At 71.6% G+C, this 57671-nt stretch carries 46 protein-coding genes, 1 tRNA gene and 1 pseudogene (2 of these 48 cut by a window edge); 34 read left to right on the top strand and 14 right to left on the bottom strand.

Annotated elements, in window-relative coordinates; all coding sequences use genetic code 11:
• Positions 1-1452, top strand: partial view of a GMC family oxidoreductase gene (locus IPQ09_24195; protein MBL0197271.1) — the 3' portion only. 108 nt of this gene lie to the left of the window's left edge; 1452 of the gene's 1560 nt are visible here — the last part of the coding sequence; the start codon falls outside the window, past its left edge; the stop codon is at positions 1450-1452.
• A gap of 213 nt (positions 1453-1665) precedes the next feature.
• Here the strand turns inward: IPQ09_24195 and IPQ09_24200 are convergent, their stop codons facing one another.
• A complete protein-coding gene (locus IPQ09_24200; GenBank protein MBL0197272.1) occupies positions 1666-2274 on the bottom strand; it encodes a hypothetical protein in 609 nt (202 codons plus the stop codon).
• Between the two features lie 189 nt (positions 2275-2463).
• Between IPQ09_24200 and IPQ09_24205 the strand changes: the two genes are divergently transcribed.
• The 9 genes and pseudogenes from IPQ09_24205 to IPQ09_24245 all read left to right on the top strand — a co-directional run bounded on the left by IPQ09_24205 (position 2464) and on the right by IPQ09_24245 (position 10964).
• Positions 2464-2535, top strand: a tRNA-Thr gene (locus IPQ09_24205).
• A 303-nt stretch (positions 2536-2838) separates the two neighbouring features.
• Positions 2839-3327: pseudogene (locus IPQ09_24210) on the top strand (methyltransferase domain-containing protein).
• A 583-nt stretch (positions 3328-3910) separates the two neighbouring features.
• Positions 3911-4513 (top strand): SRPBCC family protein, encoded by a 603-nt coding sequence (locus IPQ09_24215; protein MBL0197273.1) that lies wholly within the window; start codon positions 3911-3913, stop codon positions 4511-4513.
• A 117-nt stretch (positions 4514-4630) separates the two neighbouring features.
• Positions 4631-6241, top strand: a complete 1611-nt coding sequence (locus IPQ09_24220) for a serine/threonine protein kinase (GenBank protein MBL0197274.1) — start codon at positions 4631-4633, stop codon at positions 6239-6241.
• Positions 6242-6303: 62 nt separating this feature from the next.
• Complete coding sequence (locus tag IPQ09_24225) at positions 6304-7326, top strand: hypothetical protein (GenBank protein MBL0197275.1); 1023 nt, start codon at positions 6304-6306, stop codon at positions 7324-7326.
• A 170-nt stretch (positions 7327-7496) separates the two neighbouring features.
• The gene (locus IPQ09_24230; GenBank protein ID MBL0197276.1) at positions 7497-8354 is read left to right on the top strand and encodes a hypothetical protein; all 858 of its coding nucleotides are present in this window, start codon (positions 7497-7499) and stop codon (positions 8352-8354) included.
• A gap of 152 nt (positions 8355-8506) precedes the next feature.
• Entirely contained in the window at positions 8507-8971 is a 465-nt protein-coding gene (locus tag IPQ09_24235; protein MBL0197277.1) for a hypothetical protein, read from the top strand.
• A 230-nt stretch (positions 8972-9201) separates the two neighbouring features.
• Positions 9202-10167 (top strand): DUF692 domain-containing protein, encoded by a 966-nt coding sequence (locus tag IPQ09_24240; GenBank protein MBL0197278.1) that lies wholly within the window; start codon positions 9202-9204, stop codon positions 10165-10167.
• Positions 10164-10964, top strand: coding sequence for a hypothetical protein (locus tag IPQ09_24245; protein MBL0197279.1), 801 nt, complete (start codon positions 10164-10166; stop codon positions 10962-10964). Before IPQ09_24240 ends, IPQ09_24245 begins: the two co-directional genes overlap by 4 nt.
• Before the next feature lie 139 nt (positions 10965-11103).
• Here the strand turns inward: IPQ09_24245 and cls are convergent, their stop codons facing one another.
• Genes cls through IPQ09_24260 form a run of 3 tightly spaced genes read right to left on the bottom strand, consistent with a single transcriptional unit; the run spans position 11104 to position 14260 of the window.
• The gene (cls, locus tag IPQ09_24250; protein MBL0197280.1) at positions 11104-12525 is read right to left on the bottom strand and encodes a cardiolipin synthase; all 1422 of its coding nucleotides are present in this window, start codon (positions 12523-12525) and stop codon (positions 11104-11106) included.
• A complete protein-coding gene (locus tag IPQ09_24255) occupies positions 12522-13586 on the bottom strand; it encodes a diacylglycerol kinase (GenBank protein MBL0197281.1) in 1065 nt (354 codons plus the stop codon). The genes cls and IPQ09_24255 overlap by 4 nt, the downstream gene beginning before the upstream one ends.
• Entirely contained in the window at positions 13583-14260 is a 678-nt protein-coding gene (locus IPQ09_24260; protein ID MBL0197282.1) for a 1-acyl-sn-glycerol-3-phosphate acyltransferase, read from the bottom strand. Before IPQ09_24260 ends, IPQ09_24255 begins: the two co-directional genes overlap by 4 nt.
• Before the next feature lie 289 nt (positions 14261-14549).
• Here IPQ09_24260 and IPQ09_24265 point away from each other — a divergent pair, with 289 nt between their 5' ends.
• The 5 genes from IPQ09_24265 to IPQ09_24285 all read left to right on the top strand — a co-directional run bounded on the left by IPQ09_24265 (position 14550) and on the right by IPQ09_24285 (position 28479).
• Positions 14550-24701 (top strand): hypothetical protein, encoded by a 10152-nt coding sequence (locus IPQ09_24265; protein MBL0197283.1) that lies wholly within the window; start codon positions 14550-14552, stop codon positions 24699-24701.
• The gene (locus tag IPQ09_24270) at positions 24653-25879 is read left to right on the top strand and encodes a tetratricopeptide repeat protein (GenBank protein ID MBL0197284.1); all 1227 of its coding nucleotides are present in this window, start codon (positions 24653-24655) and stop codon (positions 25877-25879) included. The genes IPQ09_24265 and IPQ09_24270 overlap by 49 nt, the downstream gene beginning before the upstream one ends.
• Positions 25876-26541: a DUF374 domain-containing protein gene (locus tag IPQ09_24275; protein ID MBL0197285.1), complete on the top strand. Its 666-nt coding sequence runs from the start codon at positions 25876-25878 to the stop codon at positions 26539-26541. Before IPQ09_24270 ends, IPQ09_24275 begins: the two co-directional genes overlap by 4 nt.
• Positions 26542-26603: 62 nt before the next feature.
• Positions 26604-27422: a hypothetical protein gene (locus tag IPQ09_24280; GenBank protein MBL0197286.1), complete on the top strand. Its 819-nt coding sequence runs from the start codon at positions 26604-26606 to the stop codon at positions 27420-27422.
• Between the two features lie 136 nt (positions 27423-27558).
• Complete coding sequence (locus IPQ09_24285; GenBank protein ID MBL0197287.1) at positions 27559-28479, top strand: polysaccharide deacetylase family protein; 921 nt, start codon at positions 27559-27561, stop codon at positions 28477-28479.
• A gap of 18 nt (positions 28480-28497) precedes the next feature.
• On the opposite strand, the gene IPQ09_24290 is transcribed toward IPQ09_24285, so the two are convergent.
• The gene (locus IPQ09_24290) at positions 28498-29307 is read right to left on the bottom strand and encodes an ATP-binding cassette domain-containing protein (GenBank protein ID MBL0197288.1); all 810 of its coding nucleotides are present in this window, start codon (positions 29305-29307) and stop codon (positions 28498-28500) included.
• A 113-nt stretch (positions 29308-29420) separates the two neighbouring features.
• Between IPQ09_24290 and IPQ09_24295 the strand changes: the two genes are divergently transcribed.
• Complete coding sequence (locus IPQ09_24295) at positions 29421-29699, top strand: hypothetical protein (GenBank protein MBL0197289.1); 279 nt, start codon at positions 29421-29423, stop codon at positions 29697-29699.
• Positions 29696-30511 (top strand): lysophospholipid acyltransferase family protein, encoded by an 816-nt coding sequence (locus IPQ09_24300; protein ID MBL0197290.1) that lies wholly within the window; start codon positions 29696-29698, stop codon positions 30509-30511. The genes IPQ09_24295 and IPQ09_24300 overlap by 4 nt, the downstream gene beginning before the upstream one ends.
• 20 nt (positions 30512-30531) lie before the next feature.
• Here the strand turns inward: IPQ09_24300 and IPQ09_24305 are convergent, their stop codons facing one another.
• Genes IPQ09_24305 through IPQ09_24320 form a run of 4 tightly spaced genes read right to left on the bottom strand, consistent with a single transcriptional unit; the run spans position 30532 to position 35838 of the window.
• A complete protein-coding gene (locus IPQ09_24305; protein MBL0197291.1) occupies positions 30532-31296 on the bottom strand; it encodes a hypothetical protein in 765 nt (254 codons plus the stop codon).
• Positions 31293-33734: a hypothetical protein gene (locus IPQ09_24310; protein ID MBL0197292.1), complete on the bottom strand. Its 2442-nt coding sequence runs from the start codon at positions 33732-33734 to the stop codon at positions 31293-31295. The genes IPQ09_24305 and IPQ09_24310 overlap by 4 nt, the downstream gene beginning before the upstream one ends.
• Positions 33731-34228 (bottom strand): hypothetical protein, encoded by a 498-nt coding sequence (locus IPQ09_24315; GenBank protein ID MBL0197293.1) that lies wholly within the window; start codon positions 34226-34228, stop codon positions 33731-33733. The genes IPQ09_24310 and IPQ09_24315 overlap by 4 nt, the downstream gene beginning before the upstream one ends.
• Entirely contained in the window at positions 34213-35838 is a 1626-nt protein-coding gene (locus tag IPQ09_24320) for a hypothetical protein (protein ID MBL0197294.1), read from the bottom strand. Before IPQ09_24320 ends, IPQ09_24315 begins: the two co-directional genes overlap by 16 nt.
• Positions 35839-35962: 124 nt before the next feature.
• Here IPQ09_24320 and IPQ09_24325 point away from each other — a divergent pair, with 124 nt between their 5' ends.
• Genes IPQ09_24325 through IPQ09_24335 form a run of 3 tightly spaced genes read left to right on the top strand, consistent with a single transcriptional unit; the run spans position 35963 to position 37971 of the window.
• Positions 35963-36736 (top strand): thiazole synthase, encoded by a 774-nt coding sequence (locus IPQ09_24325; protein MBL0197295.1) that lies wholly within the window; start codon positions 35963-35965, stop codon positions 36734-36736.
• Positions 36737-36747: 11 nt separating this feature from the next.
• Positions 36748-37026 carry a hypothetical protein gene (locus IPQ09_24330; GenBank protein MBL0197296.1) on the top strand — a complete coding sequence of 93 codons (279 nt, stop codon included), beginning with the start codon at positions 36748-36750 and terminating at the stop codon, positions 37024-37026.
• A gap of 15 nt (positions 37027-37041) precedes the next feature.
• Complete coding sequence (locus IPQ09_24335) at positions 37042-37971, top strand: thiamine phosphate synthase (GenBank protein MBL0197297.1); 930 nt, start codon at positions 37042-37044, stop codon at positions 37969-37971.
• On the opposite strand, the gene IPQ09_24340 is transcribed toward IPQ09_24335, so the two are convergent.
• On the bottom strand, positions 37972-39216 hold the full coding sequence (locus tag IPQ09_24340) for an aminotransferase class I/II-fold pyridoxal phosphate-dependent enzyme (GenBank protein MBL0197298.1): 1245 nt from the start codon (positions 39214-39216) through the stop codon (positions 37972-37974). It lies immediately after the preceding gene.
• Between the two features lie 300 nt (positions 39217-39516).
• Between IPQ09_24340 and IPQ09_24345 the strand changes: the two genes are divergently transcribed.
• The 3 genes from IPQ09_24345 to IPQ09_24355 are packed head-to-tail and all read left to right on the top strand — an operon-like array spanning position 39517 to position 42084.
• Positions 39517-40029 (top strand): hypothetical protein, encoded by a 513-nt coding sequence (locus IPQ09_24345; GenBank protein MBL0197299.1) that lies wholly within the window; start codon positions 39517-39519, stop codon positions 40027-40029.
• Positions 40030-40078: 49 nt separating this feature from the next.
• Positions 40079-40966: a hypothetical protein gene (locus IPQ09_24350; protein MBL0197300.1), complete on the top strand. Its 888-nt coding sequence runs from the start codon at positions 40079-40081 to the stop codon at positions 40964-40966.
• On the top strand, positions 40936-42084 hold the full coding sequence (locus IPQ09_24355; protein MBL0197301.1) for an isopenicillin N synthase family oxygenase: 1149 nt from the start codon (positions 40936-40938) through the stop codon (positions 42082-42084). The genes IPQ09_24350 and IPQ09_24355 overlap by 31 nt, the downstream gene beginning before the upstream one ends.
• 415 nt (positions 42085-42499) lie before the next feature.
• Here IPQ09_24355 and IPQ09_24360 read toward each other — a convergent pair whose 3' ends face one another.
• Together IPQ09_24360 and IPQ09_24365 are read right to left on the bottom strand one after the other, a co-directional pair.
• Complete coding sequence (locus IPQ09_24360) at positions 42500-43216, bottom strand: FadR family transcriptional regulator (GenBank protein MBL0197302.1); 717 nt, start codon at positions 43214-43216, stop codon at positions 42500-42502.
• 48 nt (positions 43217-43264) lie between these two features.
• Positions 43265-44338 (bottom strand): PEGA domain-containing protein, encoded by a 1074-nt coding sequence (locus IPQ09_24365; GenBank protein MBL0197303.1) that lies wholly within the window; start codon positions 44336-44338, stop codon positions 43265-43267.
• 209 nt (positions 44339-44547) lie between these two features.
• Between IPQ09_24365 and IPQ09_24370 the strand changes: the two genes are divergently transcribed.
• The 3 genes from IPQ09_24370 to IPQ09_24380 are packed head-to-tail and all read left to right on the top strand — an operon-like array spanning position 44548 to position 49876.
• A complete protein-coding gene (locus IPQ09_24370) occupies positions 44548-46161 on the top strand; it encodes an acyl-CoA carboxylase subunit beta (protein ID MBL0197304.1) in 1614 nt (537 codons plus the stop codon).
• Positions 46162-46180: 19 nt separating this feature from the next.
• Entirely contained in the window at positions 46181-48190 is a 2010-nt protein-coding gene (locus tag IPQ09_24375; GenBank protein MBL0197305.1) for an acetyl-CoA carboxylase biotin carboxylase subunit, read from the top strand.
• Positions 48191-48208: 18 nt separating this feature from the next.
• Positions 48209-49876, top strand: coding sequence for a sigma 54-interacting transcriptional regulator (locus tag IPQ09_24380; GenBank protein MBL0197306.1), 1668 nt, complete (start codon positions 48209-48211; stop codon positions 49874-49876).
• A 1-nt stretch (position 49877) separates the two neighbouring features.
• Here IPQ09_24380 and IPQ09_24385 read toward each other — a convergent pair whose 3' ends face one another.
• Positions 49878-51065, bottom strand: coding sequence for an AI-2E family transporter (locus IPQ09_24385; GenBank protein ID MBL0197307.1), 1188 nt, complete (start codon positions 51063-51065; stop codon positions 49878-49880).
• 212 nt (positions 51066-51277) lie between these two features.
• Here IPQ09_24385 and IPQ09_24390 point away from each other — a divergent pair, with 212 nt between their 5' ends.
• From IPQ09_24390 to IPQ09_24410, 5 genes are all read left to right on the top strand, one after another.
• Positions 51278-52381 (top strand): 23S rRNA (adenine(2503)-C(2))-methyltransferase RlmN, encoded by a 1104-nt coding sequence (locus IPQ09_24390; GenBank protein MBL0197308.1) that lies wholly within the window; start codon positions 51278-51280, stop codon positions 52379-52381.
• Positions 52378-53019, top strand: a complete 642-nt coding sequence (locus IPQ09_24395) for a hypothetical protein (protein MBL0197309.1) — start codon at positions 52378-52380, stop codon at positions 53017-53019. The genes IPQ09_24390 and IPQ09_24395 overlap by 4 nt, the downstream gene beginning before the upstream one ends.
• Positions 53016-53471 carry a hypothetical protein gene (locus tag IPQ09_24400; GenBank protein ID MBL0197310.1) on the top strand — a complete coding sequence of 152 codons (456 nt, stop codon included), beginning with the start codon at positions 53016-53018 and terminating at the stop codon, positions 53469-53471. The genes IPQ09_24395 and IPQ09_24400 overlap by 4 nt, the downstream gene beginning before the upstream one ends.
• Positions 53468-54484, top strand: a complete 1017-nt coding sequence (locus IPQ09_24405) for a hypothetical protein (GenBank protein MBL0197311.1) — start codon at positions 53468-53470, stop codon at positions 54482-54484. The genes IPQ09_24400 and IPQ09_24405 overlap by 4 nt, the downstream gene beginning before the upstream one ends.
• Before the next feature lie 73 nt (positions 54485-54557).
• Positions 54558-55547: a prolipoprotein diacylglyceryl transferase gene (locus tag IPQ09_24410; protein MBL0197312.1), complete on the top strand. Its 990-nt coding sequence runs from the start codon at positions 54558-54560 to the stop codon at positions 55545-55547.
• 320 nt (positions 55548-55867) lie between these two features.
• On the opposite strand, the gene IPQ09_24415 is transcribed toward IPQ09_24410, so the two are convergent.
• Positions 55868-56317, bottom strand: coding sequence for an acyl-CoA thioesterase (locus IPQ09_24415; GenBank protein MBL0197313.1), 450 nt, complete (start codon positions 56315-56317; stop codon positions 55868-55870).
• Between the two features lie 178 nt (positions 56318-56495).
• Here IPQ09_24415 and IPQ09_24420 point away from each other — a divergent pair, with 178 nt between their 5' ends.
• From IPQ09_24420 to IPQ09_24430, 3 genes are all read left to right on the top strand, one after another.
• The gene (locus IPQ09_24420) at positions 56496-56840 is read left to right on the top strand and encodes a hypothetical protein (GenBank protein MBL0197314.1); all 345 of its coding nucleotides are present in this window, start codon (positions 56496-56498) and stop codon (positions 56838-56840) included.
• 127 nt (positions 56841-56967) lie between these two features.
• The gene (locus tag IPQ09_24425) at positions 56968-57312 is read left to right on the top strand and encodes a hypothetical protein (GenBank protein ID MBL0197315.1); all 345 of its coding nucleotides are present in this window, start codon (positions 56968-56970) and stop codon (positions 57310-57312) included.
• Between the two features lie 157 nt (positions 57313-57469).
• Positions 57470-57671, top strand: the 5' portion of a protein-coding gene (locus IPQ09_24430) for a hypothetical protein (protein MBL0197316.1). The gene runs 143 nt beyond the window's last position; 202 of the gene's 345 nt are visible here — the first part of the coding sequence; it begins with the start codon at positions 57470-57472; the stop codon falls past the right edge of the window.

A 57671-nucleotide genomic window follows, 5' to 3' on the forward strand; every position in this document is an offset into this window, starting at 1 on the left:
GTGGTCGTCGGCACCGGCGCGGCGGGCGCCGTGGCCGCGCACGCCCTCGCCGAGCGCGGGTTCTCGGTGGGCCTCGCGGAAGAGGGCCCGTGGATCCGCACGCGAGAGGTGCAGCGCGACGTGGACCACGTCTTCACGCGCGCCGTCCGCGACCGCGGGATGCAGGTCGCTCAGGGGCGCACGATCATCCCGGTGCTCCAGGGGCGCGCGGTGGGCGGCAGCACGCTCATCAACTCGGCCATCGCGTGGCGCATCCCCGGCGACGTGCTCGACGAGTGGTCCAAGGACTTCGGGGTCTCCATCACCGAGGAGGAGCTCGCTCCCCATTTCGACGCCCTCGAGCGCGATCTGTCGGTCCGCTCCGTGCCGGACGAGGTGCTCGGCGAGAACAACCGGCTCTTCCTCGAGGCGTGCAAGAAGCGGGGCTACGCCGCGGCCCCCATGCGGCGCTACGACGCGGGCTGCGAGGGCTCGGGCCGCTGCCTGCAGGGGTGCCCGAAAGGGAGAAAGCAGGGCATGAGCGTCACGTACGTGCCCTGGGCGCTGCGCCTCGGCGCGCGGATCCACACCTCCTGCAAGGTCGAGCGCGTCGAGCTCCGAGGCGGTCGGGCCGTTGGCGTGGTCGGGCGGGCGGCGGGCGGCGGCCGGGTGCACCTCCGCGCGCGGCTGGGCGTGCTCGTCGCGGCGAGCACGGTGCAGACCCCCAACATCCTCCACCGGTCCGGCGTGCGCGCCCGGGCGCTCGGGCGGCACTTCCAGGCGCACCCAGGCGTAGGCCTCGGCGGGCTCTTCGACCGGCCCATTCACATGAGCTTCGGTGCTACGCAAGGCGCGGAGAGCATTCACTTTCGAAGCACCGACCGCTTCAAGCTCGAGACCATCTCGATGCCGCCCGAGCTGGCGGCCGCGCGCATGCCTGGCGTGGGCCTCGATCTCATGCAGCGCCTCGATCGGCTCGACGACATCGCCGTGTGGGTGGCGCAGTTCCGCGCGCGCGCCCAGGGCCGCATCTCGCGGGACCTGTTCGGCAACGACAGCATCTCCTACACCCCCACCGAGGAGGACGTGCGCGTCGTTCGGAAGGCGCTCGCCACCATCGCTGACCTCCTCTTCGACGCGGGCGCGCGCGAGGTGTGGCCGGGCATCCACGGGGTGCCGTTCACCCTGCGCGGCCACGACGACGTCCGGTTTCTCCGCGAGGGGCCCCTCGACCCGCGCGCGTACTCGTTCATCGCGACCCACCTCTTCGGCGCCGCCCGCATGGGCCCGAACCCAACGACCTCTGTCGTCGACGCCGACTTTGGCGTGCACGGCACCTCGAGCTTCTGGGTCGTCGACTCAAGCGTATTCCCCACGAACCTGGGCGTAAACCCGCAGCACAGCATCATGGCCCTGAGCCGCCTGTGCGCGGTCCGAGTGGCCGAACGCGCGCGGCGCAGCGACGCGGCCTGAGACCCGGCCGTTCGGCGCCCGGTCGAACCTTGTGTCCCACCTCCCGCCGAGCGCTCGCTGCGGCAGATGGCCTCGTCGCTGCGCTCCTAGAGCACTGCCATGAGGCGGCTTCCGGTGCTCGCTCGTACGCTCCGGGCGCGGTCTCGGCGCGAGTCGGGCGCCCGCCTCGCGTCGGTCTCGAGGGAAGCTGACACACGCATTCGATCGGGCGCCCTACTGAAGGCGAACCGGCTTCACCTCGACGTCGAACTCTCCCTCCACCGCGGACACCTTGCCGGACAGGCTGCTGTTGACCGGGGCGTGCGCGCGCACTGAGAACCGCCCCACCACGCGGTCGGTGGCCGCGTACTCCACCACCACCACGCAGTCGCGGAGCGTTGGGGTGAACCCGAAGAAGGCGCCAGGCGACAGCACGGCGCCGGCCGACGCTGGCGTGTCGCCGGCGGCGGTGGGGGTGCAGTCGAACGTGCCGCGCACGAAGGGCTCCATCAGCGTGACGCCGGCGCTGCGGATCGAGTCGCCCATCCGCGGGCTCTCGTCGGCGCTGATCGAGATGAACGACGTCGTCGCGCCGTCGCGCGTCACCTCGAACCTCGAGCCGACCGGGGGGCCGAGCCCAACGGGCTTGCCATCGACCGACATCGCGAAGCGCAGGTTCCGGGGCGGCGGGACCTCGCCGACGCCCCCGGGGTCTTCGGCGACCGCGCCACCACAGGCCGCGCAGAGGAGGGCGCAGGCGAGGAGCGCCGCGAGCGAGGGGCGACGCGAGGACGAGATCAGCGAGGCGTTCGGGGCGAGTGACAGCGCTGGGGAAGAGCTCATGCCCTCGCCTTTAGCAAGCAGGGGGCCATCACGAATTTCCCGAAAAATCTGGGACATCGCGCGAAATCCTCGCCCCGTGTGCCGCGCGTGCCGCGTGCCATGGCGTGCCACAAGCCTGTGGCAGTGCCGGTCCGCGCCGAAACTACTTGACGAGCCGGTCCGCGCCGGGTACTCCCACGGCCTCTTTCAGCCGCTTTAGCTCAGTGGTAGAGCAACGGTTTCGTAAACCGTAGGTCTCGAGTTCAACTCTCGAAAGCGGCTCTTCGGCGATCTCGCAGAACGGCATGGGCAGCGCGCCGCGAGCTCGGCGCGCCGCGACGTCGACCGCCCGGAGCTCGCGGAGGCCTGCTCCGGCGTGACGTTCGCCCTCAGGAGGAGGAGAGGCCAGGCCCGACCTCGTGGTGGTGGCGCCGTCTCCAGCGCCGTGAGCGTGCTCCTATGTGCGGTCTCGAGCAGCCGAGACACCGCGTGCGGGAGCGCCCGCGCCCTGGGCCCGCGTGACACCTGAAGCGCCCGCGGCCCGCCGCCTCTTTCGCGCAGCCGGCCCTCGGGTACGCTCGGCCGATGTCGACGCCGATTTCTGCCGCCGGTGGCTGGGACCACCACGCCGAGACCTACGGGCGCCTCTTCGCGCCCTTCACGGGGGTGATCGCGAGGGGACTGCTCGCTTCGGCCGAAGGGCGCCTCCCGCAAGGCGCGCGGCTCCTCGATGTGGCCTGTGGCACGGGCGCGCTGGCCATCCCGGCCCTCGAGCGGGCCTTCCGCGAGCGGGGCGCCGCGGGCGCCGGTGCGGCCCGCGGGCCGGCGCAGGTGGTCGCGACCGATTTCTCCGAGGCGATGGTCGCCCGCACGCGCGCCGCGGGCGCCGCGCTCCTCGCGGGCTCGCCGGGTCCCGACCTCGATGGCCTGTTCGAGTGCCGCGTCGAGGACGGCGAGGCCCTCTCGTTCGCGGACGCCTCGTTCGACGCCGTGTTCTCGTGTTTCGGCATTTTCCTCTTCGCCGACCGCCGCGCCGGGTGGCGTGAGGCCGCCCGCGTGCTGCGGCCCGGAGGGACGTTCGCGACGGCCGTGTGGCAGGGCCCTCAGCACAACGAGCTGCTCCGCGCACAAATGGAGCCCATGATGGCCTCGTTGCCCGATCGCCTGCGCCAACCCCCACCGCCCGGCGGCTGGCTCACGATCTCCGACGCCGAGGCTCTCCGCGCCGAGGTCGTCGACGCCGCGCCGCTCACGGACGTCCGAGTTCGCCCGTTCCAGCTGACCATGGTCTACCCGGACTGGACGCTCCTCTGGAGCGCCATGCGCGACAACCCCGTCGTCGGCGCCATGCTGCGCGCGTGCACCGAGGCGGAGCTCGACGTGGTCCGCGAGAGCGTCTTCGGGAGCTTCCAAGAGCGGGCCGGTGGGGAGGGGGAGCCGCTGGTCCTCGCCTCCGCGTGCAACCTGCTCGTGGCGACGCGCGCGTGACCCCGGCAAGAGCGCCGCGTGCTGGCGTGGAGAAAAGTGCGCCCCCGACAAAAAAACAGACCTGTTTGCCTTGAACCCGTCGCGGCGCCGTCTAAGGTGACTCGCGACCGTCGGCGCCTGCGTCGGCGCGCACGCCACCCGGACCGCTCCACCCCGCCGGAGACAAGACATGACCGCTCGCGCCGCTCGCTTCGCCCGCAACCTCGCCGCCGCCGCCGGCCTCTTCGGCGCGCTCGCCCTCGTGCCGAGCGCCGCCACCGCCGACGCGCCGCCCGCGAACGGGCAGATCAGCATCAACGTGTTCTCGGTGCCGGGCAGCAACACGCCGAAGATCGTGGTCCGCACCGTCATCCAGCAACCCCCGCGCAAGGTGTGGGCCGTCGTGTCCGACTGCGCGAACTACACGAGCCGCCTGCCGCGGGTGGCCAAGTCGCGCCTCATCAGCAAGGTAGGCAACGTGCACACGTGCGAGGTCACGATCGCGATGCCGTTCCCCCTCTCGAACCTGACCGCCATCACCCAGGCCACGCACACCGAGGCCAACGGCGGAATGAAGCGCCAGTGGAAGCTCGTGAGCGGCGACTACACGATCAACAACGGGAGCTGGGAGGTCAAGCCGCTTGACGAGTCCGGCACCGCCAGCGTGGTGACCTACTCGGTGCAGGCCGAGCCCACGACGGCCGTCCCCACGTTCGTCCGAGAGCAGGCGCAGAAGAAGGCGCTGCCCGAGCTGATGGAGCGCGTGCGCGCCGAGTCGGCGAAGATGCCCTGACGGCGAGCGTGGGAGTCGCGGCGCGCCCCGCATCCTTGTGGTCAGCGCGTGCATTGGCTACGCTCTGCGTCGCCTTGGCGAGCGCGTGCGCCCTTCGCCCGTAGATTGAGCTTCCCGATGAACAAACCTGCCGAGCTTCCCGCCCCGGGCGACCTCTTCGAAGGGAAGTACCGCATCCAGCGCCTCCTCGGAAAGGGAGGTATGGGCGCGGTGTTCGCGGCGCACCACTCGGGCCTCAACATCCGCGTGGCGGTGAAGTTTCTCCTCGCCGAGGCCGCCGAGAACCAAGAGGCGAACGCCCGCTTCCAGCAGGAAGCGCAGGCCGCGGCGCAGATTCAGAACGAGCACGTGGCGCGCGTGGTCGACGTCTCGACAGGCTCGGGCCTGCCCTACATGGTGATGGAGTACCTCGAGGGGCAAGACCTCTCGCAGCTGCTCGAGGCGCGCAGCTCGCTCCCACCGGAAGAGGCGTGCTCGTACGTCCTGCAGGCCTGCGACGCCATCCACGCGGCCCACAAGTCGGGCATCATTCACCGCGATCTCAAGCCGTCGAACCTCTTCTTGGCCCGCCGCCCCGACGGCTCGACCATCCTCAAGGTGCTCGATTTCGGCATCTCCAAGGCCCAGAACGGCCTCGGCCCGATGAGCGGCGCCCTCACGTCCACGAAGGCGATGCTCGGCTCGCCCCTTTACATGTCGCCCGAGCAGCTCCGCAGCTCGAAGAGCGTGGACGCCCGCGCCGACATCTGGGCGCTGGGGGTCATCTTGTACGAGCTGCTCACGGGCTCGGTGCCGTACCACGGCGAGAACCTCGGCGAGCTCTTTGCGGCCATCCTCGAGCAAGACCCCGTGCCAGTCCGCCAGCGGGCGCCGCATGTCCCGGCGGAGCTCGAGCTCTTGGTGATGAGGTGTCTGCAGCGCCAGCCGAACGCGCGCTTCGGCAGCGTCGCGGAGCTGGCCTACCACCTCGCGCCGTTCGCGCCTGGCGACGCAGGGCTCCCGGTCGTTGGGGCCGCCCGGGCGCTGGCTCACAGCGGCGGTTTCCCTAACGCGAGCCCCGCGAGCTACACGCAGCCCGTAGGGGCGACCCACGCGATGGGCCCCACCGGCGGATCGGTGCCGCAGCGCACCTCGCGCCCCTCGGTGCCTTCGTTCGGAGGCACCGGCAGCTCGGGCAACGGGCAGGTCCAACAGGCTCAGGTCCCAAACGCCACGGCGGCGCTCGGCGGGGGGTTCGTCTCGGCGGGCTACCCGGCCGCCAGCCAGCCGGCCGCGATGACCGAATCGAGCGTCGAGGGGCCGCCTGTGCGGTCGAACACGGGCCTCTTGCTCGGGCTCGCCGCGGTCATGGTCCTCGCGGCGCTGGGGATCGTCGGCTACACCATCAGCCAACGCAGCTCGGCCGCGGCGACCGCCGCGAGCGCGCCCACGCCCTCGAGCGGGCCGACCCCCTCGAGCGCCGTCGTCGCGGTCGCCAGTGCCTCGGCGCCCCCGGTCTCTCCGCCCACCGCTTCGGTGGGCGCGGTGGCCTCGGTCATCCCCGTCGCTACCGCACCCGAGCCCCCGCCCGTGCCCACCGGGCGCGCGCCAGCGACCGCGAAGCCCGCCGGCACGGTCGGCAAGAAGCCCGCGCCCAGCACAGCGCCGCCGCCGCCGCCGCCGCCGCCGCCGCCGCCGCCGCCGCCACCTACGGCCAAGCCGGCCGGCACGCTCCAGACATCCCGCTGAGCCCCGGCGACGTGCCCTTTCGCTTGCCCGGCGGTCGGGCGAGTAGGCTATGTTCCACGCCGATGCGCAACACCAACTCCCGTGTCTCGCCCCGCGCGCGTGCCTGGCTTTTCTCCGCGGTCGTCGCCGGGGGCCTGGCCTTCTCCGGCGGCGCCTTCGCGAACGACATCGCGCTCGCCGAGAAGCTGTTCCAAGACGGCCTCAAGGCGATGGAAGCGAAAGACTACATGCGGGCTTGCAAGGCGTTCGCGGGGAGCAACGAGGCCGATCCGTCGCCCGGCACGCTCATGAACTTGGCGGCTTGCGAGGAGAAGCAAGGCAAAGTCGCGAGCGCGTGGGGCAGCTACCAGACCGCCGCCGGCATGGCGGACCAGCGTGGGCAGAAGGAGCGCGTCGCCACCGCCCGCGAGGCCGCGGCCAAGCTCGAGCCGCAACTCCACAAGCTCGTGGTCGCGTTCAAGGGGGCACCACCCGACGACGCCGTGGTCACCCGGAACGGCGTGGCGATCCCGAAGGGCGCGCTGGGCACCGACATCCCGGTGGACCCCGGTGAGCACGCCATCGAGGTGACCGCGAAGGGCAAGAAGAAGTGGGTCGGCCGCGTGGTCGCGAAGGCGGGCCCGGGTACCGATCGCGTCGACGTGCCGGCGCTCGAAGACGACCTCGCGCCTCCGGGCGTGGGGATCGCTCCGCCGCCGCCCGGCGGCGAGGTGGCGCCAGGGTCCGATCGGGGCCGCACGCAGCGCATCATCGGCGGGGTCGTCACGGGCACCGGCGTCGCCGTCGGGGCCACTGCGCTCGTGTTTCAGATCATCGCCCTCAGCGTCGACAAGAAGGCCACCGAGATTTGCGCGCTGCCCGAGGCCGAGGACGTGGGGCGTGCGTCCTGCACCAGCAAGAAGTCGGCCGCGAAGGGCAACCAGGCCGCCGCGATAGGGCTCGGTATCGGCGGCGTGCTCGCCATCGGCGTGGGGCTCACGCTCATTTTCACGGCGCCGAGCGGCCCCGCGAAGGCTGCGCGGCTGCGCGTGGTCCCCGACGTGGGGCCCCAGGGTGGAGGCCTCGTGTTCTCGGGCGCCTTCTAGGTTGCTTTTTTCCCTGCTCGACTTCAACGGCCTCGCGTCGCGGCTCCGGGGAGGCCGCCCGCTCGCCGCGCGATCCGCGCTGCGCGGCCACGCGTAGCTCGCGGGCTCGGGGATTTTCTCGAAACCGAGGCCCACGCCGCGCGTAGGGTATCTGTGCGGGGGACGAGACCATGAACAGCTGGACGATGGCGGCGACGAAGCAGGAGAGGCACGTGGGGAAGGCGGGCGTTGTGGCGCTCGCGTTCGTCGCGGCCTCCCTTGGTGGCTGCGACAAGGACAAGAAGGAGTCGAGGGAGGTCGTGCCGGCCGCCACGGCCACCGCCCTCGCGCCGTCGACCGCGGCGCCTACGTCGATGGTCGTGAAGATGAAGCTGCAGCCGGCCGGCACCACCCGCATCGACATGCCGGCTCCGAAGGAGCACATCAAAGCGCAGACCACGGTCGCCGCGGGCCACCTTGACGTCGACCTGGCGGACTTGTCGCAGACGCGCGGTGAGGTGAAGGTGGACCTCACCTCGTTGAAGACGTCGACCTTCGCCGACCCCAAGAAGGACGGCGACCAGACGACGCACGCGCTCACCTGGCTCGAGGTGGGCGACGGCGAAAAAGGAAAGCTGCCTGACGAGTTGAAGGCGGCCAACAAGTTCGCGGTCTTCGCGATCCGCTCGATCGACGGGCTCGCCGCGAAAGAGCTCGCGAAGGTGACTCCCGCCACGGACAAAGGCCAAGACGTCCGCACGGTCGCGCTGGTCGCGCACGGCGAGTTGCTGATTCACGGGCACAAGGTCAACAAGGACGTGCCCCTGGTCGTGAAGATTTCACACGCCGCGGGCGCGGCCCCCACCACCAAGCCCACCTCGGTCGCGATCGCCACCAAAGAGCCGCTCAAAGTGGTCCTGGCCGAGCACGAGGTCCGCCCTCGCGACGACGTCGGCAAGATCGCCAAGGCCGCCTTCAACCTCCTCGGCACGAAAGTGGCCGATTCGGCCTCGATTTCAATGGACTTTTCGGCCGTCCCGGCCGACTGATACACGCTCGCGCGGCCCACGAGGCGCGGCTGGGCCGGGAAGTGCGGAGTCCGCCCTTCCCGAGCTGTCTTTTTCGGGGTCTCGACCCCGTTCATTCACGTTTTCGGTTCGAGGGGGCGCGCGTGGCGCACCCATCATCTCAGGAGTTGACCATGGCCAATCTTTCGTTCGAGAAAATCGCGGGCGCGCTCGCTGTCATCGGTACCACCCTCACGGTCGCCGCTTGCGGTGGCGACGTGAAGCCGCCGGAGGCTCCCCCGGTCAACGCGACCGACACGCCGCCCGCCATGCCCGGCATGGACGGCGGCTCCTGCGGTGCGCACAAGGGTGACGGCGGCTGCGGCGCCAACAAGGGAGGCGCGGCCTCGTGCGGCGCGAACAAGGGCGGCGCGGCTTCCTGCAGCGCGAAGAAGGACGAAGTGAAAGCGCCCGCGACGACGGCCGCCACCGCGCCGGCCCCCGCGACCACGCCCGACCCGAAGGCGGCGGCGGGCGCGGCCCCGGCGGCGACGCCGACCCCCGCGGGCACGACCCCCGCCAAGCCGGCGGCCCCCGCCGCCAAGAAGGGCGGCGCGGCTTCCTGCGGCGCCGGCACCTGCGCCGCGAAGAAGAAGTGATCCTCCGCGCCCGCGCCGCGGCCTGAGCGCCGCGCGGGTCCGTGCAGAGTGCATGTGTTGGCCGTCGCGCCCCTCGTGGCGCGGCGGCCAATTTGTTGCGCGCCCCCTTGCATGGGGCGCGACGTGTGCTTGAGCTGTACCGTCATGTCCCCGGCCGCCATGTTCCCCGCCGCCATGTCCCGTGCAGACGCGTCACTGGGCGGAGCCTACGTTCACGCGAGGAGCTCGTGATGACCTATCGCAAGACCCGAACGACGAAGGCGGGCTCCCCCGTGGGGGTGGGCCTTGGCCTCCGCTGGGAGTTCATCGACGAGCTCCTCGCGACGCTGCCAGAGCTTCCCTTCCTCGAGATCTCCCCCGAGAACTACGTCGGGCGTGGCGGGCGCTACCCCGCGCTCCTCGCGCAGCTCACCCCGCGTTACCCGATGCTCAGCCACGGGCTCATGTTGTCGCTCGGCGGAAGCGATCCCTTCGACGCCGCGGCGCTCCGCGACCTCCGGGCCTTCCTCGACGAGATCCGGGCGCCTTGGCACTCGGACCACCTCTGCTTCTCGACCGTGGGCGGGGCGGTCCTTCACGACCTGCTCCCGGTGCCTTTCCTGGAGTCGGAGGTGCGGCGCATCGCCGACCGCATTTGCCGGGTGCAGGACGCTCTCGGGCGCCCCATGGCCGTCGAGAACGTCAGCTACTACATGCACCCGGGCGCCGCCGAGATGACCGAGGCCGAGTTCGTGGCCCGCGTCTGCGAAGCGGCCGACTGCCTCCTCATGCTCGACGTGAACAACGCGTACGTGAACGCGCAGAACTTCGGTCACGACGTCCGAGCTTGGCTCCGCGCCGTGCCGCTCGAGCGAGTCGTGCAGATGCACGTGGCCGGGCACGATTGGTTCTCGGACGGAGAGTTCGAGCTCACGAGCGGTCCCGGTCCTGGCCGACTCATCGTCGACACGCACGGGGCCGACGTCGTGCCCGACGTCCTCACCCTGCTCGAGGAGGTCGTCTCGCAGACGGGCCCGGTCCCCGTCGTGCTCGAGCGCGACCAGTCGATCCCCGCCCTCCCGGCGCTGCTCGACGAGCTCGCGCGGGTGCGCGCGGCGTACGACCGCGGGATCGACGCCCACGGGCGTCGGTCCGAGCGGAGCCTCCGGCGCCCCGAGTCCCGCGCCGAGGTTGATCCTTGCGAGGCCGCCCGATGACCGCCCGGGTCGACGCGCTCCATCGCGCCATGCGCGCCGCCTGCTTCGAGGTGGCGTCACCCGCCGACGCCGGCGCGCTCCTCGCGCGGAGCCAGGTCGAGGGCGCGGACCGCGCGGCGCTCCTCTCCGGGCCCCAGCGGTTCCCGCTCTACCGCAAGCTCGTGCGAGGCACGCTCGGCGGCCTCTGCGAGTCGATCCTCAGTCGCGGACACGCCCACCTCGAAGCGACGGCGCCGGGCGCGTGGGACGCCGCGTTCGACGCGTTCCTCGCTGGCCGCGGTCCGCGCACACCGCACCTGCGCGACGTCCCGAGCGAGCTCTGCGAAGTGCTGCTCCCGCGGCTGTCGGCCGATGTCCGTGTCCCCGCGTACGTCGTCGAGCTCTTCCAGTGGGAGCTCGCGACCTTCCGCCTGGGCGCCGCGCGCGACGTCCCTGACCCGGACGCGTGCGACGTGGACGCCTCGCTGCCGCTGGCGTTCCACGAGCCTTCGGCGCGCCTTCGCGTCTCCCACGCCATCCACGAGGCCGGCGAGCACGTGGGCGAGCCGCCGGCGCGGCGCGACACCAGGCTCTTTCTCTACCGTGACCGCGAGCACCTCGCCGTCACGGTCGTCCTGACGCCTTTCGCGGACGAGCTCCTCGTGCGCGCGCAAGAGGGCGCGCCGCTCGGGGTCGCCATCGGTGGGGCCGCAGAGGCTCTTGGCGTGTCCGTCTCCGAGCCGCTCCTGACGGAGGTCGCCCGCTGGCTCGCCGACTTCGGCGAGCGAGGGGTCGTGCTCGGCTCGCGCGTCGTCTGAGCGTACGCCGACCGCTCGAGTCTCTCCGTCGAAGGGGGTCGCGCCCGGACAACTCACGAGCTTCGTGGGGCGAGGCACAGTACGAGCTTTGCAGCCTGAGGACCGGATGCTCGCGGGGAAGCGCCATGAATTGTTGGGGCTAGAGGAGCGGCGAGGCGAGCCGGGCGGAGGCCTCGGCGAGGCGCTGGAGCGCGCCGAGCTCCCGCAGCTTCCTGCGGCCCACGAGCTGCGCGTTCTCGACGTCGCGCGCGAACTGCGCCGCCAGCGCGTCGGCGTGCCGCGCACCGTAGACCACGGCCATGACCTCGAAGTTCAGGCGGAAGCTGCGGTTGTCGAAGTTCGCCGTCCCGATGGTGGCGACCTCGCTGTCGATGACGAGGGTCTTCGCGTGGAGCATGCGCCCCTCGTATTCGTGGAGAATACATCCAGCGTCCAGCAGCTCCTCGTAGTAGCTCCGCGAGGCCGCCTGCACGATCTTCGAGTCGCCTTCGCGCGGCACGAGGATCTCCACCCGCACGCCGCGGAGCACGGCGCTCTTCAGGGCGGCGAGGGCGGGCTCGTCGGGGACGAGGTAGGGCGTCGTGAGCAACACGCGCTCGCGCGCGGTGGCGATGGCCGAGAAGTAGAAGGCGTGGATCGGGAAGACGTCGCGGTCGGGCCCCGAGCGGAGGATCTGCACGAGCTCCGCGCCGCCTACGAGCTCGGGGAAATACCTGCGGGTGGTCGGCGAGTCGCCCTCGGAGTAGACCCAGTTCTCGACGAACGTGCGCTGGAGGCTCGCGACCACCGGCCCTTCGAGCTCGACGTGGGTGTCGCGCCATGCGCTCGCGCCCGAGGCGCGGGCCGAGTGGCAGGCCGCCCAGTTGACCCCCCCAGTGAACCCGACGCAGCCGTCGACGACGACGATCTTTCGGTGCGTGCGGAAGTTCAGGAAGCGCGCGCGAGAGAGCCCGAGCCGCGGCGGCTGGAACCTGCGAACGAGGCCGCCGGAGCGCGTGAGGTCCTCGAAGAAGCTCCGCCCCGCGCCCAAGGAGCCCACCGCGTCGACGAGGAGCCGCACCTCCACGCCGCGCGTGGCCGCGGCGGTGAGGGCGTCTCGGAGCTTGGCGCCCACCTCGTCGGCCTCGAAGATGTAGTACTCGACGTGGACGTGGTCGCGCGCGCGGTCGATCGCGGCGAGGATCGCGTCGTAGGCGTCGTCTCCCTCGTAAAAGAGCTCGACGCGCGTCGCCGTCGAGACATGTGTATGTTGCAGCCTCTCGCCGATGCCCGCGAGGCGGGTCGCGTAGGCCGTGGGCATGCGTTCTTCGGAGCTCGCGAGCGCGTGCGTGACGGCGACCCGCCTGTCGCGGTAGCGGAGCTTGCGCCTCCGGAGCCGACGAGGCCCGAAGAGAAAATACAGCGGCAAGCCGAGAAACGGCAAGAGCACGAGGCCGAAGATCCACGCGAGGGAGCTCGCGGCCGGGCGGCGTTCGAGGACGATGAACACGACGAGCCCCACGACCCAGGCCGTCTCGCCCGCGGCGAAGAGCGACGTCCAGGGCACCTCGTCGAGCGTCATGGGGCGTGTTCTCCGAAGCCACGAGCGTCGGGACGCTCCCCCGCGGGCAGGTCGTCCCCATCGAGCCGCCTCCAGTCGACCGCGCGCACGTCGCGAGGGGACATGACGAGCTCGACCGTCCGGCGCTCACCGACGGACTCGCCGCCGATCTGGAGCGGGAGCGGCCGCGAGAAGGTCAAGCGCACGTGCGAGGAGAACCAATCGTGGGTGCCCTCGAGCGGGTGCGCGCCCTGCCACAGCCGCGGGATGTCGCGCAGGGCGCGGAGGGTGGACTGGTCGTAGACGCGCACGTTCATGCGCCCGAGCATGCGCTCGGCGTGCGGGTACGCGCGGAACCCGTAGCCAAACTCGGGGCAGGTGGCGCAGCCGGCGACGCTCGCGGGGCCCTCGTAAAGGATGGCGCCGCGGCCAACACCCTCGAGGCGCCTCGGCGTGCCGAGCGGATCCCGGGCGTCGACCGCGAACGCCTCGTCGGCGAGGTTCTCGACGAGGACATGGGGGCGGGCGTTGAGGAGGGTCTTCGGCGCGGTCCGCAGGACGACGGCGGCGAGGTAGCCCCAGACCGACTTCGCGAGGCGTCGCGACGGCGACTGCGCGACCTGCGCGCGATAGTCGTCGAGCACCTGCGCGTCCCATCCACACCCGGCGAAGAAGGTGAGCGTGCCGTCGCACTCGAAGAGCCGCGCCTTGCGCGTGGGGAGCGGGCCGTGGGCGCGCGCCAACCCGCGCACGCAGGCGTCGAGCTTGCGCGCGCCGAGCGATCGCGCCCAGGCGTTACCGGTGCCGAGCGGTAGCACGCCGAAAGCGGGGAAGGGGGCCTCGCGGGGCAAGACCCTGTCGAGCGCGGTGAGCAGGGTCACCGCGGTGCCGTCGCCGCCGGCCGCGAACAGCGCCCGCACCTCGCGAAGGCTCGCGAGCCATCCCTCGACCTCGGCGATGTCTCGGGTCAGGCGGATGTTCGCTCCGGGCAAGACCGCCCCAATCTGCACGGCGACGCGCCGGCCGCCGCGCTTCGCGTTCGCGTTCACGAGGATCGCGATCCCCCGTCCGGCGACCCTCATGGGAGCGCGCTCGCGATCGCGCTGCGGACCGCCTCGAGCGCGCGCTCCCGCGCCGCGCGGGGATCGACGCCGCCGGCGGGCGGGGGCACCGGGGGATGGATGGTCACGACCACCCGCTCTCCCGGAGACGAGAGCACGCCGCTCGACGGGAGGATGTTCCGGGTGCCCCGGACGGTGATGGGGAGGATCGGCACCCCGAGCTGCTCGGCGACAAGGAAGCCGCCCTTCTTGAACGGGCCGAGCTCGCCGTTCAGGCTGCGCGTACCCTCGGGCGCGATCCACAGGTGGGTGCCACCCTCGAGCAGCGGCTTGGCGTTGGCGAGGCTCTCGATCGCGCGCGCGCGGTCGGCGCGGTCGACCGAGATGAAGCCCGCGCCCCGCATGGCCCCCCCGAACAGGGGGATGCGGAAGAGCTCCTTCTTGGCGACCATGCGGAGGTTCGGGCCCAGCACGTAGAACAACAGCGGCACGTCGTAGTGCGACTGGTGGTTGGACATGATGACGAACGGACCGCCGCGCGCGTTCTCGCGCCCTCGCACCTCGAGCTGGATGCCGAGGCGCCGAACGATGCGGTTCGACCACCGCTCGATGCGGGCGTCGCAGGCGGCCTTCGTCACTCGGCCGAGGGCGGCGTCGACCACCGTGGGCGCGCTGATCGCGAGCGTCTCCAACACACTCAGCAACGTCAGGCGAAGTGACCGGCTCACGCGTGGATCGTTCACGAGTAGCACGTCCCTGGCCAGAGGGGGACCGGCTTTGGGGGCGCCGAGAAAATCGCGCCGGAGCCTTCGCGCTCCCCGCGCGCGAGGGGCCGATAGTTGGCGAAGAGCATTGAATCCCGGGGGTGCCACCTTTACCATCGGGGTTCACCGATCGAGTTGTGGGGCAAATTCGCGAGCAATGTAGAGTACTTGCATCGCTTTTGACTCCCCGCCGGGCTCCTGATCCGACTCCAAGGTAATGATGAGCGCGAAGACCATCCGCACTGCACTTGGCCAGCTTCAAGACGATCCAGAGAACGCGGAGGCGCTCGCTGAGCTCCGCTCATCGCTGGGTTGGGAGGAGGAAGGCGGGACGGTCACGTTCGCCGATGGCGAGCTGTCACGCGAGGAGCTCGCGAAGCTCCTCGAGTCGGCGCGTCGGGCCCACGAGATGCGGCGCGAGTACGACGCGGTGGCCGCGCTCCTCCGCCTCGAGGTCGCGCTCGCCGCCGGAAGCCCCAGCGAGCTCGAGCTGCTGGAAGAGCTCGCGCGAATCCTCGACGACGAGCTCCTCAACGACGACGCCGCGCTCAAGGTGTACGAGCGCGTGCTCGAGCTCGTGCCCGACCAGGACCACGCGGAAGAGGCGATCGAGCGGAGCACCGCTCGCCGCGCCAAGTGGCGGGAGCTCGTGTCGCGGTACGTCGACGAGGCAAAGTCCGCGCAAGACAGCGCGTTGAAGAGCTCGTTCCTGGTGAGCGCCGCCGAGACCGCGTTTCGTTATGGACGGCCCGAGCTCGCCTCGCGCGGCGAGAAGGGGATGGCCGCTCGCAAGGTGCTCCTCGACGAGGTCGTCGCCGGTCTCACCGAGGCGCTCGACATCGACCCGAAGAACCGCCGCGCGGCGCTGCTCCTGGAGCACGTCTATCGCGAGGAGGGCCGCTTCGAGGAGCTGGCGACGAGCCTCGAGCGCTTCGCCCTCGAGTCTACCGCCAAGGAAGAGAAGATCGCGGGATACCTGCGCCTTGGGCGCCTCCTCCGCAAGCGCCTGAACCGCCCGGAGCGAGCCGCTCCGGCGTACGAGAGCGTGTTCGATCTCTCGCCGGGTCACCCGGAGGCGCTCTCGTTCCTCGTGAGCTTCTTCACCGAGCGCCAGATGTGGGACCACCTGGTCGCGCTCTACGAAGAGCAGCTCTCGGGTGGCGCCGCGCGCGGCGCGCACGAGGCCGGCACGCTCATGCAGATCGGCATGATCCACTGGCGGATGCGGGGCAAGGCCTCGCAAGCGGAGCCGTATTTCGAGCGCCTCCGGAAGCTCGAGCCGGCGCAGCCCGTGATGCTCAACTTCTTCCGTGAGTGGTGCGAGGAGAGCGGCGACACGACGCGGCTCGCCGCGGTGCTCGGCGACGCGCAGCGCGCCCTCCCGGAGGCGGAGCGCGCGAAGGTCGCGACCGAGCTCGCCAAGCTCGCCGAGGACGGCGCGAACGCGGCCAAGGCGATCGAGCAGTGGCGCTCGCTGCTCCGGCAGGATCCGTCCAACACCGACGCGCGCACGGCGCTGCGGCGTCTCTACCGCCAGAGCGGAGGCTGGAACGCCCTCGTCGACCTCATCCGCGGCGAGATCGAGCGCACCGCGCCGGAGGACGCGGAGGCGCGCTTGCCGCTGCTCCGCGAGATCGCCGCCGTGTATCGCGACGAGCTGAAGAGCGACTCGGCCCTCGTGGCGGTTCTCACGCAGGTCGTGGCGCTCGCGCCGAACGACGCTGATGGCCTTCGCGAGCTCGCGCGGGTCTACGAGGCGCTCCAGCGCTGGCGCGATCTGTTGACCACGCAGGCACGGCTCGCGGAGCTCGAGGCCGACCCGCTCGCGCGGGCCTGGATCTACCGCGGCATCGCCAGGCGGTGGCTCGAGCAGTTCTCGAACGTGCAGAACGCGATCGAGGCGTACGAGAAGCTGCGCGAGTCCGCGCCCCTCGACGCCGAGGCGCTCGACAAGCTGAAGGAGCTCTACGGCAAGCGGCGCGCGTATCCCAAGCTCTACGAGCTCCACGAGGCCGAGGTGGGCGCGATGTTGCCGGGCGAGGAGCGCCGCGCCCTCATCCTCGACATGGCGAAGCTCGCGGCCGAACGCCTCGACCGCGGCGCCGACGCGATCGCGCTCTACAAGAAGGTCCTCGAGGAGGACCCCACGTCGACCGCCGCGCTCGACGCGCTGGAGAAGCAGTCGGAGCGCGACAAGGACTTCCACTCGCTCGCCGACGCGCTCGAGCGGCGCGTGGCGTTCGCCGACGACGACGCGACCCGCCTGGCGGTCCTCCAGAAGCTCGGTGCAGTCTACATGGATCGCCTCTCCGACGCGGAGGGAGCGGCCCGCACGTGGATCCGCGTGCTCGAGCTTTCGCCCACGAACGGCAAGGCACTCCGGGCGCTTCGCGACCGCTACCTCGAGACGCACGAGCTCGACGCGCTGACCGCGATGTACGAGCGCACGGAGGACTACGAGGCCCTCGCCGAGGTGCTGTCCGCGGCCGCGGATCGGGCCACGGATCCCGAGCTCAAGGTCGACCTCTCGTTCCGCGCTGCCGCAGTGTACGCGGGCAAGCTCGGCGCCCCGGAGCGTGCGTTCCGCGCGTACGAGCGCGTGCTCACGGTGCGTCCAGACGACTTCCGCGCCGCGGCTGCGCTCGTCCCGCTGTACGAGGGGGACGAGAAGTGGGGCCGGCTGCCTGCGCTCTACGAGGTGCTGCTCACGCACGCGAAGGACCCCGGCGAGCGCCGCGCCCTCACGCAGAAGCTCGTGACGACCACGGGAGATCGCCTGCACGATCGCGCCGCCTCCTTCGGGTGGGCTCGCCGCGCGTACGAGGCGGAGCCCGCAGGCGAGTCGGCGCTCGCGACCCTCGAAGGCGTGGCACGGGCCGCTGGAAAGTGGGAGGACTTCTGCCAGATCTTGCGGGCGCGCCTCGCCCAGTCGGGCCTCGACCCCGCCGAAGAGCGCGGGCTCAAGATGGCCCTCGCCCAGGTGGTGGCGCGGGAGCTCGCCAACGTCGACGAGGCCGTACTCATCTACCGCGCCCTCATCGAGGCCGACGAGACCGACGAGGAGGTCGGTAACCAGCTCGACGCGCTGCTCCGCGCGGAGGCGCGGCACGACGATCTGCGCTGGCTCCTCCGCCGTCGCATCGACCGCGCCGGCGCCGACGCGAAGCTGTCGCTCCTCAGCGAGTGGGCGTCCCTCGAGGAGGACGGCCTCCAGAGCCCCGAGCGCGCGGTAGCTCTTTACAGCGAGATTCTCCAGGTCGACCCGTCGAACACGGCGGCGCTTCGCGCGGTGGCCCGCCTGCTCCGCAGCGCGGGGGATCCCGAGGGCGCTGCACGCGCCATCGAGCAGGAGCGCGACCTCGCCGAGGGCGACGCGCGGTACGCCCGCGAGATCGAGCTCGCCGAGCTCTACCTCGGATCCCTGAAGCGCCCCGTGGACGCGCTCGCCGCCGTCGAGCGCGCGCTCGGCCTGAAGCCGAACGACGCCGAGGCCGTGGCCCTCGCTGAGCGGCTCGTCGGCATCTCCGAGACCCGCCCGCGCGCGGCGATCGTGCTGGATGGCTGCTACGCGGCGCTCGGGCAGCTCGAGAAGCAAGCCGAGGTGCTCGGGGTGCGCATCGCGACGGCTGCCGCCAAAGCGGACCGCCTCCCGCTCTACGAGCGGCTAGCCGAGGTGCACGAGCAGCAGTCGGCGCTCTCCGCGTCGCTCGACGTGCTCATCACGGCGGCGGGCGAGTTCCCGACCGAGCTCCGCGTGTGGGATCGCCTCGGCGACCTCGCCGCGCGCACACAGCGCACGCAGGCCCTGGTCGACGCGCTCACGGTGGCGGTGCCCAAAGAGGGGCCGTCGTCCCTCCCGGTCGAGCTCGAGCTCGACCTCGCGGAGCGCATCGCGTCGCTCTACGACGAGGGTCTGAGCGAGCCCGAGAGCGCGCGCCCGTACCTCGAGCGCATCCTCCGCGCGGACCCGAAGAACGAGCGCGCGTTCACGCGCCTCCGCCAGGTGCTCAGCAATGGCGAGAAGTGGACCGAGCTCGAGGCCGCCTACGAGCCTGTGATCGCCGCCTCCGAGGGAGAGTCGCGCGCTGGCTTGCTCGCCGATGTGGCGATCCTCGTCGAGGAGATCATGGGCGAGCCCGCGCGTGCGGTCGCCTACTACGAGCGAATTCTCGAGGAGTTTCCTCAGCATCCGCAGGCCGTTCCCGCGCTCGACAAGCTCTACGTGAACGGTGGCGCTTGGCAGAAGCTCGCCGCGCTCCTCACGCGCAAGCTCGGGTCTGCCTACGGCGACGACGCGACGGCCCTCCGGCTCCGGCTGGGGCGTGTCCACCAGGAGCAGCTGAGCGAGCCCGCGGTCGCCATCGCGTACCTCGAGCAGGTGCTGACCGACGACCCCGCCAACCGCGACGCGACGGCGCTCGTGGAGGCCACGCTCGCGAGCCCGGACCTCCGCGCGCGCGCCGCGACCATCCTCGAGGCCGTGTACTCGAACCGCGACGAGAGCGCCGAGCTCGTGCGCGTCCTCGAGGTCCGCCTCGAGTTCGCCGCCACGGACGACGAGCGTCGCGATCTGCTTCGTCGCATCGCCGACCTCCGCGACGAGCGCCTCACGGACGACGCGGGCGCCCTCGAGGCGTACGCGCGGCTCGTCCCCCTCACCCCGGACGACGCGGACAACCGCGCCCGCCTGCTCGAGATCAGCGCCCGTCAAGGGGCGATGACGCGGGCCGCCGAGGTGCTCCGCGCGGCGGCGGAGACCGCGAGCGCGCCGCAGCCCCGTGCCGACATCCTGCTCTCGGTCGCCAAGATCTACGAGGCCGACGCGGCCGCCGCTCGCGCGGAGGTCGTCTACCGCGAGGTCCTCGATCTCGACCGCGACGATCCGAGCGTGGCGCTCCCGGCCGCGCGCGCCCTCGAGCGCGTCTACGGCGCCACGGGCCGCAGCGGCGAGCTCGCCGAGATGCTCCGCGTCCAGGTCAAGCTCGAAGACGGAGGGGAGGCTCGCAAGGAGCTCCTCGGCCGGCTCGGCTTCCTCTGCGAGGAGCAGCTCGCCGATCTCGGGGCCGCGATCGGCGCGTGGAAGGAGCGTCTGGAGGACGATCCCGTCGACAGCGAGGCGCTCGTGGCGCTCGATCGACTCTACGAGCGCAACGGCGACGCTCGCGCCCTCGTGGGCGTGCTCCGCTCGCGGGAGCGCCTCGCCGACGACCCGGAGGCCCGCAAAGGCTTCATGGTGCGCACCGCGGCGACGCTCGACACGAAGCTCGAGGACACCGAGGAGGCCATCCTCGCCTACCGCGCCGTGATCGACGACTTCGGCGTGGAGCGCGAGATCCTCGGCGCCCTGGCGCGCCTCTACGAGCGCGCGAAGAAGGCCGACGAGCTCGCGGAGACGCTCGCGTCGCAGCTGACCCTCGCGGTCGAGCTATCGGACCGCCTCGAGCTGCTGACGCGCCTCGGCGACGTCCGTCGCACCCTCCTCGGCGAGGTGGACGGCGCGCTCGACGCGTACCGCGAGGCGCTCACGCTCGACCCGTCGCACGCGAAGAGCCGGGACGCCGTGGAGGGGCTCCTCGACAACGAGATCGCGAGCCGCGCGGCCGCCGACCTCCTCCGCCCGCTCTACGAGGAAGACAAGGCTCACGAGAAGCTGCTCCGCGTGCTCGACATCCAGATCTCGGCCGCCGACGGCGTCGACGAGAGGCTCACGCTGCTCGGGCTCGCCGCCGATGTCGCCGAGACGAGCCTCGACGACGCGCGCCGCGCCTTCGGCTACGCGGGTCGAGGGGCTCGCCACGCGGCGGCGGAGCCGAGCCTCGACGGCTGGCTCGCCCGCCTCGAGCGCTGCGCTGAAAAGACAAGTGATTTCGGAGGGCTGTGCGCGCTCCTTCGGGAGATCGCGGTCGACGTCGTCGACGGGGATCTCCAGCTTCAGGTGCTGCTGCGCGTGGCGGATCTCGCGCGCGACAAGCTCGCGGACTCCGCGCTCGCGCAGGAGTACTACGAGCGGGCCCTCGAGGTGCGCGCCGACGACGACCGCGCCCTCCTCGCGCTCGAGGCCATCTTCGAGGCGGCCTCCGCGGACCACGACCTCTACCGTGTCATCAAGCTGCGCGGCGAGAACGCAAAGACCGACGACGAGCGACGGGCGATCTACGCGAAGGAGGCCCGCCTCCTCGACGTGAAGCTCGAGCAGCGGTCCGACGCCATCGAGGTCTACGAGCGCATCCTCGACCTCGGCCTGGACCCCGACGCGATCGCGGCCCTGTCCCGGCTGTACGCCTCCGAGGCGCGCTGGGACGACCTCGTGGTCCTCTACGAGCGGCAGCTCGCTGCCGACGGCCTCGGCGCCGAGGCGAAGGCGGCCCTCCACCACTCCCTCGGCGGTGTGCGAGAGTCTCGCCTGGACGACGCGGAGCGGGCTTTCGACGAGTACGTCGTGGCGCTCGCGCTGGTGCCCCAGCACCCCCCGACCGTCGCCGCGCTGGAGGCCCTGATGGGCCGCCCGGCTCACGCCGCCCGGGCCGCTGAGCTGCTCGAGTCCGTGTACCTCGCGCGGCACGAGTGGCGGAAGGTCATGGGGACCATCGAAGCTCGGCTTGGCGCGAGCCAGGATCCCCACGAGCGCGGCGAGCTGCTCCGGCGCCTCTCGCGCCTCGAGGAGGAGCAGGGCGACGATCTCAAGGCAGCGCTCGAGGTCGCCGCGAGGCTGCTCGCCGAGGACGTCACCGACGAGGACACCTGGGCGGAGCTCGAGCGCCTCGCGCGCGGCGCGAACGCAGAGCAGCGCCTGGCCGAGATCTACGCGGCCGAGCTCGAGAAGCTCAGCTCCGACGGCCCAGAGTCGGCCAAGCTCTCGGCCCGCACGGGAGAGCTGTTCGAGCGCCTGGGCGACGTCGACCGCGCCCTCACGTTCTTCCGCCGGGCCTACGCGTGGAACCCGGAGGAGCAGGAGGCCTCTTTCGCCGCCATCGACCGGCTCCTCGCCAAGGCGGGGCGTCCGAACGAGCGTGTGGCGCTCTACCGCGAGGCGCTCGATCACCGCCACGAGACGGAGCCGCGTGTCGCCACGCTGCACACCATCGCGACGATTCAGGAGTCGGAGCTCAAGGACGACGACGCCGCGATCGAGACGTATCGGACCGCGGTCGACGTCGACGATACGAACACGGTCTCGGTCGACGCGCTCGCGCGCCTGCTCGCAAAGCGGTCGCGCTGGTCCGACCTGGCCGACCTGCTGCGGCGCCGCGCCGAGCAGAGCGCCATGGCCGAGGACGAGGCCGGCTTCCGCTTCGACCTCGCCGCGGTACTCCGCGAGAAGGTCGGCGACGTGGAGCGCGCGATCGACGAATACGAGACGATCGTGGGCCTCCTCGGCGATTCGCCCCGGGCGCCGTACCGCGAGACGGTGCTGGCCCTCGAGTCGCTCCTTACGGACGAGACCCACAAGGTCCGCGCGGTCGAGATCCTGCGTCCCTTGTACGAGCGGGCGGACGACTGGCAGCACATCGTGGCAGTCAACGAGCACCGGCTCGCCATCGCCTCCGACGTCAGCGAGCGCGTCTCCGTGCTGCGCGAGAACGCACGCTTGCTCGAGGAGCGCGGCAACGCTCCTGGGCGCGCATTCGACGCCCTCCGCGCGGCGTTTGTGCTCGACCCCGACGACGGCGGCACGCGCGAGGAGCTCGATCGTCTCGCCGTGGCGACCGCCCGCTGGGACGACCTCGCGGCGGCCTACGAAGAGGGGATTGCCGCGATCGACGGCATCGGGAAGCAGGGGCTCCTGGACGCGCTGGCGCGCCTCCACGACAAGCACCGCGACGATCCGCGGCGCGCGCTGGACGCGTACGAGCGTCTCTTCAAGCTCGACGAGTCCGATCTGCGCCCGCTCGACGAGATGGTCGATCTCGCCACGCTGCTCTCCGACTGGGGCATCCTCGTCCGAGTGCTGGCGCGGCGGGTGGAGCTCATCCACTCCGACGAAGACCGCGCGAGCTCGTGGCGGCGCATCGGCGAGGTGCGGCGCGACATGCTCGACGACGCCCATGGCGCGACCGACGCCTACGAACAGGCGCTGGAGCTCGAGCCGGCGAACGCCTTCACCATCGACAACCTGATCCCCCTTTACGAGATCAAGAACGACGCGGCGCGCCTCGTCGATCTCTACCGTCGGCGCATCGAGCTGTGCGGCGAGGACGACGGCGATCTCAAGTTCGGGCTGCTGCTCGGCGCCGCGGAGCGCTACGAGAAGGGCCTGGGCGAGCCGAGAGAGGCCATCTCGCTGCTCACGGAGGCGCTCGAGGTGAACCGCGACTCCGTGGATGTGCTCGAGCGGCTGGGCGCCCTCTACGAGGGCGAGGCGCTCTACCCCGAGCTCCACGAGAACCTCCGTGCGCGCGCAGCGCTCGAGGGCGACATCGAGCGTCGTCGAGCGCTGAAGAAGCGAATCGGGCGCCTGCTCGCGAAGGAGCTCGACGACCCGGCGCTCGCGATGACCGCCTACTCCGACGTCCTCGCCATGGGCTACGACCCCGACTCGGTCACGGCGATCCGCGCGATCGGCGAGTCGCGCGAGGAGTTCCGCCGCGAGGCGGCGGAGTTGGTCAGCCCCATCCTGCTCTCCGAGGGCAAGTTCGCGGATCTCGTCGAGGTCCTCGAGCTCCGCCTTCTGGCTGAGACGGAGCCCTTCGAACGGGCCAAGACGCTGCGCGAAATCGCGGTGCTCGCCGAGTCGCAGCTCGACTCCCCGGCGAAGGCGGAGGGCGCGCTCCTGCGGGCCCTCGCGGAAGAGCCCGCGCACGCCGAGACCCACGCCGAAGTCGAGCGCCTCGCTCGCATCGTCGGACGCGCGGGCTGGGAGAAGTACGCCGAGGCGCTGCTCGAGCGCGCGACGTCGGTCTTCGACGCCGCGGTCACGGCGGACCTCTACTCGCGCCTCGGCAAGGTCGAGCGCCATCAGCTCGGGGACGCCCGCAAGGCGGCGGACGCCTTCCAGCGCGCCGCGGAGCAGGGCGGCGACACCGTCGACGTGCTGGTCGCCCTGGAGTCGGTGTTCGGAGAGGTCGGGGACAGCGCGGCCCTCGCGGACGTTCTCGAGCGCCGCATCGCGCTCGAGAACGACGCGGCGATCGCCGCGGACCTCATCCATCGCCTCGCTTGCCTGCAGATCGATGCGCTCTCGGCGAAGGCCCTCGGCCTCGCGACCCTGCGGTCGGCGCTCGAGCGCGTCCCTGCCCACGGTCCAAGCCGCGAGCTCATGGAGAAGCTCCTCGGCGAATCCGACCTCTTCGAGGACGCGTTCGAGGCCCTGGAGACCGTCTATCGGTCCCTCTCGCTCAGCCGGGAGCTCGCTGCGCTCTTCGCCAAGCGCGTCGGCCGGGCAGAGGGGTCGAAGGCCCGCGTCGCGGCGCGCCTCGAGCACGCCCGCGTCCTCGAGGCGGAGGCGAACGATCTCGCTGGCGCGCAGCGCGCCCTCGAGGCCGCCATGGGGGACAGCCCCCTCGAGGTCGACGTCCAGGTCGAGCTCGAGCGGGTGGCCGGCATCACGGGGCAGTGGGCGGAGGCCGCGAACGCGGTGGCCGCCGCGCTCGACGCCAACCAGGCGTCGCGGACCCAGTCGTCGCTCAACCTCGACTCGTTCGAGGCGCCGGTGGAGCTCTGGGTCCGCATCGCGGGCTGGCGTCGCGATCGCGCCTCCGACGCCGCTGGCGCCGAGGCCGCGCTTCGGAAGGCGATCGCGCTCGACAAGGAGAGCCTAGAGGCCCTCCGCGCGCTGGAGGCGCTGCTCCGCGTCGTGGGCCGGGAGCGAGATCTCGTCGAGGTGCTCCGCGGCCTCGCGAAGGTCGAGACCGACCCCAGCGAGAAGAGCAAGCTCCTCCGAGAGGCCAAGGAGGTCGCTCAGAACACGCTCGGCGACGTCGCCCTGGCAGAGACCGCGCTGCGCGAGCAGCTCGCCGAGAACGAGGCCGACGACTGGGCCCTCGCAGAGCTCATCGCGCTCCGTGAGCACGCGGCCGACTTCGCCGAGGTCACCACGCTGCTGCTCAGGCGTGCGGAGAACGCGATGGACGGCGGCGAGGCCCTCGAGCTCCGTCGCCGCGCGGCGACCGTCGTCCAGGAGAAGCTCGGCGACAAGGATCGCGCGATCACCCTCCACCAGGAGATCCTGGACTCGGAGCCCTCGGACGAGCGCGCCGCGCGCGCGCTGAGGGATCTGTACGCCGAGACGGGTCGCGACAAGGACCTCGCGCGGCTCCTCCTGAACCTCATCGACAACGCGACGAACCCTGCGGAGCGCGTGGCCCTTCGCATCGATCCGCGCGCTTGCAGACCGACAAGTTCGACGCGCCGAACGACGCGATCGACACTCTGAACGCCGTGCTCGAGGAGGAGCCCGACGAGCGCGCCGCCGCCATCCTGCTCTCCGAAATCTTGGAGAAGACTGGGCAGGACGACAAGCTCGCCGACCTCCTCGACACGCAGATCGCGCGCGCCAAGGAGCGCGCGGACGGTGCCGCCGAGCTCGCGCTGAAGGTGCGGCTCGGGCAGGTGCTCGAGGGGCGCCTGAAGGACGCCGGCCGCGCGCTGGCGACGTTCGAGGCCGTCCTGGAGCAGGACCCGCTCCACCGCGACGCGCTCGAGGCTGTCGCACGCATCGCCGAGGGCCGCGCCGACTACGCGCGCACGGAGCTCGCGCTCGTCAAGCTCGTGGAGGTCGCGCCGCCCGAGGAGGCGAAGGCCTTCGCGCTCCGCCTCGCGGACGTTCGGCTCAAGCTCGACCAGCTCGACGGCGTCGAAGAGGCGCTCAAGCAGGCGATCGCACTCGTCCCGCCCGGACGTGACGTTCGCCCACGCCTCCTCGCGGCGTTCGAGCGCCGCAAGAAGTGGCCCGAGCTCGCCGCGCTCCTCGCGGAGGAGGCTGACCTTGCGCGCTCGAGCGGCGCTTCCACGGCCGACGCAGACGCCGTCAAGCTGCTCCGCCGCGCGGCGGAGATACATATCACTGAGCGCGCTACCCCGGCGGACGCCATTCCCGTCCTCGAGAAGGCGACCGAGCTGATGCCCGAAGACCGCGAGATGCTCCTGCTGCTCTGCGACGCGTACACCGCGTCGGGGCGCGAGCAGGACGCCACCGTGGTGCTCGAGCGCATCATCGCTTCGTTCGGCGCCAAGCGAACGAAGGAGCTCTCGGTCTACCACCACAAGCTGGGCAACGCGCTCGCGCAGCTCGGCAACAAGGACGTGGCCATCGCCCAGCTCGACCTCGCGTTCAAGATCGATCCCGGCTCGGTGTCGGTGCTCCGCGATCTCGGCGTGCTGGCGCTCGACACCGGCGATCTCGAGCGCGCGCAGAAGACCTTCCGCGCGCTGCTCCTCCAGCGGCTCGACGGCTCTTCGGGGATCTCGAAGGGTGAGGTGTTCTTCTACCTGGGTGACATCAGTCACAGGCAGGGCGACGCGGCCAAGGCCAAGCAGATGCTCGAGCGCGCGCTCGAGAACGAGCCCGACCTCGAGCGGGCCAAGTTGATGCTCCAGTCGCTCAAGGCGTGACGCGCATGCGCGAGGGGCTCGGCTTCATCGTCGGGCTCCTCGTGCGGATCTGGCTCTTTACACTCCGCGCGCGCGTGCTCGTCGACCCCGCCGTCGGGGCGCTGGCGGAGGGCGCCGACGCGGGCGCAGCGGCGCCTTGGGTACTGGCGTTCTTCCACGGCACGCAGTTCCCGTTGCTCGCGTGGCGGCGCCGACGACGCACGGCCGTCCTCGTCAGCCTCTCGAGGGACGGCGCGCTTCAGGCCGGCGTCCTGCGCGCGTTGGGCTTCTGGGTCGTGCGCGGGTCCACGCGCTTGGGGGGCGCGCGGGGCGCCGCGGCGCTGGTGCGCCGTGCCCGCGCCGGTGACGATCTCGCGTTCGCCGTCGACGGCCCGCGGGGTCCACGGGGACACGTGAAGCCCGGCGCCGCGTGGGCTGCGCGCCACGCCCGAGGCGTGCTGGTGCCCATGGGCAGCGCCGTGACGCGTGGCCACATGTTCGAGCGGGCTTGGGACCGCTACGCGGTCGCGTGGCCGTTCTCCCGGGTCGCGATCGCGCTCGGGCCGCCTCTGCCTCGGGACACCACGGACGCCCAGCTTGGTGCCGCGATCGAAGCGGCGAACCGCGTCGCGGCCCGTTCGCTCGCGGTGCAGCTCGCGCCGGGCGGGGAGGCTGTTGAATAGGCGACGGCGGCGGCCGGTCCAACGTTTGGTAACCCGACCTCAACGACCCACGGAGTCACTTCATGCGCATCGCTTCCATCGTTGGTCTCCTCGTCCTCGGCGCGGCGAGCTCCGCCTGCACCCTCAGCACCGTGACCAACCCCGACGGTTCGATCTCCATCACCGGGAAGTCGAAGACGCGCTTCGTGTCCGCCGACAAGCCGGTGCGCGAGCAGGCGTACACGGGGCAGGCGATCGAGGTCATCAACGACGGCGTCAACCCCGGCTCGGGCGCGGGCATCGTGATCAACGGGAGCCCAGGCGCCACCAAGGTCGTGGCCACGGCGAGCATCGTCTCGTGGGCCGATGGCAGCGAAGCGGAGAACGCGAAATCGGCGCAGCGCGACGTGATCGCGTCGTTCACGATCGCGGACGTGGGCGGCAAGATCGTCGTGCGCTGCGGCCACGCGAAGCAGGACTACGGCACCGCCACCCTCGGCAGCTCCGGCTGCGAGGGGCTCACGGTCACCGTGCCCGCGGGCGACGCAGCGAAGCCCGTCTCGGTGCTCGCGAGGAACGGCAACAGCGACATTCAGGTCTCGGGTATCACCGGGAACCTCACCGCCGAGGCGCAGGGCGCCGGCGACGTCGAGGCGTCGATCACGCCCACGAAGGGGAGCCTGATCTCCATCGCGGCCGAGTTCGACGCGACCTTGCGACTCCCCGCCAACTTCGCAGCCGACAAGATCACCCTCCAGGCCGCCGATCCCAAAGACGTCGACGCCACGGCGTTCCCCGGCGTGAAGTCGGGCGAGGGCTTCGGCGCCGCGGGTGAGGGCGCGGCGAGCATCAGCGTGCGCAGCGTGGGCCTGATCGGCAAGGTGAAGCTGGCCCGACAGTGAGGCCACGCCTGTGCTAGAGGCCTGACGCCGTGCTTCTCTGCGTCTCTCCGGTGAGCCAGGTGTCCCGCGGTCGCGGGCGACGCCCGTACAGCGGGCGCGCGAGCGCGGAGGCGCGGACGCCGCCGCGGAGGGCACCGTGAAGCTCGCGGCCATCAGCGTCGATCTCGACGAGATCCCCAACTACTACGCCATCCACGGCCTCTCCCCCCCACCGGCTGTCGAGGCGCTCGTCTACGACCTCGCGGTGCCGCGGCTCGTGGACGAGGCCGCGCTCGGCGGCTACCCGCTCACGCTGTTCGCGGTGGGGGCCGATCTCGCCCGGGCGGCCTCTGGCGAGGCGCTCGCGCGGGCGGTTGGCGCCGGGCACGAGATCGCGAACCACTCGCTCGACCACAGGTACGACCTCACCCGCCTTCCGCGCGCGGAGATCGTTCGCCAAATCGATCTTGGGGCGGCGGCCATCGAGGGCGCGGTCGGGCGACGCCCGCGTGGGTTCCGCGCGCCGGGCTACACGATCACCGATCAGGTCTTCGACGTGCTCGCGGAGCTTGAGGTCGGCTACGACTCGTCGGTGTTCCCATGCCCTTCCTACTGGGCTGCGAAGGCCGCGGCCGTCGGCATGATCCGCGCGCGCGGCCGGGTCAGCCACAGCGTCGTCGACACCCCGCGCGTGCTCACCGCGCCCATCCGCCCGTACCGCGTGGGCCGCCCGTACCACGCGCGCGGAGGGGGGCTCCTCGAGCTGCCCATCCAGGTCACGCCGACACTGCGCCTCCCTGTGATCGGCACGAGCCTCACCCTGGGCGGCCCCTTCGTGGCCCGCCGCCTCGTGGGCGCGTGCGTGAGCGAGCCCCTCGTGAACTTGGAGCTCCACGGCATCGACCTCCTCGACGCGGCCGACGGGCTCGAGGCTCTGAGCCCGCACCAGCCCGACGTGCGCGTGCCCCTGGCGCGAAAGCGCGCGTCGCTGCGGTCGGCCGTCGATGTCCTGAGACGTGCAGGATACACGTTCGTGACGCTGGAGGAGGCCGCGGAGGCGCTCCGGGCTGCCGCCTAGCGTCTCCTCAGGTGTGGCTCAGGTGCGTGCGGCAACACGCCGCACGTTCTGCACGTCGACCCCGGCGTTTCGGATGAACTCGCGGGCCTCTTCGCTCTCGCCGAAGGCGAGCTCGTCGGGCGTGCCGCGCGCGACGATGCGACCGCGGATGAGGAGCAGCGCCTGGTGCGCGATCCGAAAGCAGCTCGCGATGTCGTGCGAGATCACGAGGCTCGTCACGCCGAAGCGATCACGCATCTCCTCGATGAGGTCGTCGACGAGGCGGCTCGTGAGCGGGTCGAGCCCGCTTGTGGGCTCGTCGTAGACCAGGATCGGCGGCTCGAGCATCAGCGCTCGGGCGAGCCCGACGCGCTTGCGCATGCCACCGGAGAGCTCGCTCGGGAACTTCTTGATGACGCTCGGGTCGAGCCCCAAGATGGTGAGCTTGTCGACCACGCGGTCCTTGATCTCGGCCGCGGAGAGCTTCGTGTGCTCCACGAGGGGGAAGGCGACGTTCTCCAGGACCGTGAACGAGTCGAGCAGCGCGGCGTACTGGTAGACCATGCCGAAGCTCTTGCGGACCTTGTTCAGCGCTCGCTCGCTGAGCCCCACGATGTTGGTGCCGTCGATCCAGATCTCTCCGCTCGTGGGCTGCTCCAAGGCAACGATGAGGCGCAGCAGGGTGGTCTTGCCCGCCCCAGAGCCGCCGATGATGACCGTGGTCTCGTTCCGACGTGCGTCGAAGTCGATCCCCTTGAGCACCTCCTGGTCGCCGAACGTCTTCCTCACCCGCTTGAGCGAGATGATCACCTCGGAGGTGGACTTCAGCGCGCCGTGCTCGGAGGCCATGCGGCGCAGGGTGGCGCACGCGCCGAGCGGGTGCAAGCTCGCGTGCGAGCTCGCGTGCAAGTCTGCGCGCGAATCGGGGTCGCGTTGCGGAGGGAACTTGCTACCTTGCGCCCATGACCCCCGTCGAGCTCGAAGCCGCCCTGAAGGCCCTTGATGTCCCAGCAAAAGCAGGCGCATACGTGCCTCCGGACGGCGTCAGCCTCACGCTTCACGTGGCATCGGGCGGCAGTAGCCTCGCCGTCGGGCGGGTCGAGCACCTGCGGGTCGCTGGCGAGCTCCTGGTCGCGCGGTCCCCGAAGACCACGACCGCCGTGTTGTTGTCCGGCGTCATCGCCATCGGGCGCGAGGGCTCGGGCACCGAAGGGCGCCGCCCGGCCGGCTTCGGGGCGTGAGCGGCGCGGGGGTCGTCTCGACGACCTTCTCTCACGGCCGCACCGCGCGCGTCACCGCGGCCGCGCTCGGCTGGTTCTTCGGCGCGGTGTTGCGCGTGCGGCGGCGACACGTCGAGCGCGCGCTCCGTCGCGCGGGCCTCGAGCTCCCGGCGATGGCCGTCTACCGCGAGCTCGCGCGTCATGTCGTCGACCTCGTTGGCGTGGCGCTCTCGCGCAACCCCACGCTCGTCGCCTTCGGCCCGCACGCGCGCGCGGCGCTCGAGCGCGCGCGCGCGCGCGGCCCCGTCGTGATCGCGGCGTCGCACACCGGCAACTGGGAGCTCGCGGCGTTCGCCCTCGCGACACTGTACCCCGTGAGCGTCGTGGCCAAGCGTCAGGGCGTGGGCCTTGCCGACCGCTTCGCGAGGGGCCTTCGCGCGCGCTTCGGCGTCGCCGTGATCGAACCTCGCGGGGCCTTCGCTTGGGCGTCGGCGGCCCTTCGCGCCGGGCGCGTGGTCGCGATGGCGATAGACCAGGTCCCGGACCGCGCCGAGCACGGCGAGCCGTGTCCGTTTCTCGGCGCTGAGGCGCTGGTCGATCGCGCGCCCTTCGTGCTCGCGCGGCGGACGGGGGCGGCGGTGTTGGTCGCGGTGTGCGAGGGTGGAGAGGTGCGGGTGCTAGGCGAGGTGAGCCCCGACGACCCGCGCGCGGCCGCGCGCGCCGCGACCGCGCTGCTCGAGCGACACGTGCTCGCCCACCCGGCGTCCTGGCTCTGGCTCCACCGACGGTGGCGTCGCCCGCCGCCGCGCCGCGGCGTGCAAGCTGCCGCGTAGAGCGTCGCCGAGCATGCCGCTCAGAACGTGTAGTGGACCTCGATGGGCACGGTGAAGTTGAACGCCGTGGTGCCGAGCGCCGTACGCGCGGTCTCCACCGACTCCGAGCCCGCGCTCGCGAACAGACCGAGGCCGGAGCGGAGCTGGAAGTTCTTCGACACCTGGTAGCCCACGTCGAGGTGGAGCGCGGCCGCGAAGCCCCGGGTGCTCAGAGACTCGTCCATCGGCGGGCCGCCCTCCTTCAGCAAGAGCCGACGATCGCTCCCGCCGAAGTAGAACCCGAGGCCGACCCCCGGCGTGAGCGCGAAGCGCGCCGTGATCGGGAATGTGTAGTGTGCAGTGACCTCCGTCAGCCAGTCGATCTCGGACGCCCCACCGCCGCCCTCGCGACCGGTGGACCGGCTCAGGAGGCCGAACGACACGCCGAGCGCGACGCGATCCACCACGTGCACCTGGAGGGTGGGCGTGAAGCGGAAGAAGAACGTCGTGCTGCTCTCGTTGTCGCCCACGAGGGACGCGGAGGACGCGCCCGTGTAGCTGAACGCGCTGCGGAGGCCGAGTATCCATGAGCCGCGCTGCCAGGGCAGCACGGGCAGCTCGGGCGGGCGCGCGGCGATCGCGGGGGGAGGTGAGCCGCGCTTCATGTGCTCGTAGTCGGAGAAGGGGCTCGGCTGCGCGCGCGCGGACCCGGCGCCGGCTCCCACTCCGGCGACGACTGCGAGCGTGACGAGCCCGCGGAGCGCGGCGGGCGTGGCGAGAGGGGGGACCTTCGCACGCGGGGTCATGGGGCTCCGTCGGCGAGCTCGAACTCGATCTCGTACGGGGGCCCGGCCTTGGCGGCGACCGCGGCTTCGGCCTCGACGAGCGCCTCGGGCACACCCCGGGCGACGAGCGCGGCGCGGAGCCGCTGCGCCCGCCCGAGCGCGAGGGTGGCGGCCGCTCGCGCCCCGTGTCGTACGACGAGGCGGACCCGGCGGAGCGCGGGGCGGTTGTCGGTGAGCGTTCGCGCGAGCGCTGCGACACTCGGCTCGCTCGTGGCGGCGAGCTCCGTCGAGTAGGGCCTCCACGCGAGCGGAGGTGTCAAGACGAGCTGGGGGCCCTCGCGCTTGACCCCGCGGACTTGCACCGGGATCTCGAACGGGGGAATGGCCGCGAAGCGAAGCCGCTGCGCGGCGCGATCGGCCTCGCGCAGCGCGTCGTCGAGGCGCCCGTCGGCGCGCGACGCGAGGGCGATGCCGAGCGCGACGCGGCCCCGGCTCGCGACCGCCGGATCGCAGCGCTGGCCGTCGCAGGTCGCCTTCGCGAGCTCCGCGGCTTCGAAGGCGCGATCGACTTCCGCCGCCGACGCGTGCGCGGGCTCGGGCGTAGTGCGCGAGGTGAGGGGCGCGCGGAGCGCGGCGACGAGGTGGAGCTCCGCGCGCCGCGCAAGCTCCATCGAGGCCGTGTAGCGCCCGTCGCCGAGCGCCCCGTGCGCTGCCGTCATCGTGGCGGCGACGTCCGCCCGGTGCCCCGTGCGCGCGCTGCAGCGCGCCGACTCGCACGCCGTGACGAAGTCTGTTGCCGCGCGGAGGGCCCACTGCGCCTTGCGCCGCGCCTGTGCGAGGGCTTCCGGCGTGCCCGCGTCGGCGGGTGGAGTCGCGAGCGGAGCGACGAGGCGGCGCGCCGCATCCGCCAGGTGCGTCGCGGAATCGTACGCCCGGCGGTCCCACGCGTGGCGCGCGCGGAGGAGCAGCGCGTCGGCTTCGGTGAGCGGTCCGCGCAGGTGAGGGCTCGTCTGCTCTCCCTGGTCCCGCAGCGCGAGCGCGAGGAAGATGGCGCGGTAGGCGTCGCGCCAGGTCGGCTCGAAGCCTGGGAGAGGGGCCACCTGCGCGAGCCGCTCGTCGACGAACGCCGCCGTTCGTTTGGTCGCGTCGTCGTGCGCGGGCTCCGCGGTGCGTGATGGCGCGCCCGGGCGGCTCGAGGCCTCGTCCGCAGCAGGCGCCGCCCGTGAGGCCTCCTCCGCGAGCGCGATCGCCTCCGCGCACGATCCCGCCTTGAAGCGGGCCTCGGCCCTCCGAAACAGCGCGACCTGGGGCGCGCGCGGGTCCTCTCCCGCGGTCACCTGCAGGCCACGCTGGAGCTCGCCGCGGGCGCGCGCGCACAGCGCGGCGGATCGAAAGGTCTGGGCGGCCTTGCGCGCGCGCTGCGCCGCCTCGGCGTGGGCCCGGGCGGCCAGCGCTCGCTCGGCGGCGGAGAGCTCGGCGAGCCCTCCCTCCTTCGCCTCGCCGTCGGGGCACGCGTCCCGGGCGAGGCGCGCGTCGCGCAAGGCGGTCTCGGCGGCCTCGAGCGCGCCGTCGGCGGCCGCAGGGCGTGGGCGCGTGAGCAGGGCGGTGGCGCGGCCCGCGAGCTCGACGACCTCCGCGTAGGAGCGCCGAAGGTACCACGTGTCGGCGGCCGCGAGGAGCGCGTCCGCGTTGGTCAGAGCCGGATCCGCAGGGGTGGCGGCGCGGACGCGGGCGAGCTCGACCTGCGCCTTCTGGAGCGCAGCGGCGGCCTTGCGTCGAGCGGGCTCGTTCTCGACCTCACCACGCGGGGACAGCGGCGCGGGACCCGCCGGCAGAGCCTGCGCGTCGCACGCGCGGAGGCGCTCCTGCGCGCGGACGGCGAGCTCGTACGCGCCCTCGTGGTCGCCCGCATCGAAGCGCCGCTGAGCGAGCTCGAACACGGCCTCGAATTCGCGGTACGGCCCGCCGCACGTCTGATCGCGGAGCTGTCCGAGCAGCTCGCTGCGGCGGAGCGCGAGGCGCACGAGCGCCCGCTCGGCGAGCGCTCGGAGGGAGCCGTCGTGGACGAGCGTCGGCCCGGCGGCGGTCGCGGGCGCCGCTGGCACCCTCGCCGGGTCGGGCTTCCCTCGCGCGGACCCGCGCTCCGCTCGCTCGAGCACCGCCGCGCTGCGCTCCGCCGTCTCGCGGATCGAGAAGTTGCGTGCAATGTGCACCTTTTGGAGCGCTTGCCGAGCGAGGAGCGTGGCCTGCTCCGCCTCGCCCCGCTCGGCCGCCTCCCGAGCGCGCTGCGCGAGGACCTTGGCCTCGGCGACCAGCTTGGGTCGCTGGACGGCGACGAGCCGCACTTCGCGGCGCTGCAGCGCCGCGTCCGCCTCCACCACCGCGGGGGGGATCGCCGCGGGTGTGCAGCCCAGCGCGCCGAGCGTCGCGACGAGGCTCGCGAGCGCGACGCGCCTCACGGCTCGCCCCCGTCTGTCGCGCGGCCGGTCCCCGCGAACGGGGGCGCCACGCCGGAGGGGCGCGGGGTGGGCGCGTCGCCCGTCGTCGCGTCGCGGGTCGCCCCCGCCTCCGCCCCCGCCCCCCCATGGGGGGGGGGGGTAAGGCGAACCTCGGACCGCAGCATGGTGAGCTGACCCTCGGCGGTCTCGAGCAACAGGTCGCGCAGCTCCGGGTTCGTCGACGACCGCGTGAGCGCCTCGGCACGATCGAGCCACGCCTCCGCGCGCGTGACCTCGAGCGGCTGCAGCCCGGGGTGCTCTTCCTTCAGCGCGGTGAGGGCGACCCGAAGCTGTACGGCGCGCTCCGTAGGATCGAGCCGCGGATCGGGGGCGTGAGGGCCCGTCTGCCCTGCTGCGAGCAAGGGCGCGCAGGCCGCCGCGAGCCCGCAGGCCGCCGCGAGCGCGACGAGCGACCGCGCGGTCCCCGAGACACCGAGCTTCAGAAAATGGACCACTGGAGCCTCAAGCGAAGAGAGTGGGAGAGCTGAGTCTCGCGGAGCGCTGGGGTGTCCCGTCGCAGACCGAGCGTATAGACGAGCGAGACGTGCCGGCTCAGGTGTGCCGAGGCCGACGTGTCCCAGCGGTAGATCGGGCGGTACTTTTCCTCTCCTTTGAACACGGCGCCGAACTGGTCTTCGCCCAAGAATCCGTCGAGGCGGGTGTCGAGGTCGAGCACGTTCCGCAGCGTCACCCCGGCCATCACCGTGGCCTCCATGCCGAACGTCCTGACGTCGGAGAGCGCCAGCAGCTCGAGCTCGCGACCGCTCCTGCGCGTCACCGCGCGCCCGTCGAAGAAGTACGCCTGGCGTGCCGCGAGGCCGCCGCGCATGGCGAACCGGAACATCTCGACCTCGAGCTTCGTGCCGAGCCCGGCGGCCTCCTGGAGGATGAGCGGGCCGAGCTCCGGGAACAAGCGGTACGCCTCCCCAGGGACGAACGTCTCGTCGCGGGCGACGCTGCCGTCCTCCCGGGTCGTCACCGCGCGCATCGTGTCCGGCGCGTAGAAGCGGGTAGGGAAGATGGAGGTGGTGGCTGCGACCCGCGCGTACGGGCCCGCGACGCCGCCGAGCCGGTAGTTGTAGAGCGCCTCGGCGCGGACATCGTCCGTGACCTTCTGGAGAGGCAGCTCGGAGTTGCCGTTGGACGACAAAATACCGACCGCCGCGAGGTCGGTGAAGAGGCTCAGCTCGGCGAGGTGGCGTCCGGTGTCGATGCCGAGCTCGAGGCGGCTGTACGCGCCGAGCGTGAGGGCGTCGCCGTTGTACGAGGAGAGCTGGTGCTGGCGGCTCCCGAGGGTCCCGTCGGCCGCCAGGGTCCAGCGGAGGCGGTAGACGCTCGGCTCGACGATGACGTCGCCTTCGCCGAACTCGGTGCGCACGAGGCGCCCGTCTTCGACGACCACGCGGTACTGCACGGCCTCGCCTCGCGGCACGACCAGGGCGACCGCGCCCTCGCGCGCCTTCGGATCGTCGCCGAGCGCGAGGACGTAGCGCCCGGCAGGGAGGGTGACGCCGAACGACGCCCGCTGCCCGGGCTTGAAGCTGGGGCGGAAGGGGCCGTGCACGCCCCCGAGCGCGTGCGGGCCTTCGCCGGTGGCTGCGACGACGAAGCTCTGGTCGACCGGCCGACCCTGCCCGTCGACGATCGCGACCCGGAGGACGCCGTAGGAAGGGCTGACCGCAGCGGTCTCGCCGGCGACCACCTCCACGTCGGCGCGGGCGCGGAGCTCCTTCGGGCCCGAGCCGATTCGCAGCCGATACCGGCCGGGCGGTACGGGCACGCGGCGCCCAAGGCGGGCGACGGTGAGCGTCTCGCCCTCGAGCTCGACGATGACCGACGCGTCGTTGTCGGGTGTGGGGTCCAGATCGGGGACGAAGAGCGCTCCGTAACCATCCGGAATAACTGTTGAATCTGACTCGATCTCGTCCCGCGCCGCGCTGGCGGTCGGCGCCCCGGAGGCGTGGCGCGAGGTGGCGATCGCCAGGCCCAGCGCGAGGAGTCCCGCTGCGCGAGCCCGCGCTGTCGCCGCTCGGAGGCCGTAGGGCCGGGTCGCCTGGCACGCCATCCGTGTGACCATGGCCGTCCGGCCGCCGCCGTGTCAACGAACCGGCGGCGATCCCGTCGGGGCCGGGGCGGAGTCGGAGGCCGGGGTGACTTGCCGTCCGGGACTACGCGAGGTAAGCGGAGGCATGGGCGATCCACTCCGAATCGGCGGGCACTCCTTCCACAGCCGGCTCATCGTCGGCACGGGCAAGTACGCCAGCGTCGCCGAGACCGAGGCGGCCATCGACGCCTCGGGCGCCGAGCTCGTCACCGTGGCGCTCCGGCGCGTGGACCTGAACGACCGTGGGGAGGGCTCGCTGATGAGCCTGCTCGCGCGGAAGCCCTGGAAGCTGCTGCCGAACACGGCAGGCTGTTACACGGCCGACGACGCGATCCGCACGCTCCGGCTGGCGCGAGAGCTCGGCATCGCCGACCTCGTGAAGCTCGAGGTCATCGGCGATCCGCGCACGCTCTACCCGGATGGCGAGGAGACCCTCGCGGCCGCGAAGGTGCTCGTGAAGGAGGGGTTCGTGGTGCTCCCGTATTGCATGGACGATCCGGTGCTGTGCCGGAAGCTGGAGGACGCGGGCTGCGCCGCGGTCATGCCCCTCGCGGCGCCAATCGGCAGCGGCCTCGGCATCAAGAACTCGCACAACCTCTCGATCATCCTCGAGCACGCGCGCGTCCCGGTGCTGGTCGACGCCGGGGTGGGCACGGCGAGCGACGCGGCGATCGCGATGGAGCTTGGCTGTGACGGGGTGCTCATGAACACGGCGATCGCCCACGCCAAGCGCCCGGTGCTGATGGCCGAGGCGATGCGCGAGGCCGTGTCGGCGGGGCGAAAGGCCTTCGAGGCTGGGCGCATGAAGAAGAGCCGCTACGCGAACGCCTCGAGCCCCGCGGCGGGCCTTATCGAATAGAATGCCGACCGATGCTCCGCCTCGCCGTCGTCTCGACCCTGCTCGCGTCCTTCGCCGTTGCCCCCATGCAGTGCACGCGCGAGCCCGATCCGACGCTCCGCACCGAGGACTCCGCGGGCGACGCGCTGTGGCAGCTCGCGCTCGAGTTTCGCAAGAAGAACGACGAGCCAGCGGCGCAGGCCACGTTGCGCTTCCTGGTCGAGCGGTATCCGTCGAACCGCCACGTGGCCGAGGCGAAGCGGCAGCTCGCGGGAGCGCCGCCCACGGCGTCCACCGGCGGCGGGCCGTAGGCGTCGCTGGCGTCGATGACCCGCGCGCGCGTGGAGGTGGCGGTGATGCTCATCACGCCCGAGGGGATCGAGGCGACCTCGCTACGGCGCGCCGTCGAGGCGGCCGCCGAGGTGTTCGGGCGCTCGGTCGTGGTGCAGGCCCGGGCCAAGGCGAGCGTCGTCGATGCGCGCCGCGTCGCGGTCCTCGTCGCGGAGGCCGCTCGCGCGTGCGGCGTGCCCTTCGTCGTGAACGGCGACGTGGGGCTCGCGCGCGAGCTCGCGGCGGACGGGGTCCACGCGCCGTCGGGGATGCCGGCTGGGGGGCTACGCGCCGCGCTCGGCGGGCTCTGGCTCTCGCGCGCCGCCCACGCCGCGGAGGACGTCCGCGCTGCCGCGGCGAACAGTCTCGACGCCGTCCTCGTCAGCCCGATCTACCCCGTGCCCGGGAAGGGCCCGGCCCGAGGGCTCGAGGCGCTCCGTGAGGCCCGCGCGATCGCGTCCGAGTCCGACGCGGGCGGCGCACTCGGGGGGAGGCTCCGCGTGCTCGCCCTCGGCGGCGTCACGCCGGAGCGCGCCGCGGCCTGCGTGCGCGCGGGGGCCGACGGGGTGGCGGTGATGCGCGCGGCGTTCGCGGCGCCCTCGCGGAGGGGGCTCTTCGAGGAGCTGCGCGCTGCTTTGCGCGAGGCGCCCGTTCGCGGGAATGCTACAGCGTCGTCGATGCTCACCTACGACGACACCCTCGCCAAGACGATCGAGCTGCTCCGGCGCCACGTGAGCGCGGCCCGGAGCGTGTCGCCGGGCGACCACATCATGAACGATCTCGGGCTCGACAGCCTCGCGGTGATGGAGCTCATCGCCGACGCCGAGGAGCGCTTCGACGTGAGCATGCCGAGCGAGATGCTCGCCGGCCTCGGCACCGTGGACGACGTGGCGAAGGCCGTCCTGAAGCTCTCGCGCCCCGAGTAGCTACGCTCCGAGCTCCTCGTCTTCCATCGGGCCAAGATCTTCGCCCGAGAGCACGAAGAACGCCTCGCCGTAGCTCTCGAGCAGCGACAGCGCGTTGTCCATGTCTTCCTGCGTGTGCCCACGCGTCACGTTCACGCGGAGGCGCTCTTCGCCGAGCTTCACCCCCGGGTAGGTGATGGGCACCATGAGGACGCCGCACTCGAGGAGCGCCACGTGCATGAAGAGGGTCTTGCGCTCGTCGCGGCACATGACCGGCATGATGTGCGTGTTGCTCGCGCCGAGATCGAAGCCGATGCCGGTGAGTCTGCCGCGCATGTAGTCCGACTTCTGGTGCAGCTCGCGCACCATCGCCGGCCCGTCGGCCTCCAGCATGTCGAGGATGGTGCTCGCCGCGGCGACGATGGGGATCGGCAGCGACGCGCTGAAGAGGAAGCTCCGCGCGTTGTGCTTGACGAGGTCGATGATGACCTCGTCGGCGAGCAAGATGCCGCCGATGCCACCGAACGTCTTGGAGAACGTCGACACCACGATGGGCACACGTCCGAGCAGGCCGTCGGCCTCGAGGATGCCGGTACCCCGCTCGCCGAGCGTGCCGGTCCCGTGGGCGTCGTCCACGATGAGGACGGCGTCGTAGCGGTCGCAGATCTCCACGAACTCCTTGAGGTGCGCGCGGTCGCCGTCGAGCGAGTACACGCCCTCGACCAGCACGATGGCGTTCTTCCGCTCGCGCGTCTTTAGGATGCGCTCCAGGCTCCGCGCCGAGTTGTGGTTGAAGAAGCGAACCTCCGGCGCCTTCCCCGGTACGCCCGCCGCGAGGAACGTGCCGTCGAGGATGCAGGCGTGGCTGAAGCTGTCGAGGATGAGCGTCGTGTCACTGTCGGCGAGCGCCATCAGCGTGCCGAGCATGGCCTGATAGCCGGTCGTGAACACGAGGCAGCTCTCGAACCCGAACCACTTCGCGAGGCGCCGCTCGAGGTCGACGTGCTCCACCGTGGTCGCCTGCACTCGTGAGCTCGACAGACCGCACGCGTACTTCTCGACCGCGCGGATCGCCGCCTCCTTCACCTTCGGGTGATTCGTGAGGCCGAGGTAGTCGTTCGAGCTGAAGTTGACGATCGGCTTGCCATCGATCTGCGTGTGGAGTCCGCCGGTCTCGAAGGGGCGAAAGTAGGGGTAGACCTGCTTCTTGCGGGCGAGGTTGACGCGCGCGAGCTCGGCCTTCGCTTTGTCGTGGATGAAGCTCAAGGGGCTCCTTGGGGGCGCCGGGCCGGCGCGGGAGGGGTTCGGGGACCGGGTGGGCGCCGCAGCGCGAGAGGAAGGCGAGCGCGGACGAGCGCGCACGCGCGCGGTACTTACACGAAACGTGCCGCACAGGGTCGATTTCTGGGGGGCGGAATTGCTGGAGGCTTCTGCGAGCGGCGTTGTAAAACGATGCGCGCGCCGCGAACCAAGCGACGCACTCTTCGCCCCCCGCGTCGCCCCCGCGTCGCCCCCCGCGTCCCGCGCTTCGCGCCTGCCCCGACCGAAGGAAGACCCACCATCGCCATGAAGAAGCCCCTGCCCACGATCGCCGTCGCGCTCGCCGCCGCCGTCGCGCTCGCCTCGTTCCCTGCGTGCAGCAAGGACAAGCCGCAGTTCGCGGACGCCGCCGCCGCCGCCGAGAAGAAGCTCGAAGAGAAGAAGGCCCTGGGCGACAACGCCCCCAAGGAAGTCGAAGGCAAGAAGCTCAACGCCTTCTTCCCCGAGACGCTCGAAGGCGGCAAGCGGACCTTCACCACCGAGAAGCCCGGCTATGTCGAGGCGAAGTACGCGAAAGACGGGGCAGACCTATGCACAGTGACCATCGCCGACCTGGTCGACAACGCCGACTCCAAGGAGAAGTACGCGAAGTCGACGGAGAAGGTGGCGGGCTCTCCGGTCATCACCTTCGGGAAGAAGCAGAGCATGCTGCTCGTGAAGGAGCGCTATCAGGTGAAAATCATCAGCGACACTCTGTCCCACGATCAGCGCAAGGCGCTGCTCGAGAAGATCGACCTCAAGGGGGTCGCTGGCCTCTGAGCCCGCGCGCGCGCGCCTTCTTCCTCCTCCCACGCAGATCAGGAACCCCATGACCCACAACCTCGAAGAGCTGCTCTCGTCCCTCCCCGAGTCGAACATGACCGTTCGACTGCTCAACTTTCTTGACTACCTCGTCCCGGGGGAGTGGAACAACATCACGAGCCTGCATCTGGCCGTGCGCGAGGCCACGGGCGAGACCGACGAGGACGTCCTCGGCGCGGTCGCCGGTCGCGCGATCGAGCTCTACATGGACGAGTCCACGGGCTACCAGAGCGCCGTCGGGCTCTATTCGATGGTCGACTCGGCGTCCACCTTCGCGGGCTTCACCTCGATGGCCGCCAAGCTCGGCGAAGACGTCGAGTGGCTCGGGTTCCTCGAGTCCGTCACCCCGAAGCTCGAGACCACGCAAGCGATCGACGCGGGGCTCAAGCTCGCGTGCGAGCTCGGCGCCTTCTGCATGACCAACGGCCTCCCGGGCGACAGCATCGGAGACTTCATGGGCGCGGTCGCCAGCTCCGCGAAGGAGGACAAGATGCGCCTCGCGGCGTGGATCACGTGCGACTGCTTTCTGCCGCTCGGGCCCGACTTCATGCAGAAGATCATCGAGACCACCGAGCGCGCGAGCGAGAGCGATTTCATGCAGAGCGGGCTCTTTCAGCGGGTGGCGAGCCTCCTCCCTGGGGGCGGACTCGACGAGAAGAAGCAGCTCGTCGGCGAGAACATCCGCGCGGCGGAGGGCTACGTGAACGGCTTCGTCGCCGAGCGCGGCCTGAGCCACGACGGCGTGATCTCGCGGGTGAAGGAGTTCCTCGACGTCAACGAGGACCGCCTCGACTACGCGTCGGCGATCCTCGACATGTCCACCAACGTGTTCCTCCACACAGGCACGCAGTCGGTCGCGCGGCGATGCATCACCCGCGCCTACGGCGAGATCTGACCGTGACCGAGGCCGCTGACGATCTGCAGGTCGCCCCCCTCCCGATTCCCACGGTCGACCTCGCCGACCTCGCGGACGGCGCCGACCCGGCGCGCCGCCTCGAGGCCCTCGCCGCGCTCCGCCGGGGCTTCGGCGAGCTCGGGCTCGTGTACGTGCGCGGGCACGGGGTCGGGCCGATGGCGGGCCTGTACGACCGGTTCGTCGACTTCACCGCGCGACCCGCGGCCGAGAAGGAGGTCTACAACCGAAAGGACCTTTACTATCAGCGCGGCTGGACGCCCCCGAACACCGAGCAGGCCGTGGTGGCGGGTGGCCAGCCCGACTTCAAGGAGTGCTGGTTCGCTACGCCGACTCCGATGCCCCCGGAGCTGCAGGTGCAGTTCCCCGAGGTCTACGCCGACAACGTGTGGCCCGAGGGCGATCCGGTGTTCCCCGAGATTTGCCAGGCGCGCGGCGCCGAGCTTCACCGGGTGGGCCTCGCGCTCGTGCGGGGCGCCGCGGAGGCGCTCGGGCTCCCGGCGGACGCGCTCGCCGCGCTGTGTGAGGGGGGGCCTCACATTTTCCGCCTGCTCCGCTACCTGCCGCTGACGACCGAGCAGGTGGAGCAGAAGGTCTTGTGGGGCGAGGAGCACACCGACTTCAACCTCCTCACGCTCCTCCCCGGCGGTCGGTTCCACGACCCCGAGGGGCGGGTGGCGAGCCCTCCGAGCGCGCGGAGCGGCCTCTACCTGCGCACGCGGGGCACCCCGGCGCACCCGAGCGGCAGGATGGTGCGCGGGACCGCGCCCGAGGGCTGCATCGTCGCTCAGGTCGGCCAGCAGCTCGAGATGCTCACGGGGGGCGCCTTCTTGGCCACCCCTCACGTGATCACGGCTCCGGATCAGCCGGGGTGGTCACGGCTCTCCGCGGCGCACTTCGTCCACGTCCACGCGCACACGACGCTCTTCCCGTTGCCGCCGTTCCGCACGCCCGAGACCGAGCGCGCGTACAGCCCGCCCGTCCTCGCCGGGACCTACGGTCTGAAGACGCTCGTCGACATCGGCCTCGCCCCGGCGAGCGCGCTCGCGTCCCTCGGGTACCGGCACTACGACCGCCTCGCGAAGCTGCGCGAGCGCTGAGCGCGGACCCTCCGCGCTTCGCGGAGCCGCTGTCACGGAGCCGACCTCAGCTCTGCTAGTCCCCTGGAGTCGTGGTTCGTATCAGCAGTCCGGTCTTCGGTGTCATGCCGAGGAGCGAGGGGGTGCCCCGTTTTCGGCGGCGGCGGGCCCGTCCTCAACTCGGACGTCGTTCCGCGCGGTGGAGGCGGCGCTTTGCGCTCGGGGACAGTGGTTTCGGGTGTGACCGCGCGAGAACGCCGACCCTCGAACATGAGTATCCTCCCACCGCCGCCGAAAACGGGACACCCCCTCGCTCCCTTGTGGCGAAAGGCCGAGCCGCGCGACTTCTGGAAGGGATCACGCTTCCAGGAGACTAGGCGTCGTGCGCGGCGTGATCTTCACCGAAGATCATGACGGCCCTCCATTCCGGCTCCCTTCAGAGCGCGGCGAGGAGCTTGGGGCCGGCCCAGTCGTGGAACCCCGCGCAGAGGGACCGCACCGTCTCCGGGTCGCCGCGCTCTATCGTCGCGACGAGCATCGCCACGCCCTCGGCGTGCTGAGCGGGCGACGAACGAATGCTCGCGAACACGTGGGCGAGGTCGCGCACGGTCGACGCGTTCCAGTGGACGAACATCGTGTAAATGGGGTTGTGCGTCGCGGCCGCCGTCGCGAGACCGAACGCCAGCACCGCGGCCTCGAACGCCTCGGGGTCTCCCGCGGCCGCCGCCTCCTTCATGCCCTCGGCGGCGGCCTTGAGCGCGCGGACGTCGGCGGGCTTGCGGCGCTGCGCCGCGAGCGAAAGCATCTCCATGTCGAGCAGGCGCCGCACCTCGAGCAGTCCCTTCAAGAACTCGCGGGAGACCCGCCCTTTGCGCGGCGTGAGGAACGTGGCGACCACGTCGGGGCTGAGCGACGCGCGCGGGTCGAGCACCACGGTGCCGCGTCGCCGCACCGGCCGCACGAGCTTGTGCACCTCGAGGAACTTCGTGGCCTCGCGGATGACGCTCCGGGCCACCCCGAACTCGCGCTCGAGCTCCTCCTCCTTCGGGAGGATCGAGCCTACGGCGACCTCGCCGCCCACGATCCGCGCCATCAGCTCGCGAGCGACCGCGTCGGCCTTGCGCCCGCCCTCGGGGGGGAGTCTCTTCACCATCCGCCCAGCTTAGAGCGGACATATCGCCGCGTCTCGAAAAACCGTGGATCAGAACGAGGTCGTAAGGACGCCGGGGCTCAGCGTCCCGGTCGGGACGTTGTCGTTCTTCGACGGCCGCGTCGCGAGGTAGACCGTGGTGCCCACGCCCGCGCCCACGACCGCGGCGCTCCCGAGCACGATGAGCCAGGTGGGCACGCCGGCGCTCTCGGCCTCGAGGGAGACCGGCAGCGTGCGGGTCTCGTCGTCGCGCAGCTGGACGTCCTGCTGGAAGGTCCGCCGGCCCTTCGCCGTGACGCGGACGAGGTAGCCGCCCGAGGGCAGCTTCATCCGGTGGTGACCGACCCCCACGGCCCGCCCGTCGACGAAGATGGCGGCGTCGGCCGGCGTCGCGTTCACGATGAGGGTGCCCTCGTGCCGCACGGCCACGAGCTGGAGCTTCACCGGCGTGGAGACCGTGGGTTTGCCCGACACGGTGATCGTGAGCTCCTGGAAGCCGGCCTTCTTCGCGGTGATCTTGTGGGGGCCGAGGTCGGCGATGAGGGGCTCACCGGGCGACTCTACGGGCGCGCCGTCCACGAGGAGCTCGGCTCCGGGCTCGCTCACGTGGAAGACGAGCGTGGTCGTGAGGGCGGCGAAGGCGCTCGCGGCCTGATCGGCCTCGGCGCGATCGGTGGCCGTGAGGAGACCCCCGCCGAGGCTCTGGTAGCGCCGCACGAGCCGCAGGGCGTCGGCGTACGAGTGCATGGTCTTGGCGCACGTCGCCATGTTCCAGAGCAGGCGCGGATCGGGGAACAGCTCGTACGCCGCTTGAAACTTGTAGAATGCACCTTTTGCGTCGCCCAGCGCGAAGAGGCCCTTCGCGGCCTCGTACTCGCGGCGAGCGGGCGGCGAGAGGGTCTCGGAGATGCTCGGTGGGGTGGCAGCGCTCGGAGCTGCGGGCGCGGAGGGCGTCGACGAGGGCGTCGCCGAGGGCGTCGCCGAGGGCGTCGCCGAGGGGGCGGCCGCGGCCTTCGGTGCGCCGACGGGGGCGCGTGGCTTCGGCTTGGCGAGCGCGGGAGCGGTGGGGGCGGCGAGGACCAGGACCGCGAGCAGGCACGCCGCGAGGCGTCTCCCACGGGGCACACGCGCTCGTGACTCGGCCGTGGGGCGAGAGTGGTCTGGTGCGTGCGAAGCCAAGGGCATGTCCGTCGGGATCCCGAGCGGGAGGATACGCCCTCGCGGTGGGCCTCGCTCCCGTTTTTTCTCGCGAGCGGCTCGGGGGAGGGGCGGCGCACGGTCGCGCGCTCAGACGCGCCGCGGTGCGCTACGGTGCGCATCGGAGGAAGCACAGCATGCCGGTGGTGGAGACGAAGATCGATCCGAGCAGCGAGGCGTTTCGTCAGAACCGCGCCGACATGCTCGCCGAGATCGACAAGCTGCGCGCGATCGAGGGCAAGGTGCGTGAGACCGAGGCGCGCGCGCGCGACAAGTTTCACAAGCGAGGCCAGCTGCTCCCTCGCGAGAGGGTCGCGCTGCTGCTCGACCGCGGATCGCCGTTCCTCGAGCTGTCGACCCTCTGCGGACTCCGCTACCACGACGACAGCGACGGCTCCCTCGCGGGGGGGAACACCATCGTCGGCGTCGGCTACGTCTCCGGGGTGCGCGCGCTCGTCGTCGCGAACAACTCGGCCATCAAGGGCGGGACCATGTCGCCTTGGGGCGTGCAGAAGACCCTGCGCGCCCAGCGGATCGCCCTCGAGAACAAGCTGCCCATCGTCGTCCTGGTCGAGAGTGGCGGCGCGAATCTCCTCTACCAACAGGAGATCTTCGTCCCCGGCGGCGAGGCGTTCTACAACCAGGCCCGGCTCTCCGCCGCGGGGGTCCCGCAGATCTGCGTCGTACACGGCTCGAGCACCGCGGGCGGCGCGTACCTGCCGGGCCTCTCCGATTACGTGATCATGGTGCGCAACAAGGCGAAGGTGTTCCTCGCCGGGCCCCCGCTGCTGAAGGCCGCCACCGGCGAAATCGCGACCGACGAGGACCTCGGCGGCGCCGAAATGCACTGCCAGGTCGCGGGCACCGCCGAGCTGCTCGCGGAAGACGACGCCGACGGCGTGCGCATCGCCCGGGAGGTGGTCGCGAAGCTGGGGTGGGCGCGCGTCGCCGCGGGCCGGCACGGGGAGGGCCGCCCGCCGCGGTATTCGCCCGAGGAGCTGTGCGGCGTGGTGCCCGTCGACTATCGCAAGCCGTACGACTGCCGTGAGGTCATCGCGAGGCTCGTCGACGGCTCCGAGTTTCTGGAGTTCAAGGCCCTCTACGACGGCCAAATCGTCTGTGGCCGCGCCGAGATCGACGGCCACCCGGTGGGCCTCATTGGCAACAACGGCCCCATCACGGAGCGCGGCTCGGTGAAGGCCGCGCAGTTCATCCAGCTCTGCTGCCAGGCGGACGTGCCCATCGTGTACCTCCAGAACATCACGGGGTACATGGTCGGCACGAAGGCCGAGCAGGCCGGCATCGTGAAGCACGGCTCGAAGATGATTCAGGCGGTCGCGAACGCCACCGTGCCGCAGCTCACGGTGGTGATCGGCGCCTCGTTCGGCGCGGGCAACTACGGCATGTGCGGCCGCGGCTTCGGCCCGCGGTTCATCTTCGCGTGGCCCAACTCGCGCACCGCCGTCATGGGAGGCGAGCAAGCGGCGCGGGTCATGTCGATCGTCATGGGGGAGAAAATGGCGCGGCAGGGGAACCCGGTGGCGGAGTCGGTGCTCATGGAGATGGCGCAGCCGATCATCGACCAGTTCGACAAGGAGTCGCACGCGTGGAACTGCAGCGCCCGTCTCTTCGACGACGGGCTCATCGATCCGCGCGACACGCGCCGCGTGCTCGCGCTCACGCTGTCGATTTGCCGGGAGTCACGCGTGAGGGAGCTGTCGCACAGCACCTTCGGCGTGGCGCGCATGTGAGGGTGAGAGGACGATCCAGATGACTCGACTGAGCAAAGTGTTGGTCGCCAACCGCGGTGAGATCGCGGCGCGCGTCATACGAACGTGCCGCAAGCTCGGCATCCGCACCGTGGCCGTCTACTCCGACGCCGATCGCGGCGCTCCGCACGTGCTGGCGGCCGACGAGGCCGTGCACCTCGGCGCCTCGCCGGCGCGCGAGTCGTACCTCGTGGCCGAGAAGCTCCTCGCCGCCGCGCGCGCCACCGGCGCCGACGCGGTGCACCCAGGCTACGGTTTTCTGTCGGAAAACGACCAGTTTTCAAGCGCTTGCGCCGAGGCGGGGATTGTCTTCGTGGGACCGCGCCCCGAGGCGGTGCGGCTCATGGGGAACAAGCGGCAGGCCAAGCTGCGCATGCTCGCGGCGGGCGTCCCGTGCATCCCCGGGTACGAAGGCGCGGACCAGTCGGACGAGACGCTCGCGCAGGAAGCGCTCCGCATCGGGCTGCCCGTCATGGTGAAGGCCGCCGCGGGCGGGGGTGGGCGAGGCATGCGCCTCGTCACCGCACCCGAGGCGCTGGCGGAGGCGATCCGTTCCGCGCGCTCCGAGGCCGAGAACGCCTTCGGGAGCGGCGAGCTCATCCTCGAGAAGGCGGTCGTGAACGCGCGGCACGTGGAGATTCAGGTGTTCGCCGACTCGCACGGCAACGTCGTGCATCTCGGCGAGCGCGACTGCTCGGTGCAGCGTCGCCACCAGAAGATCATCGAAGAGTGCCCGTCGCCTGCCGTCACCCCCGCGCTCCGCGAGGCGATGGGCGAGGTCGCGGTCGCCGCCGCCCGCGCGATCGACTACCTCGGCGCCGGCACGATCGAGTTCCTCCTCGCGCCGACCGGCGAGTTCTACTTCATGGAGATGAACACTCGGCTCCAGGTCGAGCACCCGGTCACCGAGCTCGTGACCGGGACCGACCTCGTCGCGTGGCAGCTCGCGGTCGCGGCGGGGGAGCCGCTCCCGAAGTCGCAGGCCGAGATCGACTGGCGAGGACACGCGATCGAGGTGCGCCTCTGCGCGGAGGACCCGGCGCGTGAGTTCATGCCCCAGACCGGGCGGATCGTGGCGCTCGAGCTCCCCGAAGGCGAGGGCGTCCGCGTCGACCACGGGCTCGCCGAGGGGCGCGACGTGAGCCCGTTCTACGACTCGATGGTGGGCAAGCTCATCGCGCACGGTGCCACGCGCGAAGAGGCGCGGTGCCGGCTCGTCGCGGCCCTCGAGCGGCTCGCCCTCCTCGGCGTCGTGACCAACAAGGAGCTGCTCCTCCACGGCCTGCGCCACCCCGCGTTCGCCTCGGGCGAGTACGACACCGGGTTCGTGCCCGCGCACCTCCCGAGCGCCACGCTCGCGGGCCTCGGCGCTCCGACCGCCCGGCAGGTCGCGGTGGCCGGCGCCGCGCTGTTCCACGCCGACGCCGACGCGCTGCGCCGCACCTCGGGGCTCCCGTCGGAGCTCGTCGGGTGGAGCAGCTCTCATGCGCCCAGCGTGCCCGTGAAGATCTCGTGCGGTGGCGAAGAGCGGGTCGTCGTGGTGCGCCCGATCGGGCGCTCGAGCTACGAGGTCGAGCTCGGCGACCTCACGCTCACGCTCGAGGTCGAGGGCGAGGGCGAGGGCGGGCTCCGCGAGGGCGCGCGGCTCCTCCGCTTCACCGCCGGAGGGACGACCGCGACGGCGCGTGTCGCTCGCGATGGCGCGACGACGTGGATCGACTGGGGCGCGTCCGTGCACGCCTTCACCGACGTCTCTCTCGCCCCGCGGCGCGCGGAAGGCCGCGCGACCGATGGTCGCGTCCTCGCGCCCATCGACGGGAAGGTCCTGCGGGTCGAGGTCGCGGTGGGCGACGTGGTCAAGAAGGGCCAGCTCCTCGTGGTGCTCGAGGCCATGAAGATGGAGTTTCAGCTCGCGGCCGAGATCGACGGCACCGTGGCGACGCTCTCGGTCGCGCCCGGCGCGCAGGTGAGCGCGAGGCACCTCCTCGTCGAGGTAGCGCCGGCCGGCTGACGGCGCGGCGCACCGTCCATGGGGTCCTCGAGCTCGAAGCAGCCCGCGCCGTCGCAGCGCCGGAGGACCGTCGTGCTCGGGGTGGTGGGCCCCTCGCTCGACGCGGGGAAGGGGCCGGCGCGGTGGGAGCGGTGGCGCCCCACGGTGAGCCTCTGCATGCACGACGATCTCCTCGTGGACGAGCTCGTGCTTCTGCACGATCCGCGGCACACCTCGCTCGCCTACGCGCTCGGTCGCGACGCCTCGCAGGTCTCACCCGAGACGCGCGTCACGCACCTGAGCTTTCCGCTCGCCGACGCGTGGGACTTCGAGGAGGTCTACGGGGCGCTCCACGACCTCGCCAAGGCGCACGCGGGCGCATGGGACCCCGACGAGTGCGACCTCCTCGTGCACATCACGACCGGCACCCACGTCGTCCAGATCTGCCTCTTCTTGTTGACCGAGTCTCGGCATTTGCCCGGGCGCCTCGTGCAGACCTCGCCGCGGGTCGTCCGCGACCACGGCGAGGGCGAGAGCGTGCGAGGCAGCTACGGCATCATCGACCTCGACCTGGCGCGATACGATCGCATCGCGAGCCGCGTGCGCGACGAGCGCGAGGTCGGGCAGGCTCTGCTGAAGGACGGCATCCCCACGCGGAACGCCTCGTACAACGAGATCGTCTCGCGCGTGGAGGAGGTCGCCGTTCGCTCGCGCGCGCCGATGCTCTTCCTCGGCCCCACGGGCTCCGGCAAGAGCGCCCTCGCGCGCCGGGTGTTCGCGCTGAAGAAGGCGCGGCAGGGGCTCGTTGGGCGCTTCGTCGAGGTGAACTGCGCCACGGTCCGTGGGGACGCGGCGATGAGCGCCCTCTTCGGGCACGCCAAGGGGGCCTTCACGGGCGCCGTGTCCGAGCGCGAGGGGCACCTCGCCCGCGCCGACGGTGGCGTGCTCTTCCTCGACGAGATCTACGAGCTTGGCCCGGACGAGCAGGCGATGCTCCTCCGCGCGATCGAAGACAAGACCTTCACGCCGATGGGATCCGATCGCGAAAAGCGTAGTGATTTCCAGCTATTGTGCGGAACAAATCGCGATCTCTTCGCCGCCGCGAGGGAGGGGCGGTTCCGCGAGGACCTGCTCGCGCGCGTCCACCTGTGGACCTTCCGACTGCCCTCGCTCCGCGAGCGCCTCGAGGACCTCGCGCCCAACGTCGAGCACCAGACCGAGCGGGTGGCCCGCGCGCTAGGGACGCGGCTCACGTGGGCGCGGGAGGCGAGGGAGGCCTACTTGGCGTTCGCGCACTCGGCGGCAGCGACGTGGCCCGGCAACTTCCGCGATCTGGACGCGAGCATCACGCGGCTTGGGACGCTGGCGCCGGGCGGCCGGATCACGGAGGCGCTCGTTCGCGAGGAGGTGGCGCGGCTCCGGCAGGCCTTCGGCGGCGCGGCCGCGGTGCCCGCCGGCGGGGAAGCCACGCTGATCGAGCGCGTCTTGGGGGCGGTCGCGCTCGATCGTTTCGACCGCGCGCAGCTCGAGGACGTCCTGCGGGTCTGCGCCGAGGCGCGCTCGCTGAGCGAGGCGGGGCGGGCGCTCTTCGCGGAGTCTCGAGCGCGGAAGGGCACCGCGAACGACGCCGATCGGCTGCGCAAGTACCTCGCTCGGCACGGGCTCGAGCTCGCCGACGTGCGCGCGCGGCTTGCCCGCGCCGAGTAGATCAGGAGGAGCTCGGGTCCTTGAGCTCGGCTGGGTCGCGCGAGCGCGGCGCCGCGGCCGGCGGCGCGCCTAGCCCAACCGAGGTCGGCGCGGGCGTCACGGTGCTCGCCCACATGCGGAGCCTCATGGTGGTGGGGAGCGGCGTGCCGTCGGGGAGGTGCTGCTCGCTCGGCGCGTCGTGAGACGCGGGCGCGAGCAGGTGAGCCCACCTTCGATAGCGCGTCCCCTCGAGGGTGACCTTGAGCACCATGACGATCGGGACCGCCAGGATCGCCCCCGCGGGCCCCCACAGCCACCCCCAGAACAGCAGCGAGACGAGCACGGCGAACGAGGAGAGCCCGAGCGTCCGCCCGAGCAGCCGGGGCTCGACCACGTTGCCCACGATGAAGTTGCTCGTGGACATGGTGATCGCGACGCCGATGGCGGCGCCCGGGCCGCTGTCGAGGAAGGCGGCCGCGACCGCGGGGATCGTCGCGATGACCGCGCCCACGTTCGGCACGAAGTGAAGCAAGAAGAGGAGCACCGCGAGCAGCAGCGCGAGGCGCACGTCGACGACCTTGAGCACGAGGTAGGCGATGAGCGCGACGAGTAGGCTCGTGAAGCTCTTCACGAGCAGGTAGGTCTGCACTTTGCGGACGATCTCGTCCACGCGGGAGAAGCCGAACTCCGGGTCGTCGGTCACCTTGCGGAGCTTGCCGCCGAGGTCGAGCACCTCGGAGAGCCCGAAGAACACGACGAGCATGATGATGAAGAAGTCGGACACCACCCCCGCCGCGCGCTGGAGCACGCCGGTGGCCATGCCTACCCAGTCGGGGCCCTTCGGTCCCGCGACCGAAATCGTGACGTGGTGTGCGCTGAGCCAGGCGCGCGCCTTCCCCGCGAGCAGGTCCCCTTGGTGCGAATAGTGGGGCCACTCGTCGTTGAGCTGGGTGCTCGCGAGCCCGAGCGCGACCGTGCCCGCGGAGATGACGGCGAGGGTCGCGAGGCCGCCGATGAGCACCGCGAGCGTGGGAGGTACGCGCTTCTGGACGAGAAAGGTAGAGAGCGGCGACACCACCGTGACGAGGATCGCGGCGAGCGTGAGCGGCACGAAGAACGGCGCCGCGAACTTGAGGGCGGCGACCACGACGCAAAAGGCCGCGATGTCGCGGAGCGAGACCCCTCGCCGATCGTCGGACCCGAAGCCCACACCCACACACTACACCGGTTGGCGCGCGCGCCCACACGAGGCGCTTGGAAATCCGCGCCGCTGGACGGCGTATAGGGCCCCCGACTACGCTCCGTGACGTGAAGAGCGACGCCGCGCCCCCGCCTTTGGCCCGCCTCCCCGACGAGTGGAGCGCGGAGGCGGTGCGGCTCGGGGGGAGAACGTTCCACGGCAAGCAGATCTTCCGCTGGGTCATGGCGCGCGGCGTGGCGGAGCCCTCGGGCATGACCGACCTGCCGCGCCCCCTCCGCGAGGCCCTCGCGGCGAGCGGGGTGGGGCCGGTGCTCACGGTGCTCCCGGGCATGCGCGCCGCCGACCGCACCCGCAAGCTCCTCGTGCGCCTCGCCGACGGCGCCACCGTGGAGACCGTGCTCATCCCGGGGGTGAGCGGCGTCCGGCGCCTCGGGCAGGGGGTCCAAGACGAGTGGCTCGAGGACGCCGACGCGGCGTCGGTCGACGACTCGGAGGACGACGAGGTGGAGGAAGCCGAGCGCACGAACGACCGCGGCGCTGGCGACGCGAAGGTGCAGCCGCTGCGGGTCACCCAGTGCATCAGCACGCAGGTGGGGTGCGCGATGGGCTGTGTCTTCTGCGCGAGCGGCGTCGCCGGGCTGAAGCGGCACCTCGGGGCCGACGAGATCGTCGCGCAGGTGCTCGCGGGGCGCGCGCTCCTCGACGACGACGAGCAGCTCCGGAACGTGGTCTACATGGGCATGGGCGAGCCGCTCCACAACTACGAAGCGACCGCGCGCTCATTGCGGCTCCTCACGCACCCCGACGGCGTCGGCCTCTCCTCGCGTCGCGTGACGGTGAGCACGAGCGGCCTCGTGCCCGAGATCGCCCGCCTGGGGCAGGACTTCGGCGGCCAAATCGGCCTCGCGATCTCGCTCCACGCGGCGGACGACGAGACCCGCGGCCGCCTCATGCCCATCAACAAGAAGTACCCGCTGAAGGCGCTCATGGAGGGCCTCCGCGCATACCCGCTGCCGCGCCGGCGCCGCATCACCATCGAGTACACGCTCGTGGCGGGCCGCAACGACGGCGTCGCGGAGGCGCGCAAGCTCGCGACGCTGCTGCGCGGTCTCCCGGTGAAGATCAACCTCATCCCGATGAACCCCATCGAGGCCTCGGCGCTGGGGCCGCCTGGCGCGGCAGGCACGCTCGACTTCCAGCGCGTGCTCGTGGACGCGGGCTACTCGTGCTTCATCCGGCGGCGCCGGGGTGACGACGTCGCGGCGGCGTGCGGTCAGCTCGCGCTCCTCGGCGCCAAGCCCAAGGTGCGCGTGAACCGGGGATGAGCGGCACTGCGACGTCGTCGACGCGCGCGTGCCTGGCCCGCGGGGCGCGCGGCGCGGGGCTCCTCTGGGCGGCCTCCCTCGCGACGGCGCCGTCCGCCGCGTACGGTGAGCCGTCGCGCGAGCTCGCCGCGCTCGCCGACAAGCCGGGCTACATGCAGCTCCAGGCGCGCGCGCTCGTCGGCGCGGGCCTCCGCTTCAACAACCCCTACCGCCTCGCGACGCCGCTCGGCAGCACGGCGGAGTCGGTCTCGCGCGCGCCGTTCTACCTCGACGTCGGCGCCGCGGGGCTGCTCGGCTCCCCGAGGGGATTCCAGCATGGGGTCGACCTGGGGCTCGCGACCTCGCTCGAGGGGGTGGCTCAGTCGGTGTTCACGCCTTCGTACGTGCTCTATCGCCGCTGGCACGCGCTCGCGGGGGCCGCGCGCGTCGGCACGCCCATCGTGCTCGGCCCCGACGTCACGTGGGGCCTCGAGCTCGCGATGTCGGTGACGTACTTCGTGCGAGGTGCGCTGGGCGTGCGCGCCGAGATCGTCGGCGACGTCTTCTACGGCGCGGGCACGGTCGAGCGCCGCGTCCCCGCGTACCCCATGCTCTCCGGCGCGCTGGGGCTCGTGTTCGCCTACGAGGTGTTGCCGTGAGCCGGGGCACGCCGCCAGGCGCGCGCCCAGCGGTGGCCCCTCGCGGGTTGGCCGTGCTCGCGGTCGCCGTCCTCGGCATCCTCTCGCTCGCCCCCACTCCTGGCGATGTGGGGGGGTGTGGGCGCGCTCCGGAGCTCCTCGACGAGCGCGCCTACGCGAACGCGCGCAAGCTCACAGACTGTCAGCGGTGCGCCGAGTGCGGGCTCACGAGCGAGCGCTGCGCGCGAGCGTGCCGCGCCGACGTGGCCCCGGAGAGCGCCTTCCCGCCGGGGTGCCAGCCGCTCGTGCGGGACGGCGAGGTGTGCGTCCGCGCCCTCCGCGTCGCTTCGTGCGCGAGCTACGCCGTGTACCTCTCGGACGCGGCCCCGGCGGTCCCCACCGAGTGCGAGTTCTGCCGCGCGGAGGTCTCGGCGCCGTCGGGGCCGCTGCTCGGGTCGGAGGCAGGGCCGTGACGCGTCTCCGTCGCCGGCTCGCTCGTGACGCCACCGTCGCGCTCGTCGCCGCCGCATCGGCCGTAGCGGCCATGGGCTGCGCGGGCGCGCGCGCCTTCGTGGCATCGCCCGCCGACTACGAAGACTACCGCGCGGTGCGGCTCGCGGCGCACGAGGGCACGCGGCTCGGCCGCGCGCGGGCCTATCTCCAGCGGCACCCGCGCGGAGCCTACGCGGCCGAAGTGCAGAGCCTGTACGCTTCGGAGGAGCCGGCGTACTTCGAGCGCGTCAAGAGCACGCCCGACGGCGCGCGCGACTACCTCGCGAGCTTGCCAGGCGGCCCCCATGCGCTCGCCGCGAGCGCCATCCTCCGCGAGGACTACGAGCGTAAGGACGACATCGCCCTCGCTCGCGAGCTGCGCGACGGTCGCTCGGCGGAGGCCCGCTTCCAGCGAGCCCTGGAGGGCAGGAAGGCCGCCGCCGCCGCCGTGTACGACGCGCTGGCCGCCGCGCTCGACCCGGCGCTGCTCGGCTCCGAGGCCTCGGCGCCGCCCGCCTCGTTCGTCGCGGCCGCCCGGGGTGCCGTGCCGACCCTCTCGGGCCTCCCGCTCGAGGTGGAGCGAGACCTCTTCTTCACCCTCCCGGGCCGGGTCGAGCGCCCTGATCGCGTCCTCACGCTCACGTTCACCCGGACCGTCCGCGGCGGGCGCGTGACGGAGGCGCGGGTCGAGGCCGAGGACCTCTTCGTGCACTGGCGCGAAGCCGACACCGCCGAGGCGCTCGACCCCACCGTCGGGCGCGATCGCGCGCTCGGGCTCGCCCACGCGCGAGAGCGTCTCGCGGGAGCCCTCGAGGCTCGGTTTCCCGCGGCGTCGTGCGGCGCGGGCGGCGGGCCGGCCGACACGAGGGACATCCTCGTGGTGCTCTTCCGGCAGTGCGGTGGCGCGAGGGTCGACGTGACCGCTGGCCGCCAGCATGGCGTCGCGGACGTCGTGCACGTGCGGCTGGCCGACGCCGCCGTCACGGCTCCCTGACCGTCAACTCCTGCGCCTCGGGACGCCTACGTTTGCCGCAGCCGCGCGCGCCGGTGCTAAGGTCCGCGGGCGCATGCTCATTCCGTACATTCACGTACCCGACTTCGAGATCGGCCCGATCCCGGTCATCAACAAATCGATCCCGCTTCACCCCTTTGGGCTGCTGGTCGCGACGGGCGTCATCGTGGGCGCGTGGCTGGCGACCTGGCGCGCGCGGCGCCGCGGGATCGACGAGCAGCACCTGAACTCGTTCATCACGTGGATCCTCGTCTTCGGCTTCATGGGAGGCCACATGCTCGACGAGATTTTCTACCACCCGGCGGAGCTCCTGCGCCGGCCCGAGTCGTTGTTTTTCCTGTGGGAGGGGCTGAGCTCCTTCGGTGGCTTCACCGGCGCCGTCATCGGGGGCGTGCTGTGGAAGTACTTCTACGCCGTCCCCATGCTCGAGACGCCGCTCTTCACGCTCTTCAAGTTCCGCAAGCGGAAGGTGGCGGCGCCCCTCCTCCCGTTCGCCGACCTCATCATGTCGGTCTTCCCGGTCGCGTGGATCTTCGGCCGCGGCGGGTGCAGCGTGGTGCACGATCACAAGGGCGCGCTCGTCGACTCGCCGCTCTCGGTCGAGTTCCCGAAGTACGGGCTCGGCCAGCACGCGCCCATTCAGCTCGTGCACGGGCCTGAGCTGCGCTTCGACCTCGGCCTCCTCGAGTGGATGTTCACCGTGGTGCTGGCTACCGCGTTCGCGCTCACGTGGAAGAAGCGACTCCCCGTGGGCACGTACATCGTGGTCACAGCGCTCACGTACTCGCCCGTTCGCTTCGTGCTGGACTACTTCCGCCTCCACCAGGGGGCGGAGTCCGACCCACGGTATGGCGGCCTCACCCCGGGGCAGTGGGCCAGCGTCGCGTTCTTCACGTTTGGCCTCGTGATGTGGCGGCGCGTCCAAACGTTCGAGGCGTCGAAGGTGGACCTCTACGCTCCCTTCATGGTGCGTGAGGGCCGCGGGGACACCCCGACGGCGAGCGCGTCTGAGTCCGAGCCCGCCGCCGAGACGACCAAGACCTAGTCCCCTGGAGTCGTGGTTCGTATCAGCAGTCCGGTCTTCGGTGTCATGCCGAGGAGCGATGGGGTGCCCCGTTTTCGGCGGCGGCGGGCCCGTCCTCAACTCGGACGTCGTTCCGCGCGGTGGAGGCGGCGCTTTGCGCTCAGGGGACAGTGGTTTCGGGTGTGACCGCGCGAGAACGCCGACCCTCGAACATGAGTATCCTCCCACCGCCGCCGAAGACGGGACACCCCCTCGCTCCCCTGTGGCGAAAGGCCGAGCCGCGCGACTTCTGGAAGGGATCACGCTTCCAGGGGACTAGCCGCGGCTCCCGTCGCCCTCGGCTAGCGGGTGACCTTGCCCTCGCGTCGATCGGCTGGCGGTGCGAGGTGCTCCTCGAGGAGCCTGCGGACGTCGGGCGGGAAGGGGAGCTTGCGAGGGCCACCAGGCTCCCTCAGCGCGCAGCACACCACCGTGTGCGCGACCGTGGCGACGTGCACTCTGTCCCCCCGCTCGAAGTGGTGGCGCAGCGTGCATGAGGTCTGGCCCAGGTGCACCACGTCGAGCCGGATCGTGAAGGTGTCGCCGTAGCGCAGGGGCGCGGCGTAGGTCGTGTCGACGTGGACCGCGGGGAAGCCGATCGCGCGGCCCATCACGGTGCCCACGTACCCGCCCTCGAGCCCGCCAAAGAGCTCTTCCATGGCCTCGTGGGCGTAGTTGAGATAGCGCGCGAAGAACACGATCGACGCGGCGTCGACCTCTTCGAACCGCACCTTCCGCTCGTAGGTGATCATTCCGTTGCCTTATCGGGCGCGCGCGGTCGCCGCAAGGCAACGTCGTCGCGCGGACCGCGCCCCCGGCCATCTCCTCCGTCGGCTTGCCGTCGTCGACCGCGCCACGGACAGCGGCGAAGCGACCATGCGATTTCGTTTACGGCTACGCGCGATTCGCTCTAAGGAAGTCGCAGCAACGATGCTCACCGCCAAGCCCGCCGTCGTCGTATCGCTGGTCGCGCTCGGCGTGGCCCTCGTGCCCGCGCTTGCGGCGGGGCTCACCGGATGCGGGCCGTCGCGCTGCGGGGCGCAGTGCCCCGCGGACCCCGAGCCCACCGAGGCCCAGCGCAACCGCTGCGAGGCGAACGTCTCGCCGGCGCCCGCCTGCCAGGCCGAGCTCGTGGCGCTCGGCGACTGCTCGACGGGTCTCACCGTCTGCGGCCGCGACGATCGGACCGACCTCGCCGCGACCGCGCAGGTCGTGCTCAAGGAGTGCGGTCCGCAGCTCGTCGCCTACACCGACTGCACGTCCCGCGTGAAATGACGACCCTCCAGGGAAAATACAGTTTCGCGCGAATGAATTTGCCGTCTCCGCCCGTTGACGTGTAGAACCGCTCTCCTATTCGCCCGTGTGGGTCGACTGGCCTGCAAGAGCAGCTTTGGAGGAGATCATGAAGAAGATCGTAGCTGGTATGTTGGCGTCGGCCGTCGCGGCGCTGTTCGTCGTGAGCGCAACCCCGGGCTGCTCGAGCAGCGTCGACTGCAGCGCCAACAAGTGCTCGGCGGATCCCGCGCCGACCGACGCGAGCAAGAAGGAGTGCGAGGCCGAGAAGGCGGGCGCGTGCGGGTCGGAGTACAACACCGCCGGCAGCTGCGTGAACGGCAAGGTCACCTGCGGCTCGGACAACAAGACCGACACTGCCTCCGCCCTCAAGGCGATCGGTGACTGCGCGACCGAGATCAAGGCCTACTCGGACTGCAAGGCGAAGAACGCCGGCGGCGACGCGGGCAAGTGAGTCGAGCGCCCGACGACCTCGTCGGGCACCGGAGGACCGCGACGGAGACCTCGGTCGACGTCGCGTTTCTCTTTTGTTTCACCAGTGAATGTTCCGCGATCCAGGCCGTCTCATCGAGGCGATCGCGCAGGACGCGACGATCCTTAAGGAGAGCCGAATGAAGAAGATCGTAGCTGGTATGTTGATGTCGGCCGTCGCGGCGCTGTTCGTCGTGAGCGCGACCCCGGGCTGTTCGAGCAGCGTCGACTGCAGCGCCAACAAGTGCTCGGCGGATCCCGCGCCGACCGACGCGAGCAAGAAGGAGTGCGAGGCCGAGAAGGCGGGCGCGTGCGGGTCGGAGTACAACACCGCCGGCAGCT

It is taken from the genome of Myxococcales bacterium (genome assembly GCA_016720545.1).
Classification (GTDB): Bacteria; Myxococcota_A; Polyangia; order Polyangiales; family Polyangiaceae; genus JAAFHV01.

Excerpts from the sequence above, each read along its gene's own strand:
- IPQ09_24200 (MBL0197272.1), bottom strand. The coding sequence starts at position 2,274 with ATGAGCTCTTCCCCAGCGCTGTCACTCGCCCCGAACGCCTCGCTGATC.
- IPQ09_24215 (MBL0197273.1), top strand. The coding sequence starts at position 3,911 with ATGACCGCTCGCGCCGCTCGCTTCGCCCGCAACCTCGCCGCCGCCGCC.
- IPQ09_24220 (MBL0197274.1), top strand. The coding sequence starts at position 4,631 with ATGAACAAACCTGCCGAGCTTCCCGCCCCGGGCGACCTCTTCGAAGGG.
- IPQ09_24225 (MBL0197275.1), top strand. The coding sequence starts at position 6,304 with ATGCGCAACACCAACTCCCGTGTCTCGCCCCGCGCGCGTGCCTGGCTT.
- IPQ09_24230 (MBL0197276.1), top strand. The coding sequence starts at position 7,497 with ATGAACAGCTGGACGATGGCGGCGACGAAGCAGGAGAGGCACGTGGGG.
- IPQ09_24235 (MBL0197277.1), top strand. The coding sequence starts at position 8,507 with ATGGCCAATCTTTCGTTCGAGAAAATCGCGGGCGCGCTCGCTGTCATC.
- IPQ09_24240 (MBL0197278.1), top strand. The coding sequence starts at position 9,202 with ATGACCTATCGCAAGACCCGAACGACGAAGGCGGGCTCCCCCGTGGGG.
- IPQ09_24245 (MBL0197279.1), top strand. The coding sequence starts at position 10,164 with ATGACCGCCCGGGTCGACGCGCTCCATCGCGCCATGCGCGCCGCCTGC.
- cls (MBL0197280.1), bottom strand. The coding sequence starts at position 12,525 with ATGACGCTCGACGAGGTGCCCTGGACGTCGCTCTTCGCCGCGGGCGAG.
- IPQ09_24255 (MBL0197281.1), bottom strand. The coding sequence starts at position 13,586 with ATGAGGGTCGCCGGACGGGGGATCGCGATCCTCGTGAACGCGAACGCG.
- IPQ09_24265 (MBL0197283.1), top strand. The coding sequence starts at position 14,550 with ATGAGCGCGAAGACCATCCGCACTGCACTTGGCCAGCTTCAAGACGAT.
- IPQ09_24280 (MBL0197286.1), top strand. The coding sequence starts at position 26,604 with ATGCGCATCGCTTCCATCGTTGGTCTCCTCGTCCTCGGCGCGGCGAGC.
- IPQ09_24290 (MBL0197288.1), bottom strand. The coding sequence starts at position 29,307 with ATGGCCTCCGAGCACGGCGCGCTGAAGTCCACCTCCGAGGTGATCATC.
- IPQ09_24295 (MBL0197289.1), top strand. The coding sequence starts at position 29,421 with ATGACCCCCGTCGAGCTCGAAGCCGCCCTGAAGGCCCTTGATGTCCCA.
- IPQ09_24305 (MBL0197291.1), bottom strand. The coding sequence starts at position 31,296 with ATGACCCCGCGTGCGAAGGTCCCCCCTCTCGCCACGCCCGCCGCGCTC.
- IPQ09_24320 (MBL0197294.1), bottom strand. The coding sequence starts at position 35,838 with ATGGCGTGCCAGGCGACCCGGCCCTACGGCCTCCGAGCGGCGACAGCG.
- IPQ09_24325 (MBL0197295.1), top strand. The coding sequence starts at position 35,963 with ATGGGCGATCCACTCCGAATCGGCGGGCACTCCTTCCACAGCCGGCTC.
- IPQ09_24330 (MBL0197296.1), top strand. The coding sequence starts at position 36,748 with ATGCTCCGCCTCGCCGTCGTCTCGACCCTGCTCGCGTCCTTCGCCGTT.
- IPQ09_24335 (MBL0197297.1), top strand. The coding sequence starts at position 37,042 with ATGACCCGCGCGCGCGTGGAGGTGGCGGTGATGCTCATCACGCCCGAG.
- IPQ09_24345 (MBL0197299.1), top strand. The coding sequence starts at position 39,517 with ATGAAGAAGCCCCTGCCCACGATCGCCGTCGCGCTCGCCGCCGCCGTC.
- IPQ09_24350 (MBL0197300.1), top strand. The coding sequence starts at position 40,079 with ATGACCCACAACCTCGAAGAGCTGCTCTCGTCCCTCCCCGAGTCGAAC.
- IPQ09_24355 (MBL0197301.1), top strand. The coding sequence starts at position 40,936 with ATGCATCACCCGCGCCTACGGCGAGATCTGACCGTGACCGAGGCCGCT.
- IPQ09_24360 (MBL0197302.1), bottom strand. The coding sequence starts at position 43,216 with ATGGTGAAGAGACTCCCCCCCGAGGGCGGGCGCAAGGCCGACGCGGTC.
- IPQ09_24370 (MBL0197304.1), top strand. The coding sequence starts at position 44,548 with ATGCCGGTGGTGGAGACGAAGATCGATCCGAGCAGCGAGGCGTTTCGT.
- IPQ09_24375 (MBL0197305.1), top strand. The coding sequence starts at position 46,181 with ATGACTCGACTGAGCAAAGTGTTGGTCGCCAACCGCGGTGAGATCGCG.
- IPQ09_24380 (MBL0197306.1), top strand. The coding sequence starts at position 48,209 with ATGGGGTCCTCGAGCTCGAAGCAGCCCGCGCCGTCGCAGCGCCGGAGG.
- IPQ09_24390 (MBL0197308.1), top strand. The coding sequence starts at position 51,278 with ATGGCGCGCGGCGTGGCGGAGCCCTCGGGCATGACCGACCTGCCGCGC.
- IPQ09_24395 (MBL0197309.1), top strand. The coding sequence starts at position 52,378 with ATGAGCGGCACTGCGACGTCGTCGACGCGCGCGTGCCTGGCCCGCGGG.
- IPQ09_24410 (MBL0197312.1), top strand. The coding sequence starts at position 54,558 with ATGCTCATTCCGTACATTCACGTACCCGACTTCGAGATCGGCCCGATC.
- IPQ09_24415 (MBL0197313.1), bottom strand. The coding sequence starts at position 56,317 with ATGATCACCTACGAGCGGAAGGTGCGGTTCGAAGAGGTCGACGCCGCG.
- IPQ09_24420 (MBL0197314.1), top strand. The coding sequence starts at position 56,496 with ATGCTCACCGCCAAGCCCGCCGTCGTCGTATCGCTGGTCGCGCTCGGC.
- IPQ09_24425 (MBL0197315.1), top strand. The coding sequence starts at position 56,968 with ATGAAGAAGATCGTAGCTGGTATGTTGGCGTCGGCCGTCGCGGCGCTG.